This window comes from Archangium lansingense (genome assembly GCF_026626635.1).
Lineage (GTDB): Bacteria > Myxococcota > Myxococcia > Myxococcales > Myxococcaceae > Archangium > Archangium lansingense.
In genome coordinates this window covers 8,912,501-8,968,431 of the sequence record NZ_JAPNKA010000001.1, presented here as the reverse complement: position 1 = coordinate 8,968,431, position 55,931 = coordinate 8,912,501, and the positions used below count along the sequence as shown (strand labels likewise).

The 55,931-nt window shown below is 68.5% G+C and carries 52 protein-coding genes and 1 pseudogene (1 of these 53 cut by a window edge); 39 read left to right on the top strand and 14 right to left on the bottom strand.

Annotation, left to right across the window (positions count from 1 at the left end):
* Positions 1–145, top strand: partial view of an ATP-grasp domain-containing protein gene (locus OV287_RS35480; RefSeq protein WP_267538467.1) — the end only. It extends 1,016 nt beyond the left edge of the window; 145 of the gene's 1,161 nt are visible here — the last part of the coding sequence; its start codon lies off the left edge, out of view; its stop codon occupies positions 143–145.
* 18 nt (positions 146–163) lie between these two features.
* Here the strand turns inward: OV287_RS35480 and OV287_RS35475 are convergent, their stop codons facing one another.
* From OV287_RS35475 to OV287_RS35465, 3 genes are all read right to left on the bottom strand, one after another.
* The gene (locus OV287_RS35475) at positions 164–940 is read right to left on the bottom strand and encodes an alpha/beta hydrolase (protein ID WP_267538466.1); all 777 of its coding nucleotides are present in this window, start codon (positions 938–940) and stop codon (positions 164–166) included.
* Positions 941–1,067: 127 nt separating this feature from the next.
* A complete protein-coding gene (locus tag OV287_RS35470; RefSeq protein ID WP_267538465.1) occupies positions 1,068–1,310 on the bottom strand; it encodes a hypothetical protein in 243 nt (80 codons plus the stop codon).
* 33 nt (positions 1,311–1,343) lie between these two features.
* Entirely contained in the window at positions 1,344–2,255 is a 912-nt protein-coding gene (locus tag OV287_RS35465; protein WP_267538464.1) for an alpha/beta hydrolase, read from the bottom strand.
* A gap of 45 nt (positions 2,256–2,300) precedes the next feature.
* Between OV287_RS35465 and OV287_RS35460 the strand changes: the two genes are divergently transcribed.
* Positions 2,301–2,780: a cupin domain-containing protein gene (locus tag OV287_RS35460; protein ID WP_267538463.1), complete on the top strand. Its 480-nt coding sequence runs from the start codon at positions 2,301–2,303 to the stop codon at positions 2,778–2,780.
* 43 nt (positions 2,781–2,823) lie between these two features.
* Here the strand turns inward: OV287_RS35460 and OV287_RS35455 are convergent, their stop codons facing one another.
* On the bottom strand, positions 2,824–3,480 hold the full coding sequence (locus OV287_RS35455) for a hypothetical protein (RefSeq protein WP_267538462.1): 657 nt from the start codon (positions 3,478–3,480) through the stop codon (positions 2,824–2,826).
* A gap of 53 nt (positions 3,481–3,533) precedes the next feature.
* Positions 3,534–4,391: an Fpg/Nei family DNA glycosylase gene (locus OV287_RS35450; RefSeq protein WP_267538461.1), complete on the bottom strand. Its 858-nt coding sequence runs from the start codon at positions 4,389–4,391 to the stop codon at positions 3,534–3,536.
* Positions 4,392–4,586: 195 nt separating this feature from the next.
* Between OV287_RS35450 and OV287_RS35445 the strand changes: the two genes are divergently transcribed.
* The 4 genes from OV287_RS35445 (at position 4,587) to lptE (ending at position 8,762) form a co-directional block, all read left to right on the top strand.
* The gene (locus tag OV287_RS35445) at positions 4,587–4,970 is read left to right on the top strand and encodes a response regulator (RefSeq protein WP_267538460.1); all 384 of its coding nucleotides are present in this window, start codon (positions 4,587–4,589) and stop codon (positions 4,968–4,970) included.
* Between the two features lie 134 nt (positions 4,971–5,104).
* A complete protein-coding gene (gene leuS, locus OV287_RS35440) occupies positions 5,105–7,603 on the top strand; it encodes a leucine--tRNA ligase (protein WP_267538459.1) in 2,499 nt (832 codons plus the stop codon).
* Positions 7,604–7,636: 33 nt separating this feature from the next.
* Complete coding sequence (locus OV287_RS35435) at positions 7,637–8,188, top strand: hypothetical protein (RefSeq protein WP_267538458.1); 552 nt, start codon at positions 7,637–7,639, stop codon at positions 8,186–8,188.
* 31 nt (positions 8,189–8,219) lie between these two features.
* Complete coding sequence (gene lptE / locus OV287_RS35430) at positions 8,220–8,762, top strand: LPS assembly lipoprotein LptE (RefSeq protein ID WP_267538457.1); 543 nt, start codon at positions 8,220–8,222, stop codon at positions 8,760–8,762.
* A 16-nt stretch (positions 8,763–8,778) separates the two neighbouring features.
* Here lptE and rpsT read toward each other — a convergent pair whose 3' ends face one another.
* Together rpsT and mazG are read right to left on the bottom strand one after the other, a co-directional pair.
* Positions 8,779–9,054 carry a 30S ribosomal protein S20 gene (rpsT, locus tag OV287_RS35425; RefSeq protein WP_267538456.1) on the bottom strand — a complete coding sequence of 92 codons (276 nt, stop codon included), beginning with the start codon at positions 9,052–9,054 and terminating at the stop codon, positions 8,779–8,781.
* Positions 9,055–9,168: 114 nt separating this feature from the next.
* On the bottom strand, positions 9,169–10,347 hold the full coding sequence (gene mazG, locus OV287_RS35420) for a nucleoside triphosphate pyrophosphohydrolase (RefSeq protein WP_267538455.1): 1,179 nt from the start codon (positions 10,345–10,347) through the stop codon (positions 9,169–9,171).
* Between the two features lie 112 nt (positions 10,348–10,459).
* On the opposite strand from mazG, the gene OV287_RS35415 reads away from it, so the two are divergent.
* The 5 genes from OV287_RS35415 to ybeY all read left to right on the top strand — a co-directional run bounded on the left by OV287_RS35415 (position 10,460) and on the right by ybeY (position 18,534).
* A complete protein-coding gene (locus OV287_RS35415; RefSeq protein ID WP_267538454.1) occupies positions 10,460–12,691 on the top strand; it encodes a hypothetical protein in 2,232 nt (743 codons plus the stop codon).
* Between the two features lie 13 nt (positions 12,692–12,704).
* A complete protein-coding gene (locus OV287_RS35410; protein WP_267538453.1) occupies positions 12,705–13,895 on the top strand; it encodes a DUF4388 domain-containing protein in 1,191 nt (396 codons plus the stop codon).
* 99 nt (positions 13,896–13,994) lie between these two features.
* Complete coding sequence (locus OV287_RS35405; protein ID WP_267538452.1) at positions 13,995–15,092, top strand: PhoH family protein; 1,098 nt, start codon at positions 13,995–13,997, stop codon at positions 15,090–15,092.
* Positions 15,093–15,200: 108 nt separating this feature from the next.
* Positions 15,201–17,660, top strand: a complete 2,460-nt coding sequence (locus OV287_RS35400) for an HD family phosphohydrolase (protein WP_267538451.1) — start codon at positions 15,201–15,203, stop codon at positions 17,658–17,660.
* Entirely contained in the window at positions 17,626–18,534 is a 909-nt protein-coding gene (gene ybeY / locus OV287_RS35395; protein WP_267538450.1) for an rRNA maturation RNase YbeY, read from the top strand. The genes OV287_RS35400 and ybeY overlap by 35 nt, the downstream gene beginning before the upstream one ends.
* A 21-nt stretch (positions 18,535–18,555) precedes the next feature.
* Here the strand turns inward: ybeY and OV287_RS35390 are convergent, their stop codons facing one another.
* Positions 18,556–18,759, bottom strand: a complete 204-nt coding sequence (locus OV287_RS35390; protein ID WP_267538449.1) for a hypothetical protein — start codon at positions 18,757–18,759, stop codon at positions 18,556–18,558.
* A 399-nt stretch (positions 18,760–19,158) separates the two neighbouring features.
* On the opposite strand from OV287_RS35390, the gene OV287_RS35385 reads away from it, so the two are divergent.
* The 15 genes from OV287_RS35385 (at position 19,159) to OV287_RS35315 (ending at position 35,626) form a co-directional block, all read left to right on the top strand.
* Positions 19,159–20,475 (top strand): Lnb N-terminal periplasmic domain-containing protein, encoded by a 1,317-nt coding sequence (locus tag OV287_RS35385; protein ID WP_267538448.1) that lies wholly within the window; start codon positions 19,159–19,161, stop codon positions 20,473–20,475.
* A gap of 51 nt (positions 20,476–20,526) precedes the next feature.
* Positions 20,527–21,646 (top strand): peptide chain release factor 2 gene (gene prfB, locus OV287_RS35380; RefSeq protein ID WP_267538447.1). Its coding sequence is split into 2 segments (ribosomal slippage): positions 20,527–20,595 and positions 20,597–21,646, totalling 1,119 coding nucleotides; the frame shifts between segments, so codons are not numbered across the junction.
* 129 nt (positions 21,647–21,775) lie between these two features.
* Entirely contained in the window at positions 21,776–22,411 is a 636-nt protein-coding gene (locus OV287_RS35375; RefSeq protein WP_267538446.1) for an RNA polymerase sigma factor, read from the top strand.
* A gap of 26 nt (positions 22,412–22,437) precedes the next feature.
* The gene (locus OV287_RS35370; protein ID WP_267538445.1) at positions 22,438–22,791 is read left to right on the top strand and encodes an anti-sigma factor family protein; all 354 of its coding nucleotides are present in this window, start codon (positions 22,438–22,440) and stop codon (positions 22,789–22,791) included.
* 99 nt (positions 22,792–22,890) lie between these two features.
* The gene (lysS, locus tag OV287_RS35365) at positions 22,891–24,435 is read left to right on the top strand and encodes a lysine--tRNA ligase (protein ID WP_267538444.1); all 1,545 of its coding nucleotides are present in this window, start codon (positions 22,891–22,893) and stop codon (positions 24,433–24,435) included.
* Between the two features lie 12 nt (positions 24,436–24,447).
* Positions 24,448–26,808, top strand: coding sequence for an FtsX-like permease family protein (locus tag OV287_RS35360; RefSeq protein ID WP_267538443.1), 2,361 nt, complete (start codon positions 24,448–24,450; stop codon positions 26,806–26,808).
* Positions 26,809–26,813: 5 nt separating this feature from the next.
* Positions 26,814–27,488: an ABC transporter ATP-binding protein gene (locus OV287_RS35355; RefSeq protein WP_267538442.1), complete on the top strand. Its 675-nt coding sequence runs from the start codon at positions 26,814–26,816 to the stop codon at positions 27,486–27,488.
* 291 nt (positions 27,489–27,779) lie between these two features.
* Entirely contained in the window at positions 27,780–30,032 is a 2,253-nt protein-coding gene (bamA, locus tag OV287_RS35350; RefSeq protein WP_267538441.1) for an outer membrane protein assembly factor BamA, read from the top strand.
* Positions 30,033–30,137: 105 nt separating this feature from the next.
* A complete protein-coding gene (locus OV287_RS35345) occupies positions 30,138–30,704 on the top strand; it encodes an OmpH/Skp family outer membrane protein (RefSeq protein ID WP_267538440.1) in 567 nt (188 codons plus the stop codon).
* A gap of 8 nt (positions 30,705–30,712) precedes the next feature.
* Positions 30,713–31,777: a UDP-3-O-(3-hydroxymyristoyl)glucosamine N-acyltransferase gene (lpxD, locus tag OV287_RS35340; protein WP_267538439.1), complete on the top strand. Its 1,065-nt coding sequence runs from the start codon at positions 30,713–30,715 to the stop codon at positions 31,775–31,777.
* Positions 31,777–32,244, top strand: coding sequence for a 3-hydroxyacyl-ACP dehydratase FabZ (gene fabZ / locus OV287_RS35335; RefSeq protein ID WP_267542471.1), 468 nt, complete (start codon positions 31,777–31,779; stop codon positions 32,242–32,244). Before lpxD ends, fabZ begins: the two co-directional genes overlap by 1 nt.
* A 20-nt stretch (positions 32,245–32,264) precedes the next feature.
* Positions 32,265–33,041: an acyl-ACP--UDP-N-acetylglucosamine O-acyltransferase gene (gene lpxA, locus OV287_RS35330; RefSeq protein WP_267538438.1), complete on the top strand. Its 777-nt coding sequence runs from the start codon at positions 32,265–32,267 to the stop codon at positions 33,039–33,041.
* A 7-nt stretch (positions 33,042–33,048) separates the two neighbouring features.
* Positions 33,049–33,852 carry an LpxI family protein gene (locus OV287_RS35325; protein ID WP_267542470.1) on the top strand — a complete coding sequence of 268 codons (804 nt, stop codon included), beginning with the start codon at positions 33,049–33,051 and terminating at the stop codon, positions 33,850–33,852.
* 281 nt (positions 33,853–34,133) lie between these two features.
* Positions 34,134–35,153: an OmpA family protein gene (locus tag OV287_RS35320; protein WP_267538437.1), complete on the top strand. Its 1,020-nt coding sequence runs from the start codon at positions 34,134–34,136 to the stop codon at positions 35,151–35,153.
* 23 nt (positions 35,154–35,176) lie between these two features.
* Positions 35,177–35,626: a hypothetical protein gene (locus OV287_RS35315; protein WP_267538436.1), complete on the top strand. Its 450-nt coding sequence runs from the start codon at positions 35,177–35,179 to the stop codon at positions 35,624–35,626.
* Between the two features lie 26 nt (positions 35,627–35,652).
* Here the strand turns inward: OV287_RS35315 and OV287_RS35310 are convergent.
* From OV287_RS35310 to lpxB, 3 genes and pseudogenes are all read right to left on the bottom strand, one after another.
* Positions 35,653–36,279: pseudogene (locus OV287_RS35310) on the bottom strand (MarC family protein); the annotation flags it as partial.
* Positions 36,280–36,290: 11 nt separating this feature from the next.
* Positions 36,291–36,995: a polyprenol monophosphomannose synthase gene (locus tag OV287_RS35305; RefSeq protein ID WP_267538435.1), complete on the bottom strand. Its 705-nt coding sequence runs from the start codon at positions 36,993–36,995 to the stop codon at positions 36,291–36,293.
* Positions 36,996–37,036: 41 nt separating this feature from the next.
* Entirely contained in the window at positions 37,037–38,191 is a 1,155-nt protein-coding gene (gene lpxB, locus OV287_RS35300) for a lipid-A-disaccharide synthase (protein ID WP_267538434.1), read from the bottom strand.
* Between the two features lie 146 nt (positions 38,192–38,337).
* On the opposite strand from lpxB, the gene OV287_RS35295 reads away from it, so the two are divergent.
* Positions 38,338–38,862 (top strand): GNAT family N-acetyltransferase, encoded by a 525-nt coding sequence (locus OV287_RS35295; RefSeq protein WP_267538433.1) that lies wholly within the window; start codon positions 38,338–38,340, stop codon positions 38,860–38,862.
* A gap of 147 nt (positions 38,863–39,009) precedes the next feature.
* Entirely contained in the window at positions 39,010–39,633 is a 624-nt protein-coding gene (locus OV287_RS35290; protein ID WP_267538432.1) for a TIGR02265 family protein, read from the top strand.
* Positions 39,634–39,642: 9 nt separating this feature from the next.
* Here the strand turns inward: OV287_RS35290 and OV287_RS35285 are convergent, their stop codons facing one another.
* The gene (locus OV287_RS35285; RefSeq protein WP_267538431.1) at positions 39,643–40,197 is read right to left on the bottom strand and encodes a GNAT family N-acetyltransferase; all 555 of its coding nucleotides are present in this window, start codon (positions 40,195–40,197) and stop codon (positions 39,643–39,645) included.
* 341 nt (positions 40,198–40,538) lie between these two features.
* Between OV287_RS35285 and OV287_RS35280 the strand changes: the two genes are divergently transcribed.
* From OV287_RS35280 to OV287_RS35270, 3 genes are read left to right on the top strand one after another with little or no spacing between them, the layout of a single operon-like run.
* Positions 40,539–42,422: a DUF4388 domain-containing protein gene (locus OV287_RS35280; protein ID WP_267538430.1), complete on the top strand. Its 1,884-nt coding sequence runs from the start codon at positions 40,539–40,541 to the stop codon at positions 42,420–42,422.
* A 7-nt stretch (positions 42,423–42,429) separates the two neighbouring features.
* Positions 42,430–44,211 (top strand): ABC transporter ATP-binding protein, encoded by a 1,782-nt coding sequence (locus tag OV287_RS35275; protein ID WP_267538429.1) that lies wholly within the window; start codon positions 42,430–42,432, stop codon positions 44,209–44,211.
* Positions 44,208–45,362: a PHP domain-containing protein gene (locus OV287_RS35270; protein ID WP_267538428.1), complete on the top strand. Its 1,155-nt coding sequence runs from the start codon at positions 44,208–44,210 to the stop codon at positions 45,360–45,362. The genes OV287_RS35275 and OV287_RS35270 overlap by 4 nt, the downstream gene beginning before the upstream one ends.
* Before the next feature lie 156 nt (positions 45,363–45,518).
* Here the strand turns inward: OV287_RS35270 and OV287_RS35265 are convergent, their stop codons facing one another.
* Entirely contained in the window at positions 45,519–47,702 is a 2,184-nt protein-coding gene (locus OV287_RS35265; RefSeq protein ID WP_267542469.1) for a M4 family metallopeptidase, read from the bottom strand.
* Positions 47,703–47,939: 237 nt separating this feature from the next.
* Here OV287_RS35265 and OV287_RS35260 point away from each other — a divergent pair, with 237 nt between their 5' ends.
* The 6 genes from OV287_RS35260 to OV287_RS56525 all read left to right on the top strand — a co-directional run bounded on the left by OV287_RS35260 (position 47,940) and on the right by OV287_RS56525 (position 53,242).
* Positions 47,940–49,250: a 3-deoxy-D-manno-octulosonic acid transferase gene (locus OV287_RS35260; RefSeq protein ID WP_267538427.1), complete on the top strand. Its 1,311-nt coding sequence runs from the start codon at positions 47,940–47,942 to the stop codon at positions 49,248–49,250.
* Positions 49,251–49,323: 73 nt separating this feature from the next.
* Positions 49,324–50,346, top strand: a complete 1,023-nt coding sequence (locus OV287_RS35255) for a glycosyltransferase (RefSeq protein ID WP_267538426.1) — start codon at positions 49,324–49,326, stop codon at positions 50,344–50,346.
* 86 nt (positions 50,347–50,432) lie between these two features.
* Complete coding sequence (lpxK, locus tag OV287_RS35250; protein WP_267538425.1) at positions 50,433–51,413, top strand: tetraacyldisaccharide 4'-kinase; 981 nt, start codon at positions 50,433–50,435, stop codon at positions 51,411–51,413.
* 49 nt (positions 51,414–51,462) lie between these two features.
* Positions 51,463–52,479 (top strand): bifunctional heptose 7-phosphate kinase/heptose 1-phosphate adenyltransferase, encoded by a 1,017-nt coding sequence (locus OV287_RS35245; RefSeq protein WP_267538424.1) that lies wholly within the window; start codon positions 51,463–51,465, stop codon positions 52,477–52,479.
* Positions 52,476–52,967 (top strand): adenylyltransferase/cytidyltransferase family protein, encoded by a 492-nt coding sequence (locus tag OV287_RS35240; protein ID WP_267538423.1) that lies wholly within the window; start codon positions 52,476–52,478, stop codon positions 52,965–52,967. Before OV287_RS35245 ends, OV287_RS35240 begins: the two co-directional genes overlap by 4 nt.
* 11 nt (positions 52,968–52,978) lie before the next feature.
* Entirely contained in the window at positions 52,979–53,242 is a 264-nt protein-coding gene (locus OV287_RS56525) for a Trm112 family protein (RefSeq protein ID WP_373371855.1), read from the top strand.
* Here the strand turns inward: OV287_RS56525 and OV287_RS35235 are convergent.
* Positions 53,231–54,331 (bottom strand): glycosyltransferase family 9 protein, encoded by a 1,101-nt coding sequence (locus OV287_RS35235; RefSeq protein ID WP_267542468.1) that lies wholly within the window; start codon positions 54,329–54,331, stop codon positions 53,231–53,233. The genes OV287_RS56525 and OV287_RS35235 overlap by 12 nt on opposite strands.
* Positions 54,332–54,409: 78 nt before the next feature.
* Here OV287_RS35235 and OV287_RS35230 point away from each other — a divergent pair, with 78 nt between their 5' ends.
* Both OV287_RS35230 and gmk read left to right on the top strand, forming a co-directional pair.
* Positions 54,410–55,288: a YicC/YloC family endoribonuclease gene (locus OV287_RS35230; RefSeq protein WP_267538422.1), complete on the top strand. Its 879-nt coding sequence runs from the start codon at positions 54,410–54,412 to the stop codon at positions 55,286–55,288.
* Positions 55,285–55,917 (top strand): guanylate kinase, encoded by a 633-nt coding sequence (gene gmk / locus OV287_RS35225; RefSeq protein WP_267538421.1) that lies wholly within the window; start codon positions 55,285–55,287, stop codon positions 55,915–55,917. Before OV287_RS35230 ends, gmk begins: the two co-directional genes overlap by 4 nt.
* Positions 55,918–55,931 lie beyond the last annotated feature (14 nt).

Sequence of the window (55,931 nt, the reverse complement as noted above, 5' to 3'; positions counted from 1 at the left end):
GAGCCGGCTCGGTGAGGCGTTGCTCCTGCACCGCGAGATGCCCGCCGTCTATCAAAGTGCCCTGGGGGATGAGATGTACCTCACCCGCCACCGGGAGCTGCCGGCGATGATGGATGCACTGCGCTTCATCCAGGCGCAGTCCTGAGCGAGGCGCCCGGCCTGCTCAGCGCAGCAGCCAGTGCATGGCGAAGGGCAGGCGCCGCTGCCAGGCCAGCTCGTGATGCTGGCCACCCGGCTCCAGCACGAGGTGGAGCTCGTGGTCGGCGTAACCGAGGCGCTTGAGGTGGTGGTAGAAGTCGCGCGTGGCTTCGCCGTAGTACATGGTGTAGCCGACGGGATCGATGGTCTCCTCGGCACCGGCGTCCAGGTAGATGCGCGACCAGGTCCGGGAGTGGCTCGTCCATTCCGAGAAGAGCCGGTTCCACCCCCACATGACCGAGGGAGACAGGCCCCCGATGCGGCCGAACAGCTCCGGGTACCTCCTGCCGAGGTAGAGCGCCATCAGACCGCCGAGGGAGGAGCCCATCACGCCCGTCCACTCGGCGCCCTGACGAGTCCGGTAGACGCGGTCGATATAGGGCTTGAGCGTATCGAGGAGGAAGTGGACGTAGGGCTCACCCTGGGCGCGGATGTTGCTGCGCGGCTCGTCCCAGGGCGAGTACTCCGCGAGCCGATTGGACGTGGAGTCCACGGCGACGATGAGCCACGGCTCGATGCTGCCGGAGCGCACCAGCTGCTCGAGGGTGAGGTTGGCGCACCAGGTCTCGTAGAAGGCGGACTCTGGGTGGGCGAAGACGTTCTGCCCGTCGTTCATGTAGAGGACGGGGAAGCGGTGGCCAGCGGGGGCGGAGTCGTAGGCATCTGGCGTGTAGATGCGAACGGTGCGGGAGCGGCCCTCATGAGGGGAGGGGAAGTCTCGGATGATGTGAACGTGTCCCATGGCCGCTGCTGAATTCGGTGGTGAGGGAGCACGATAGACAGGCCGTTCGCCATGCGCCAGCCGGGGTAGGCCCCTCTCCCTCTGGGAGAGGGTTGGGGTGAGGGTCGTCCGTCAGAGGGTGCGTGAGCTATTCACAGACGCACTCGAAGCGAATGTCGTCGCTCATGTCTTCGAGCGTCGTGGACTGTCCGCAAGGCAGCGTGAACTGGCCATGGCCCGACATTCCTCCCACTGACAGGAATCGAGGCCTGCTATCCACCGCGGTGTCGATCGTGCATCCGTACTTGGAGTGGATCCTGAAGAGGTGTCGCTCTTCCACCGAGGTGAGCATGACGGCGATGGCGCCCGTGAGCGAAAGCGCCAGCAGCATCAAAGCCCATCGTGGGATGTGTTTTCGCATGGCTCACCGTCGCACGGAGGAGCGCACGAACTCCAGCAGATGCCGCTGGTAGCGCTCGGGCTCGGAGTCCCGGAGCGTCCCGTGATGGCCCTCGCGAAACACCTCCAGCCGGGCGTGAGAGGAGATGCGTCCGGCGAGGTCCTCCACCTCGAAGAGGCGGGCGTGACGATCCTTGGCCCCCGCCAGGAACAGCACGGGTACCTCCTGGGGGATGCCGACCACATGGTCGAGCGGGCGGAGCTGCTCCGCGGGAACGGGCAGCAAGGCGTCCCCGAAGAGCCACATGCTGTGGAAGGCCAGCCTGTCGAGCCCGGGCAGCAGGTAGCTCTCCAGTCGGTTGCTCACGGCGGTGCGCAGATCCCGGTAGGGTGACTCGAGCACGTACCCCTGAACGCGGGAGCCCACCTCCCGCGAGGCGAAGATGGCGGCCGCGGCCCCGAGCGAGGTGCCGAACACGATCCTCGGACGGTCCGGCACTTCGCGCTCGAGGAACGCGATGCCGGCGAGCACGTCCTGACGGGCACTCCAGCCGAGGTCATTCACCTCGCCCTCCGAGTCCCCATGGGTGCGGAGGCTGAGGGCCAGCACGCAATGCCCCTGTCCGGCGAGTAGCTCGAGGAGAGAGCGCAGCGAGGTTCGCGAGCCTCCGTTGCCATGCAGCATCAGCACGCAGGGCGTACCGGGCTCTCCCCGCACCAGCCAGGCGCCCACCCCGAGGCCATCAGCCGTGACGAGCCGATGCGCTTCGATGGCACCTCGGGCGAGCGTTGGAGCTGGTTCGGGAAAGACAGGCCGAGCCCTGCGCGTGAGCCGCCACGTCACCACCGCACCAGAGCCTGCCCAGCCCAGGCCCAGCAGGACGAGGACGAGCGCGACGAGGCGAAGCCTCCGCTGTTGAGGAAATGGCTGAGGCATTGTGACGAAGCGTATCGCACGCCATGGTGGCGCTACACTGGTCCCATGGTCGAAGAGTTGGTGAAGACACTGGGATTGGCGCCTCATCCCGAGGGGGGCTTCTACCGAGAGACGTGGCGCTCGACGGTGCCGGTGGAAACACCGCGAGGCGCGCGCTCGGTGGGGACCGCCATGTACTACCTGCTGCCGCGAGGCACGTTCGCGGCCTGGCACCGGGTGAATTCAGACGAGCTGTGGCACTTCTACGATGGGCACGTGCTGACGATGTATCTGCTCAACGAGAATGGCAGCATGGAGACGGTGAGCCTGGGCCGGGATGTGACCCGAGGTGAGCTGCCGCAGGTGCTCGTGCCGGCTGGGGTGCTGCAGGCGGCGCTGCCTCGAGGTGACTACACGTTGTGTGGTTGCACAGTGGGCCCCGGCTTCGATTTCGCGGACTGGGAGATGCCCCGAGGCGAGGACCTGGCCGCCCGCTATCCCGAGCATGCGAAGCTGTTCCGCCTGCTCTCCCGCTCCTCCACTTGAGGGGGACAGGGCCACTTTCGCCGCGAGAACAGCCGGGTGTGGCTCACTTCCCTCGTGTCTGGGGGACAGGAGTCTTCTCGCTGATGTCGATGACCACGGGGACCTTGTGTTCGCTGCCCGGTGGGCCCGGGGCCACGAGCACCCGGTGGAACGTCCCGAGTTTGGAGACCTGGGTCCGGATGTCCTCGAACGTGCGGGCCGTGCACGCTCTGTCCTTGGGGAGGGCGCTCTGCGCCGCCTTGATGATGCGCGACGCTGGCACCGTTGCGTTCTTGCCCTGGACGACCCAGATGGCGTCGACCTGGTAGCGCGTCCCGAGCTGGACGCTCAGCCGGGGTTGGGGAGGTGGTGTGACGGTCCCGGTCTCCGGCTGCCACGTCACGCGCGCTTCCGGCCAGCAGAGTGCGTGAAGCCGGTCCTCGAGGAGCCGAGCGGCGACATCCTGGCACTGGATGAACGGTCTGCTCCCGGTGGCTTCCACGGGGAGGTCCGCGAGGAGCCGGTCGCGAAGGGACGCGGGCAGCTCGTCGAGCCCAGTGACCTGGGCTTGGGAGAGAGAGGCGGTGCTCTTGGGTTGGCACTGCTCCCGGATGAAGAAGCGGGTATCGGTGCGCTGGAGCACCTCCCGGGTGTTGTGCTGTGGGGTGGAGCAGGCAGCCAGCGAGAGGCTGAAGGCGGCGAGGGCGGTGCGGCGGAACATGAGAGGGTTTGTATCCGACCGGAGACCCCGGTGCATGAGAACAGTCGGGGCGCTCAGGGACGAGCGCGTCCAGACGGGGCGGCTCGAGGGCGGCGAGCCGGTCTCCCACGTGCGCCTGGAGTCTGGCAGCCGGGGCAGAAGAACAGTCCGCGTCCGGCCAGCTCCACGCGCGAGATGGGCGAGGCACACCGAGGACATGGCTGGCCCCCGCGCTCGTAGACGCTGAAGCGATCCTCGCGGCGCTTGCCGGGAGTCTCCCAGGGGGCCGGGGGTGCATGGGGCGCGACGATGCGCCCGTCGCGGGCCGCGTCCTCCATCAGCAGCCGAAGGGCCTCCCACAGGCGCTCGAAGTCCACGAGGCTCAACTCCGAGGCGGGGCGCAAGGGCGGCAGGTGCGCGAGGAAGAGGGCCTCGGCGCGCAGGATGTTGCCCACGCCTGCGATGCGCTCCTGGTCCAGCAGCGCGGCCGCCAGGGGAATGCGTCCTCGGCGGAGGGCCTCGAAGGCTCGCGAGGGCGAGGCATCCGGGCGCAGCGGATCCTGCCCCAGTCGGGAGCGGAGGGTGGCCTCGTCTTCGGGGCTGAGCAGCTCACAAGCCTGAGGCCCGGCGAGGTGGAGTGACGCCTGGGGCGAGGAGCGCCGCAGCCGGCACGCAGAGGAGGGGGGCGGAGCCCGAGAGCGGAAGTGCTTCAGATTGCCAAAGAGGCCGAGGTGGATGTGCAGCCGTACGCCGCCCTCGAAGTGGTGGAAGAGGTGCTTGCCATGCGCGTCCACACTCACGAGTGTCCGTCCCGACAGGAGCCGGGCATCCGCTGAGAAACGCCCTTGGGGCGAGTCCGCGATGAAGCTCCGCCCCACGAGCCACTGGCCGTGAATCCGGGCGATACGATGGATGATGTTCCCTTCAGGCATTCCTCTGAGGTAACGCGGAGTGCATGACCTGTCTCGTCGGATTTCGGGCGCGCCCGCCCGGCCGGCCGCTATGGGAGGGACCCGCGAGTATTCTCCTGGGAGCCAGTACGACTGCATGCAGGTGCCCGTGCCGCAGCAGGGGGCGACCTGGGTTCTCCAACCTCGCGGACGCCGGGCGGTGCTATGGTCGGCGCCATGACGCAGCAGATCCGGGCGCTGGTGGTGGATGACTCTCAGGCGATGCGGCGCAGTCTCATGTACGCGCTGCAGCGGTTGGGCTCATGGCTCCACACCGACGAGGCGCAGGACGGGGCCGAGGGCCTCAAGAAGCTCACCCTGGGCCGCTACGATCTCATCCTCACGGACATCAACATGCCGTTGATGGATGGGCTCAAGCTCATCCGCCACATCCGGCAGACGGACGCGTACCGCACCGTCCCCATCGTGGTCATCACCACCGAGTCTGCCGTTGAGGATCGCGAGCGCGCCATGGCGCTCGGGGCCAGCGCCTATCTGGTCAAGCCGGTGCAGTCCAAGGTGGTGCAGGACACGGTGAAGAGCCTGCTGCGCCTGGAGTAGCGGCCAGCCCAGCGGGCGCTTGTTGTCGAGCCGACCTCTGGCCCCTCGTGCCTGGGGAGCAGGCGTCAGAGGGAGACGGACCCGGGCGTCTGTTGTTGCTTGGGGACGGACGTCCCACTAAGACGCACCACGTCATGGCCATGAACGAGCGTTACGAGCCGCAGGCAATCGAGCAGAAGTGGCAGAACCGTTGGGAAGAGGCGGGTGTGTTCCGGGCGGGCAAGCGCCCCGGGGCTCCGAAGAAGTACATCCTCGAGATGCTTCCGTACCCCAGCGGCAAGATGCACATGGGGCACGTGCGCAACTACCTCATCGGTGATGTCTACGCGCGCTTCTTCCAGATGCGGGGCTTCGACGTGCTGCACCCCATGGGCTGGGACGCCTTTGGTCTGCCGGCGGAGAACGCGGCCATCAAGGACGGCGTGCACCCGGCGGTGCGCACCCGCGAGAACATCGACTCCTTCAAGAAGGAGATCCGCTCGCTGGGCTACAGCTACGACTGGACGCGCGAGGTCAACACCAGCGAGCCCGAGTACTACCGCTGGAACCAGTGGTTCTTCATCCAGATGCTGGAGCGAGGGCTGGTCTATCGCCGCTTTAGCAAGGTGAACTGGTGTACGGGCTGTCTGACTGTCATCGCCAACGAGCAGGTGAAGGACGGCACGTGCGAGCGCTGCGAGTCCCCGGTGGTGGACAAGGAGCTGCCCGAGTGGTCCTTCCGGATCACGAAGTACTCGCAGGCGCTGCTGGACGGCCTGGACGAGCTGAAGGACTGGCCCGAGCGCATCACCTCGATGCAGCGCAACTGGATTGGCCGCTCCGAGGGTGTGGAGGCGGACTTCAACGTGCAGGGCAGTGACGCGCGCATCCGCGTCTTCACCACGCGCATCGACACCATCTACGGCTGCACCTACGTGGTGCTGGCGCCGGACCACAAGCTGGTGGCGCAGGTGACCACGCCCGCGCAGCGCGCCGAGGTGGAGGCCTTCGTGAAGAAGATGGCCTCCATCTCCAAGACGGACCGCACCGCCGAGGGCGCCACGAAGGAGGGCGTCTTCACCGGGGCGCACGCCATCAATCCCTTCACCGGCCAGCCGGTGCCCATCTGGATCGCCAACTTCGTGCTGTCCGACTACGGCACGGGCGCGGTGATGAGCGTGCCGGCGCACGACGAGCGCGACTTCGACTTCGCGCGCAAGTACGCCCTGCCCGTGAAGGTGGTGGTGCAGCCGGCCTCGGGCGACAAGCTGCCGGCGGGTGACGCGCTGGAGAAGGCGTATACCGAGGACGGCGTGCTGGTGGACTCGGGCGAGAACTCGGGGCTGCCGTCGGCCGAGGCGCGCAAGAAGATGGGCGAGAAGCTGCGGGCCGAGGGCCGCGGCGAGCCCAAGGTGACGTACCGCCAGAAGGACTGGGGCTTCAGCCGCCAGCGCTACTGGGGTACGCCCATCCCCATCGTCTACTGCGAGAAGTGCGATCCCGAGCGCAAGGGGCAGCCCGTGCCGCTGGAGCAGCTGCCGGTGCGCCTGCCGGAGATCGACACCCAGACGGTGCTGACGGGCAAGGGCGAGCCGCCCCTGGCGAAGGTGCCCTCGTGGGTCAACACCACGTGCCCCAAGTGCAAGGGCCCCGCGCGGCGCGAGACGGAGACGATGGACACGTTCGTCGACTCCTGCTGGTACTTCGCGCGCTACCTGTCGCCGCACTACGACCAGGCGCCCATCGAGCCGAAGGAGGCCCAGCGCTGGCTGCCGGTGGACGTGTACGTGGGCGGCCCCGAGCACGCGGTGATGCACCTGCTGTACTTCCGGTTCTGGACGCGGGTGATGAAGCTGCTGGGGCTGAGCCCGGTGGACGAGCCCGTCAAGCGCCTGGTGACGCAGGGCATCGTCAACGGCCCGGACGGGCGGAAGATGTCCAAGCGCTGGGGCAACGTGGTGGCGCCAGCCTCCATCGTGAACAAGTACGGCGCGGACACCGCGCGCACCTACGTGCTGTTCGCCGGCCCGCCCGAGCGCGACTTCGACTGGTCCGACGATCAGGTGGAGGGCGCGTTCCGCTTCCTGAAGCGGGTGTGGACGCTGGCGGTGCAGCACCAGGGCGTGGCCGGGGCCACGCATGACGGGGCCTATGAGGGCAAGGCGCTGGAGATCCGCCGGGCCGCGCACAAGTGCCTGAAGCGGGTGGGGGAGGCCATCGAGCGCCTGTCCTTCAACACGGCCATCGCCGGCTCCATGGAGTACGTGAACGCGCTGTACGCGCTGGGGACGCCGGAGACGCCCGCGGAGAAGGCCGCCATGGCCGAGGCCGTGCGCATCCTGTCCGTGGTGCTGACTCCGTTCGCTCCGCACCTGGCCGATGAGATCGCCGAGTCCTACGGTGCGAAGGACTTCACCGTCACGCAGGGCTGGCCGGAGTTCGATCCGGCCCTGGTGGTGGACGACGTGATTCCGTACGCGGTGCAGGTGAACGGCAAGCTGCGCGCGGAGATCCGCGTGCCGGCGGACGCGGCCGAGGCGGATGTGCGGGCCGCGGCCGAGGCGGACGAGCGGGTGCAGGCGGCCATGGCAGGCAAGACGCTGCGCAAGTTCGTCTTCGTCCCCAAGCGGCTGGTGAACTTCGTCGTCGGCTGAGACGGGAGCCCGGTGCCGACCGAGGTCCTCGTCATGTGCAAGCAATGCGGCCGTCCCCAGCGGGCGGGGGCGGGCCGCTGCGCCGCGTGCGGGGGAGAGCTGCCCGAGGCCCCTCTGCCTTCGGGGCGGGGCTCCTCCGCGGACCGTTTCCTCTCGGCGGAGCTCCCGGGCGGGCGCGTCCTCGTGGGCGAGGGCAACCGCCTCTCTTTTCATCCGGGAGGCTCCGCCACGCCCTTCCTCCTCGAGCTGCCCAGCCTGCGCCGCCTCTCCCTGGTGCACCGGCTGCGCTACGAGGCCCTGGCCCTCACCGTCGGCGCTCTTGTGGTGCTGCCCTTTGTGCCGCAGGTGGTGCGCGTGCTGCTCGGCCTGCTGGCCCTGGTGGGAGTGGCCCTCGCGCTCTCCGGGCGTCGCTACACGCTCGTCCTGGAGTCCACCGGCGAGGTGGAGACGCGCTGGGACCTGGGGACCGTGCGGCGTGGCTCCTCCGTGGAGCAGCGCCTGCGTTCCGCCTGGCTCACGCTCGCGGACGTGGTGCGATCACGCGGGGTAGAGGTGCGCGAGGACGGGGGTTCCCCTCCCGCTTGACCGTGGGGATCGCGCCGCTAGTGTGGGCGCCATGTCCCGTATGCGCGTGGTGGGGTGGGTCCTCTTGCTGTCGGCTGCTGGGTGCGGCTATCGCTTCACGCCTCGGGGCACGGGGCTGCCTGGAGGGGTGCGCTCGGTCTGCGCGCCCGTCTTCAGCAACAACACGGCGGAGCCGGGCCTGGAGCTGCTCTTCACTCGGAGCATGCGTCAGGAGCTGGTGCGCGCCGGGGTGCTCGGCGGCACGGGGGCCTGCGAGGCCACCCTGGAGGGCGTGGTGTTGGGCGTGGGCAGTATGCCCACCGCCATCGCCGAGCCCGTCTTTCAGGGGAACACGCAGAGCGCCCCTCCGCAGCTGGCGAGCTACCGTGCTTCCGCGACGGTGCTGCTGCAGCTCAAGCGGGACGGACAGGTGGTGGCGACGGCAGAGGTCTCCGGGACGGAAGACTTCCTTCCGGGCACGGCGAGCGTGTCCGGCGATGTCCTGGAGGTCGAGGCCAACCGGCAGTCCGCGCTGCACCGTCTCGCAGAGACGTTGATGCGCGAGGGATACGACCGGTTGGCCAGTAGCTGGTGAGGGACGCGACGACTGACTACTTCGCGGCGGCCTTGGCGCGGTTCGTGGCCTTGGCGAGCCGGGAGATGCGGCGCGAGGCGGCGCGCTTGTGGATGACGCCCTTGGACGCAGCCTTGGCGATCGTGCGGGTGGCGGCCTTGAGGGCGTCCCCGGTCTTCGCCGTGTCCTTGGTGGTGAGGGTGTCGCGCAGGTTCTTCACGGCATCCTTCACCGTGGTGCGGACGTTGATGTTGCGCGCGCGGCGCTTCTGGGCCTGGCGGTTACGCTTCTCTGCAGACTTGGTGTTGGCCAAGGTGATCTCCAGCTTACTTCTGTGGAAAAGAGGGGCCGTACCTACTTCGGCGCCTTACCGAGCGTCAAGACCTGCGTGATCCGTGCCACCTTCTGGACGCCCGAGTCTCATCAATCAGCCGGCTCCGAAGGCGTATTCCCAACGCAGCCCGGCGGGATCCTGGAAGGTGATCCGCCCCGTTGAGGCCCCTCCGTCCAGTACGCACCCGGGGGAGGTGCCCTCCAGGAGGGTCCGCAGCCGCTCCACGGCCTCGGCGGAGGGGGCCCCGAAGGTCACGGAGGGGGGGGAGGGGGTCTTCGGGCCGGGGGTGAAGACGAGCCTGTACATCCCGTCCCCATAGGCCGCCTCGTCGGCCGCTCCCTTTTCCGCGCTCCAACCGAGGAGCGGGGCGAGCCGATCCCAGAAGGCCTGCTGGGCGCCGAGGTCGGCCACCGGTAGGCGCAGCGCCACGAGGGGTGCACGGGGGACGCGGATGGGGGGTGGCAGAGACTTCTCCACCTTTTTGGCGGCGTCCCAGTGGCGGTCCATGTGCTCCAGGGTGGCCTCGCCCAGGGGGATGCCTTCCGCGCGCAGGGCGGACTCGATGTGCTGGAAGCGCGTGGTGAAGCGTCGGCTGGCCATCCGCAGGGCGTCCTCGGCCGGCGTCTGGATGAAGCGCGCGACGTTGGCCAGGGAGAAGAGGACGTCGCCCAGCTCGTGCTCCAACTCGTCCCGGTTCCCCGAGGCGATGGCCGCGTCCAGCTCCCCCAGCTCCTCGTCCAGCTTGGCGCGTACCTCTTGGATGCTCGGCCAGTCGAACCCGATGCGGCTGGCCTTCTCCGTGAGGCGCTCGGCACGCAGCAGGGCTGGGGCGCCCGTGGGCACGCCGTCCAGCACCGAGCCCTCGCGGCCCGTCTTCTTCTTGCGCTCCTCCGCCTTCAGCTTGGCCCAGTTGGCCAGGGGCTGCGGGGTGCCATCCGCCTGCCGCTCTCCGAAGACGTGCGGGTGGCGGCTGGTGAGCTTGTCGCTGATCGCCGCCGAGACGTCCGCCATGGAGAACTCCCCCAGCTCCTCGGCGAGCCGGGCATGGAAGACGATCTGAAAGAGCAGATCCCCCAGCTCCTCGCACAGCGCGCGCCAGGGGCCGCCCTCGGCCACCCGGTCCATCTCGTCCAGGACCTCAAAGGCCTCTTCGGTGAGGTAGGGGCGAAGCGAGCGCAGGTCCTGCTCTCTGTCCCATGGACAACCATCCTGGGCACGGAGGCGGGCCATGATTTCCACCAACCTGTCCAATTGCTCCCCTGCTGCACTCATGCTTCCTTCTCCTCCCCGGGCGAGCGAGCGAGTTCCTGTAACACGAGGGAACCGTGAAAGGGGGGTGACAACTTCCGCGGGGGTGGGCCGTCGCCTATCATCGGCAGCCTGAATGCCGCGCCTTTCCCTGTTGCGACTCCTGTCGTTGATGATGTGCCTCGCGCTGTGGATGCCCGCGCGCGAGGCGCATGCGCAGAGGCAGCAGCGCCCCGCTGCCGCGCAGAAGCCGCCTGCCGAGAAGCCCACGTACGACGATCCCTCGATGCTGGAGCCGTCCGAGATGACGGTCGATCCCGCGGAGGAGATCTCCGAAGACTCTGAGGAAGAGTCGGACGAGGGCACCACGCGAGCTGGCCGTGGCAAGAACCGCAAGGGCAAGAAGTCGCAAGACGATGAGGAGGAGGCTGCGCAGCCGGAGGTCCGGGAGGAGAAGCCCGCGACCACGGTGGTGGAGACGAAGCCGCCGCCTCCGCCTCCGGCGCCAGTGGTTCGGCCGCCGCCTCCGCAGATCCTCACCCCGAGGGTGACGGACGCGGATCTGCAGGCCGCCTGGGACAAGTGGCAGAAGGCGGTGGCCGCGCTGGACATGGAGGCGGCCCGCAAGGCTCAGACGGAGCTGGTGTCCCTCAAGGACGACGTGGCCGCGCTGGACATGGAGGCGTTCAGCATCGGCTTCATCCGGGCGGCCGAGGGGCGGCGCAAGGCCAATGACAACGCCGGCGCGCTGCACCTGGTGGAGCATGCGGTGTCGCTCTCGCCCAACCTTCCCTACGCGCGGCTCGCGCTCGCCGAGGCCTATGCGCGCCGCTCGCCCGGTGATGTGGGCGCCTACAGCCGGGAGATCAAGGCCGCGCTGTCGGTGATGCTGAAGGACCCTCGCTACCGGCGCCCGGCGCTGGCGGACCTGGGGGCGGTGTTCCTGGTGGCGGTGCTGGCCACGGCGGCGGTGGTGGTGGGGGTGCTCTTCCTGCGGCGGGCGCGCTACTTCTTCCACGACTTCCACCACCTCTTCCCCCGGGCGGCGGCGAGGTGGCAGTCCGCGGCCCTGGCGGTGCTGCTGTTGATCGGCACGCCGGTGGCGCTGCGGCTGGGCCTGGTGCCCGTGCTGCTCATCCTCCTGCTGTCGGTGGCCTTCTACCTCTCCATGCTGGAGCGGGCGGTGGCGGCGGTGCTGCTGGTGCTGGCGGCCTTCGTGCCGTTCGCCGCAGGGAAGATCGCCCAGACCTCGGCCTTCGCCGGGACGGTGGCCGAGGACGTCTACCTGCTGGAGCGCGGGGGACTGGCCGCGGAGCCGGTGGCGGCCCGGGTGCGCGAGCGCTTCGAGAAGAAGCAGAAGGTCGAGTTCGCGGAGCTGTTCGCGCTCGGGCGCTTCGAGGCCCGCCGCGGCCAGATGCAGGAGGCCATCACTCACTACAAGGCGGCGGCGGCCCTGAACTCCATCGGGCACGCGGGGCTGATGACCAATCATGCCAACGCGCTGCTGGCCACGGGCGATCAGGACGGGGCAGCCCGGATGTATACCGAGGCCTCGGCGACGGACCCGGGACTGGCCGCTCCTGCCTTCAACCTGGCCGAGGTGTATCGCCGCCGCGCCGCGGTGGCGCCGGACTCGGAGATCGGCTCCGAGAACCAGAAGGCGCGCGATGCGCTCCAGGCAGCGCAGCGCGTGGACCCCGCCCTGTTGATGTGGCAGCGCCCGCCGGATGAACGGCTCCTGATGAACCGCCTCCTGCTGGCCCCGGCCATCACCGAGGCGGACATGCCCCCGACGGATGATCCGCTGGCGGCCCAGCGGGTGGAGGCGCAGCTGTCGCGCCGGTTGCTCGGGGGCGGCTCGGGACTCACGGCCTGGGGTCTGCCGGTGCTGGGTGCGTTGCTCGCCATCGGGCTCGGCTTCGCGGGCCCGTCGATGAAGGCCTCGCGCGAGTGCGAGAAGTGCGGCCGCCCGGTGTGCCGGCGCTGCGACAAGGAGCTGGGCATTGCCAGCAAGATGTGCGCCCAGTGCGTCAATGCCTTCTCGCGCAAGGGCGCGGTGGAAGCGCGTGTCCGGGCCCGCAAGCAGATTGAAATCGAGCGCAACCGTCAGTGGGAGAGTGGTGTGTCGTACGCCTTCGGCGCGCTGGTGTCCGGCGCGGGCCACCTCTTCCAGGGGCTGACGGTGCGCGGCACCCTCTACGCCTTCTTCTTCCTCTTCGCGGTGGCTGGGGTGCTGCTGCGCTCCGGGGTGCTGCGCGCGCCCTATGGCGAGGTGCCGCTGTACCTCAAGCTCGCGCCGCTGCTGCTGGTGCTCATTCCCCTCCACCTTTTGACGTTGCGCGGCCTGTACCGCCGCCAGAACGAGTAGGCCGGGACCGACGATGGCCCTTACGGGAACGCTCAAGGACTTCGGTATCGCGGACATCCTGCAGCTGATCGGTCAGCAGCAGAAGACGGGTGTCCTGTACCTCAAGAGCAAGGAGCAGGAGGTCCAGGTCTTCTTCCGGGACGGCGCCATCGTCCGCGCCGAGAGCGTCACCCGGAAGAAGAAGGATCTCATCGGCAACATGCTGGTACGTGCCGAGATCATCACCGAGCAGCAGCTCGAGAGCGCGCTGGAGACGCAGAAGCGCACCCTCAAGCGGCTGGGTGACGTGCTCACCTCCTCCGGTGCCATCACCGCCCAGAAGCTCAAGCAGATGATGCAGCTCCAGGTGACGGAGACCCTCTACGGGCTTTTCCTCTGGAAGGCGGGCACCTACGAGTTCAAGCAGGAGGACGTCCAGCCGGACAGCGAGTCCATCACGCCGCTACGCGCCGAGAGCGTGCTGATGGAAGGCTTCCGGATGGTGGACGAGTGGCCCCACGTCCGGAAGAAGATCTCCAGCGAGGCGATGACCTTCGAGCGGCTCAAGGAGCTGCCCGCCCCCAATCCCAAGAACAAGAAGCAGGAAGAAGACGACTTCGACGCCTCCTTCGACGATGCCTTCTCCGAGGAGAAGAAGGACGAGAACAAGGGTGAGTTCAAGTCCATCGGCAGCTCCGAGCGTCGCGTCTACGAGCTTGTCGCCCCCGGCCGCGACCTGCGCAAGCTGGTGGACCTCAGCAGCCTGGGCGAGTTCGAGACCTGCAAGGCGATCGTCAACCTGCTCAACCTCGAGTACGTCCGCGCCCATCAGCCCTCGGGCCGGGCCGCCTCCGTGGGTGGGGCTGGCCTGCTCGTCCGGGTGGGCGGCATCGTGGCCCGCGCCGTCGTCACGGTGATCGTCCTGGCGGCGCTGGGCTTCGTGGGCTCGCGGCTCCGGCCGGACACCTGGGACCTGGGGGATGACTCCGCCTCCTCGTTCGCGGACCCGGCGGCCCAGCGACTCCTGGCGCGCGCCCAACAGGCCCGAATCGAAGCCGCCCTGGAGGTGTTTCGACTGGAAAAGGGAGCCCTCCCCGAGCGCCTGGAGGCACTGGTGGAGGTGGGTCTCCTACAGCAGGAGGACCTGCGCTACCCCTGGCGGGACGATTACTACTATCGCCGTACGTCAGATCGGCAGTTCATCCTCCTGTCTCCCCTGCGCTAGGCGGGCTGCTCGCTTCCTCCTTTCGCTGTCAGTGGGAGGACGTTAGCTTCGTAGTGAGGAACAGAATTGTCCGACACCCGTCCCGAGGGATTAGACGAATTGCGAAACCCCGCCACCGTAGAGGCTCAAGCAGCAGTCAGCCCCACCTCCGCCAAGGTGGATGTCCGCGATAACGCGACGACCCTGGCACTGTGTGGCAACCAGAACGAGAACCTGAAGCTCATGGAGCGCCGGCTCGGTGTTCGGGTCGGACAGCGGGGGACCGAGCTCCATCTGTCCGGGCCCGCGGATGCCGTGGCGTTCACGGTGCGCCTCGTGGAGAACCTCGAGGGGATGATCCGCGCCGGCCGTCCCATCTACCGCGAGGACGTCGAGCAGGCCATCAAGGTGCTTGGTCGCGGCGGCGCTGAGTCGCTCCAGGACGTCATGATGGGCCCCGTGCTCAAGAGCTCGGGCAATAAGCAGATCGCCCCCAAGAGCCTCGCGCAGAAGCGCTACGTGGATGCCATCCGCGCCCACGACATCGTCTTCGGCATTGGCCCTGCAGGTACCGGCAAGACGTACCTGGCCATGGCCATGGCGGTGGCCGCCCTGCAGGAGCGCAAGGTCAAGCGCATCGTCCTGGCGCGTCCGGCCGTGGAGGCCGGCGAGAAGCTGGGCTTCCTGCCCGGTGACCTGGCCGAGAAGGTCAACCCCTACCTGCGCCCGCTCTATGACGCGCTGCACGACATGATGGCCGTCGAGCGCGCCCTGCACCTCATCGAGCAGGGTGTGGTGGAGGTGGCCCCGCTGGCCTTCATGCGCGGCCGCACGCTCAATGACTCCTTCGTCATCCTCGACGAGGCGCAGAACACCACCATCGAGCAGATGAAGATGTTCCTCACCCGCCTGGGCTACAACAGCAAGGCGGTCATCACCGGCGACGTGACGCAGGTGGACCTGCCGGTGGGCAAGGCCAGCGGTCTGCACCACGCGCGCTCCATCCTCAAGAACGTGGAGGGCATCAACATCTCCGAGTTCACCGAGGTGGACGTGGTGCGTCACCCGCTGGTGCAGGAGGTCATCCGCGCCTACGACCGGTACGACGCGGCGCAGCAGGCCGCCAAGGCCCTCAAGGAAGCGGAAGCGGTGGTGGCGGGTGGCGCGGCACCGGAAGTGGCTCCGGGTGCGCCGGAATCCGACACGCCAACCCCTTGATTTCACGAGCTTAGTCGCCGGGTGAGCTGGCAACGGGCGGCGGAACGGATTTCCGTCGCCCGGTTTGCTTGATGAACCCGTCATGCCTCCCATAGGTTGGACAACCCCATGGCCGAACCGGAATCGCCGCCCCCCGGACGCAGTCCGCTGGATGCGCTCGCCCACCGCTTCCGGCTCGGCCCTCGTTGGGGCCGGCGCCTGGCGAGCCTGTTGCTGCTGCTGACGGTGTCGGTGGCGGCTGGTTTCGTCATCTCCCCGGGCCTCTTCAGCCAGCAGATTCCCTCGCTCACCGAAGATCATCTGGGCAAGCCCTTCCGGGCGAACTCCCCGGCGGGATTCAAGGCCGGGCGGGACTACGAGATCATCCACCAGTCGATGACCGAGCAGCGGCGCCTCGAGGCACGCAGCGCGGTGCGGCCGGTGTACGACCTGAGCCCGGGTGTGCTGTTGGAGATCCGCAACTCGGTGAGCACGGCCTTCCTGGAGATGCGTCAGCGTCAGGCGGCGAAGGAGGCCTCCCAGGAGGTGGTGGCCCTGGAGGCCGGCAAGGCGCAGCCGCGCAAGCCGCCGGCCCTGACTGCCGAGGAGCGCGAGCACTTCCAGGGGTTGCTGTTCGGGCGCAAGGACGCGGTGCTGGACCCGGAAGACGTCCAGGGCCTGGCCGCGGCGCGCTTCAACGAGGCGGTGGAGCAGGCCACGGTGTCGCTGGTGGAGCGGGCGTACGGCTTTACCGAGCCCACCCCGGTGTACATCGCCAACTCGCGCGAGGAGCTGGCGCGCGAGGGCCCCCAGGGCATCACCGTGCGGGACTTGAGGCACCGCGGGGAGCAGACGCTGCAGGGGACGGCGCCCACCGTGGTGGATGTGCGCGAGGCGCACATGGAGATGGACCGGTTTGCCTCCATTCCGGGCAACCTGCTGCCGGACTCGCCGGGCGTGCAGCGGCGGGCGGTGCTGCGGTTGGCCAAGCGGTTGGTGCGGCCCAACGTCACCATCAACCTGGCGGAGACGGACGCTCGGCGGCGCCAGGCGGCGGCGGCGGTGAAGGATGCCGTCATCTCCATCAAGAAGGGGCAGCGCGTCATCGGGGATGGCGAGCTGGTCAACGAGACGCACCTGGTGGCCATCCGGGGCATGCGCTTGCAGACGGACCGGTTGGATCTGGTCCAGCTCCAGGTGGGTGGCACGGGGCTGGTGGTGCTGCTCGTCTCGGCCACGTACCTCTTCTGCCGGGCGGCCTTCCGGCGCTTCCGCCCCACGCGCAAGGACGCGATGCTGCTGGGCCTGCTGCTGGTTGCGATGCTGGGCCTGTTGCAGGTGTGGGTGTCCATCGCGGATGCGGTGCAGGACCGGTACACGGCGATTCCCTTGGAGGCCTTCTATTACGCGTTCCCAGTGGCGGCCGGGGCCATGCTGGTGCGCTTTGTCCTCTCCGATGAGCTGGCGCTCTTCTTCGCCATGGTGCTGGCGAGCCTGTGCGGGGTGATGCTGGGCAACTCGCTGTCCTTCGGCATCTACGCGCTGGTGGGTGCTCTGGTGGCAGCGGACCGCGTCTCCAGCGCGAAGGACCGGGTGGGCATCTTCAAGGCGGGCCTGGCCACCGGCGGCGTCAACCTGGTGGCGGTGCTCTGCCTCTTCCTGGCGGAGGGCAAGGGGCTCAATCCGGACACGCTCATCACGGCCCTGTTCGCCTTCGTGGGAACCTCGTTGGCGGTGCCGGTGATGGTGATGGCGCTCACGCCGCTCATCGAGTCCGTGTTCGGCTACGCGTCGGACCTGAAGCTGCTGGAGCTGGCCAACCTCAACCACCCGGCGCTCAAGGAGCTCATCGTCCAGGCGCCGGGCACCTACCACCACTCCATCATCATCGGCACGCTGGTGGAGAACGCGGCGGAGGCCATTGGTGCCAACCCGCTGCTGGCGCGCTCGTGTGCGTACTACCACGACATCGGCAAGGGCCGGAATCCGCTCTACTTCGGCGAGAACCAGAAGGGCGAGAACAAGCACGACAGCCTCGCCCCGGCGATGAGCGCCGTCATCATCAAGCGCCACGTCACCGAGGGGCTGGAGATGGCGCGCCAGTACCGGCTGCCCAAGCTGGTGGCGGATGCGATTCCGCAGCACCATGGCACGCGGCTGGTGGGCTACTTCTTCCACAAGGCCGTCAAGGATCAGGAGGGCAAGGAAGGCGCTCCGCCCATCGACGAGAGCATCTTCCGCTACCCGGGCCCCAAGCCGCAGTTCCGCGAGGCGGCGCTGGTGATGATCGCCGACGCGGTGGAGGCCTCGACGCGCGCGCTGCCCGAGCCCACCACGCCCCGGCTGTATGCCCAGGTGCAGAAGATGATCAACCTCATCTTCTCCGAGGGGCAGCTGGACGAGTGTGATCTGACGCTCAGGGACCTGAACCTCATCTCACAATCCTTCCTGCACACGCTGGAGGGCATCTACCATGCGCGTCCGGAATACCCGGCGGGAGCGCTGCTGGCGGGCCCCAAGGGGGCGGCGCTGACGGTGGCGGGGACGAAGCAGGATGGTAAGGGGCGCCCTGCGGGCACGGGCACCTGATGCGCCCAGGCGGAGGAGGTCGAACGTGGTGAAGCTGCGCAAGGGGAAGATCATTCCCCGCGAGGATGGCAAGCGCATCGAGGAGTTCGTGGGCGCTGCGACGACGGGCACCGACTCCATGTCGGTGGCGCGGATGCTGGCGCCGCCGGGCTGGTCCGAGCCGGCGCAGACTCCCGAGTTCGACGAGGTGGTCATCGTCCTGAAGGGGGAGCTGACGCTGGTGGTGGACGGACGGCGCCAGCTCATCGGGGAAGGGGAGCTGGGGATGGTGCCCCGGGGCCACCGGGTGGTGTACCGCAACGACGGGCAGGGCGCGTGTGACTACTACTCGATGTGTGCGCCGGCCTTCCGGGTGGAGCTGGCGCACATCGAGGAGGCGCCCAAGGAGGAGCAGGCCAACCGGGTGACGGTGCAGGTGGCGCACCCGCAGGGCAAGCGCTTCTCCAAGCAGGTGACGGAGCTGGCGGAGACGTTCCTGCGGAAGATGGAGCTGACGGGGTGCGAGCTGTCCATCTCCCTGGTGGGAGACCATGCCATCCGCCGGCTCAACCGCACGTGGCGCAAGAAGGACAAGGCGACGGACGTGCTGAGCTTCCCGGCGGGGGACCTGCCCAAGGGCACGCCCGGGCCGAGGCAGCTCGGAGACGTGGTCATCTCGCTGGATACGGCGAAGCAGCAGGCCAAGGAGTACGAGCGGACGCTCGACGCGGAGGTGGCGCGTTACCTGGCGCACGGGCTGCTGCACCTGCTGGGGTACGACCACGAGCGCCCGAAGGACGCGCAGAAGATGGCGCGCACCGAGGAGCGGCTGCTGGGCGAGAGCGGCATGGTGGGCGACGCCGTGGCCCCCAGGGCCCGCAAGCTCATGACGTGAGTGCCCCCCGGCCCGGTTGCCTCAGTCCAGGGGCGTGAAACGCACCGTGCATTGCCCTCCCGCGCAGGCTGCGGTGGGGATGCCCGGAGGTGCACGGCAGGCGGGCATGGGGCAGGAGGACTCCGGGACGTTGGCGCAGGACCGCTGCAGGCGGGCGAGCGCGGCGGTGGAGAGCGCTCGCGGAGTGCACTGAGGACAGCACCCCTCGGGGGCGAGCTGCGTCAAGGCACAGTCCTCATCGCGTGTGCAGCGGGTCTCCGCCTCCGGCTTATCCGGACCTCCGGGCCGTGGCTCCTTCGTGGCCGGAGGTGGGCGTGGGGCCGCCGCAACTCCTGCGTCTGGTCCTGCTGCGAGCGCGGACTCCCCGCCGCGGGGTGCGGTGGCGGTGGGGACGGGGGCCTCCGACGAGGGCGCCGGGGCACGGTGGCAGGCAATGAGGCAGAGGGTGCTGAGCAGGGCGCCGCGCCACATGGGAGACTCCTCGGGAAGAGGTTGGGCCCCTTATCTCTGGGCCGGTACCGCCCCCTCTACCACTGAACGCCCGCTCCCCTGCCGGGCACACGCGGGGTTGAGTCGGGCGGCGCGCATGATAGGTAGGTCCGCCCTCATTTGTTGGGACGGACAATGCCTCGCCTTGCTCCATTGCTGACTTGCCTGCTCGGCCTGTTGTTGCTGGCCGCCACCCCGGCGCGTGCTCAGGAGATGCCCCCCTGGGGGACGGGCGAGAGCCGGGGCGAGGACCTGACCATCTACCTGGCCACCTTCGGGCCCGGGGATGACGTGGCGTCGTGGTTCGGGCACGGCTCGCTGGTGGTGGAGGATCGGGAGCACAAGCAGTCCCGCCTCTACAACTACGGCATGTTCTCCTTCGATTCGACCATGCTGGCGCGCTACGCGATGGGGCGGCTCGAGTTCTGGGTGGACGACGCGGGCCCTGGCGGCACCTTCCGCTTCTACCGCTCGCTGAACCGGGACGTGCGGCTGCAGGAATTGAACCTGACGCCCGCTCAGAAGGTGGAGATGGGGAAGCTGCTGGCAGTCAACGTGCTGCCGGAGAACCGCCACTACCTGTACCACCACTACAACGACAACTGCGTGACGCGGCTGCGCGACGCCATCGACAAGGTGCTGGGTGGGAAGTTCCATCAGGCCATGAGCGGCCCGGGGCGGATGACGCTGCGCGATCACACGCGCCGCTACTCGGACGTCGGACCGGCCATGGGCCTGCTGCTCGACTTCCTGATGAATGACGAGATCGACAAGCCCGTCACCCGCTGGCAGGAGGCCTTCCTCCCGGACGAGCTGGAGCGTCAGGTGGCGGAGATGCAGGTGGTGGGGGAAGACGGGCAGTCGCGCCCGCTGGTGGCCAAGACCCTCGACATCTACGCGGCGCAGGGCCGCCCGGTCACGCCCGCGGAGCCGCCGAAGTACGCGCCCGTGCTGCTGCTGCTCGGCCTCGCCCTGGGCGGTGGGGCGGTGGGCCTGGGGCTGTGGAGCCGCCGCCGGAGCGGGGCCCGGGCACCTCGCATCCTGCTCGGTCTGCAGAACCTGCTGGTGGGCCTGGTGTTCGGGATTCCGGGCCTGGCGTTGTTCATCATGTGGCTGTTCACCGATCACACGGTGACGTACCGCAATGAGAACCTCTTCCTGGCCAACCCGCTCACCGTGCTGGCGGTACCGCTGGGCATCCAGTTGATGCGCGGCTCGCCCCGGGCCGTCGAGCGGTTGCGGCGCCTGTGGCGAGTGCTGGCGGCGCTGGGCGTGCTGGGGCTGATGCTCAAGCTGCTGCCCATGTTCGACCAGGACAACTGGCGCCTCATCGCGCTCCTGCTGCCCCTGTCGATGGGCCTGGAGGGGGCGTGCACGCTGGCCCGTGCTCCGGCTCTGGCGGCCCGGCCCGCGGAGCCACTGTCTCCTTCCCTGAAGGCTTCCGGTAGCTAATCATCCGACAATCGCGCGCGGGCACCCCTCGCGCGCACACCGAGGAAACATATGGCGAACGATTCGATGGAGAAGATCAACGGACTTCGGGAGCGCCTGCTCGCGCTCCGGGGGCATCTTTGACCTCGACCGCAAGAGGTCCCGCATTGCGCTGATCGAGCGCGAATCCACGCTCCCCAACTTCTGGGACGACAACACCAAGGCGCAGGCGATGCTCAAGGAGAAGACCACGCTGGAGTCGAGCGTGAACTCCTACGAGAAGACGCTGCGCGGCCTGGACGATGCCCAGGTGCTCTTCGAGCTGGCCGCCGAGGCCAACGACGAGGACAGCGCGAAGGAGGCCGAGGACTCGCTCGGCTCGCTCGAGACGGAGATCTCCAAGCTCGAGCTGGCGCGGATGCTCTCCGGCGAGCAGGACCGCTCCAGCTGCTTCATGGACATCAACGCGGGCGCGGGCGGCACCGACTCCATGGACTGGGCCGCCATGCTCATGCGCATGTACACGCGCTACTGCGAGACCAAGGGCTGGAAGGTGGAGATCAACGACGCGGTGGATGGGGAAGAGGCGGGCTTCAAGAACGTCTCGCTGCGCATCGAGGGCGAGTTCGCCTACGGCTACCTCAAGGCCGAGGTGGGCGTGCACCGGCTGGTGCGCATCAGCCCCTTCGATGCCAACGCGCGCCGGCAGACGGCCTTCGCCTCGGTGGACGTCTACCCGGAGGTCGATGACACCATCAAGATCGACATCCCGGAGAAGGACTACGAGCTGAAGTTCATCCGCGGCGGTGGCGCGGGCGGCCAGAAGGTCAACAAGACCTCCTCCACGGCGCAGTTGCGCCACCTGCCCACCAACATCCTCATCACCTGCCAGACGGAGCGCTCGCAGTCGGCCAACAAGGACATGGCCTTCAAGATCCTCCGCGCCCGCCTCTACGAGCTGGAGCTCAAGAAGCGCGAGGCCGAGCAGGCCGCCGCCGAAGCCCAGAAGAAGGACATCTCCTTCGGCTCGCAGATCCGCTCCTACGTGCTCGCGCCCTACCGCATGGTGAAGGACCTGCGCACCGGCGTGGAGACGGGCAACGTAGACGCCGTGCTGGACGGCACCCTGGACGAGTTCGTCACCGCCCAGCTCATGGGGGTGAAGAACCCCAACCGCAACGCCCCCGAGTAGCCTGCCCGGGTAGCCCGGAAAAACGGGTGGAACCTTTCCGCGGCCTCGTTGTCCGAGGCCGTGGAACAGGGGAGCGCGGGACGGGGTAGGATGGAAGCGCGCGGTGTAGGCCACGCGGGGAGGTCACCGGTGTCTTCGAGCGGGGTGCTCGGGATGGAGACGGAGGGAACGCCGGTGTCCGCCGAGGCCGAGGCCGCCGCGCGCGAGGAGCGTCTGCTGCTGGCGAAGCTGCGGCGGGGCGAGCCAGAGGCCTTCGAGTCGCTGGTGCGCACGCACCAGGACCGGCTCTACGACTTCTGCGTGCGGATGCTGGGGGACCGGGAGGAGGCGAACGATCTGGTGCAGGACGTCTTCGTGAGCGCCCACCAGAACCTGTCCCGCTTCCGGGAGGACTCGAAGCTGTCCACGTGGTTGTTCCGGATTGGAAAGAACCACTGCATCAACCGGCTGAAGTACCTGAAGCGGCGGGGGAGGGGACGCTCGGAGGAGTATGGTGAGCAGAGCGAGGGGACGCTGGCGGAGCTGCTGGGCTCGCCGCCGGGACCGGACGCGGCGCTGGAGTCGGCCAGGGAACAGGCGCGGGTGCAGTGGGCCATCTCGCAGCTGGACCCGGATGCACGGATGTTGGTGGCCCTGAGGGATATCGAGGGGCTCTCGTACGAGGAGATCGTCGACATCACCGAGCTTGCGTTGGGAACCGTTAAAAGTCGGCTCCACCGGGCGCGGGAGAAGTTGGCGGATCTCCTGGGGCGGCTTGAGGAATGAACGGTTTTCAGCGGAGACTCCGGGATATGCCAGCGCAGCTCAGCCACCGCGAGACCAAGGCCCTCTTCATCGCCCTCGCCGATGAGGACCTGCCCGCCGAGAAGGCCCAGGCGGTGCGCTCGCACCTGGACGGGTGCAGCGATTGCGCGCAGGGGTGGCAGCGCTACTCGGCCACCGTGCTGCGGGTGCGCAACGTGGAGAAGCAGAAGGCTCCACCGGCGCTGGCCTCCATGGTGATGACGCGGGTGAAGCGTCAGCGCCGCTTTGGCCTCAAGCGGTTGAACCAGATGCACGCGCACTACCGCCTGCCAGTGGAGATCCTCATCCCGCTGCTCATCGCGGCCGCGGTGGGGGCCTTCCTCATCATGTCCGCGCCCTGAGACGGGCGGGGTCAGGTCTTTTCGGGAACATCCCCTCTAGCCATTCGTTGCGTCCCGGGGTGGGCTTGGCTACGGTGCCGCGCCCCTACGGGATGCCCCATGGCTGACACTCCAGAGAACAAGACGGCGGAAGCGGACCTCGGGTCCAAGGAGCAGGAAATCTACGACCAGCGCCTCGAGAAGGGGCGCAAATGGCGTGAGGCCGGCTTCAACCCGTACGGCAACGGCTACCGCCCCCAGCACCTGGCCGCGGATATCCTCTCCCGTCACGGCAACCAGTCCATGGAGGAGCTCGAGAAGGCCGAGCCCGCCGTCTATGACGTGGCCGGCCGCATCGTGGCCGTGCGCAGCTTCGGCAAGGCCGCCTTCGTCAAGCTGCGCGACCGCTCGGGGGAGATCCAGGTCCACCTCAAGAAGGACGCCCTCGGGGACGCCTACGAGCTCTTCAAGCTCACCGACATGGGTGACTTCGTCGCCACCCAGGGCGCCGTGTTCCGCTCGAAGACGGGCGAGCTGACCCTGTCCGCCACGAAGTTCGTGCCGCTCACCAAGTCCCTGCGGCCCCTGCCCGAGAAGTGGCACGGCCTGACGGACGTCGAGGTCCGCTACCGCCAGCGCTACCTGGACATGGTCTCCAACCCGGATGTGAAGCAGACCTTCCTCAAGCGCAACAAGCTGGTGCGCTTCATCCGGGACTTCCTCGACACGCGCGACTTCGTCGAGGTGGAGACGCCGATGATGCACCCGCTGGTGTCCGGCGCGGCGGCCCGGCCCTTCCGCACCCACCACAACGCCCTGGACATCGATCTGTACATGCGGATCGCCCCGGAGCTCTACCTCAAGCGCCTGGTGGTGGGCGGCATCGAGCGCGTCTACGAGATCAACCGCAACTTCCGCAACGAGGGCATCAGCACTCGGCACAATCCCGAGTTCACGATGCTTGAGTTCTACCAGGCCTACGCCACGTTCGAGGACCTGATGGACCTCACCGAGGAGATGCTCTCGGGCGCGGCGAAGGCGGTGACGGGCGACACGAAGGTGACGTACCAGGGGCACGTGCTGGACTTCGGCAAGGGGTGGAAGCGCATCCCCATGACCGAGGCCATCCGCGAGGTGGTGCCGTCCCTGACCGACAAGGACATGGCGGACCCGGAGCGGCTGCGCCACGAGCTGCTCAAGACGACGCACGGCGAGGCCGAGCGCCGCGCCATCGAGACCATGCACCACGGCGAGCTGGTGGGCGCGCTCTTCGAGCATCACGTGGAGCAGAAGTTGGTTCACCCCACGTTCATCACCCACTACCCGACCGCCGTCAGTCCACTGGCGCGCCGCAACGACCAGAACCCGGATATCACCGACCGCTTCGAGCTCTTCGTCGCCGGCCGGGAGATCGGCAACGCCTTCTCCGAGCTCAATGACCCGCTCGACCAGAAGGACCGCTTCCTCGCCCAGCTGGACGCCAAGCAGCGTGGCCAGCAGGAGACGATGGACTACGACGAGGACTACATCCGCGCGCTCGAGCACGGCATGCCGCCCACGGCTGGCGAGGGCATCGGGATTGATCGCGTTGCCATGCTGTTCTCGGACGCACCGTCGATCCGCGACGTCATCCTCTTCCCCCTCCTCAAGCCGCTTGCGAAGTAGGCAGGGAACCTCGTGAACGCCGAACGGCAGACCGTCTACCGCTGGAGCTTCATCTGGAGCGGCGCCCTCGTGGCGCTCATTGGGGCCGTGCTGCTCGGCGTGGCCATTACCCGCTCGGACGCCTGGGCCCGGGTGGCCGGGATGTTTGGGCTCTCCGTCCTCGGTTGGGGCGGACTCCTGCAGACGCTCAACGCGGTGGGGTTGGCGTCGCTGCAGTCTGCCGTGCCCTCCTCGGTGGGGCTCGTCGGGACGGAGTATGTCATCGCCGGCACGGCCACGTGGCTGGTGGGCTGGGCGATCATGGCCACCGGCATCCGGCGCGCCCCTGCCTCCTCTGAGGGGCCGAGCCCGGCTGCCGGAGCGACGCTGTACCCCCGGCTGGCCCAGTACCGCGACTTCTACTGGAGCACCCTGGGCGCCTTCGGCGGCGGCATCCTCCTGGCGGAGCTGGTGCTCATCCTCCTGCAGACGTTCCTGTCCAGCGGTGGCGGCTCGGGAGCGGCGGGGGAGAAGGGGTTGGCGCCGACGGTCGCCTTCGCCCTGTCGTTGATCGTCTCGTCGCTCGTCGCCTTCGCGTGCGGCTTCGTGGGGGCCTCGCGCGCGCGGCGGGTGGCCATGCCCGAGGCCACCATCGGCGTCATCTACCTGGGCCTGCCCGTGCCCATCATGCTGACGCTGATGGAGCAGATTCCGGATCTCCAGCTGTCGCTGGGCTACCGGCTGCGCGAGGTGACGTACCTGGCGGACATGCTCGGCCGCCCGGTGATTGGTTACTGGCTCGTCTTCTCGCTGCTGGTGCTGATGCTGGTGCTGGGCATCAACACCGGCTTCATCGCCGCGGGCAGCGGGCGCCTGGACCTGAGGCTCGGCTTCGAGCTGTTCGTCGCGCGCCGCCACGTGGGGGTCTTCCGCCCCTCGCTGCTACTGGGCACGCTGGCGGTGCTGATGTTCGGCATCATCCCGCCGCTCATCGTCTACGGCATCATCCGCGCGGTAGAGGCGGCCGTGGAGCGCACCCGCATCCGTGCCCTGGGCTTGCAGGATCCGCTCGCCGCTGCGTCCGCGCTCAACCGACTCAAGCTGCGCGAGCAGTCACCCACCATGATGATGACGGCGCTCTCGGTGGGCGGCGTAGGCGTGGGCGTGATGGCGCTCATCATCGTTCTGTCGGTGATGAGCGGCTTCGAGGAGGACCTGCAGAAGAAGATCCTCGGAGCCCACTCGCACGTGGTGGTGTCGAAGTACGCGGGCGGGCTGCCCGAGTACAAGCGGCTGATGGAGCAGATCGCCAAGGTGCCTGGGGTGGAGGGCCAGACGCCCTCCATCGACAACCCGGTGATGGTGCTCGCCGACGACGAGGTGCAGGGCATCGTCCTCAAGGGCATCGACCCGGAGACGGTGGGCTCGGTGTTGGACCTGCGCCAGAACATGCTTCCGGGCGGCAGCCTGGACAACCTCGAGACGCCCGAGAAGATCGTCCCCCGGCGCGAGTTCAGGGGTTTCGGCAAGGAGCCCGAGGAAGAGGAAGAGGAAGAGGATCCCATCATCGGCAAGTCCAGCGGGAGCGCCGAGGACAAGGTGCTGCCCGGCATCATCCTCGGCCGGGAGCTGGCCACCATCCTCCGGGTGGTGGTGGGAGACCGGGTGAACGTCATCTCCCCGCAGGGCGCCGAGCTGGGCCCCGCCGGCCTCATCCCCAAGAGCCGCGCCTACCGCGTGGCGGGCATCTTCTACTCGGGCATGTACGAGTACGACGCCAAGTTCGCTTACATCCTGCTCTCCGAAGCGCAGAAGCTCTTCGGCACCGACGGCCCCAGCGGCATCGAGCTGAAGGTTGCGGACGTGGACGACGCCCGCCGCATCTCCCAGGCGGTGTCCCGCGAGCTGGGTGGCTACCCCTACCGCTCGCGTGACTGGGGCGAGATCCACCGCAACATCTTCTCCGCCCTCCGGCTGGAGAAGCTGGTGATGGGCATCATCCTGTCCATCATCATCGTGGTGGCCGCCGGCCTCATCGTGGCCACGGTCATCATGCTCGTGCTGGAGAAGCGGAAGGAGATCGCCGTGCTCAAGGCGCTCGGAGTCTCCGACGGCGGCATTGTGAAGATCTTCCTCGCCGAGGGCCTGCAGATTGGCGTAGCAGGTGGTCTGCTGGGGCTCCTGTCCGGCCTGGCCTGGTGCTACTTCATCCTGAAGGTGGGCATCAAACTGGACCCGTCCGTCTATTACATCCCCGCGCTGCCAGTGAAAATCGAGCCGGTTCAGACCGCACTCGCGGTGGTCATCGCGGTACTCGTCACCTACCTGGCGTCCATCTATCCCGCGCTCAAGGCGAGCAGCGTGGAGCCGGTGGAAGGCCTGAAGGCGGAGTGAGGAAGATGGCGCTGCTCTCCATCCACAACGTCTTCAAGAGCTACTTCCTGCACGGCAAGCGCATCGACGTGCTGCGCGGGGTGTCCCTGGACATCGAGAAGGGCGAGCTGGTGAGCCTCATCGGTGCGTCCGGAGCAGGCAAGAGCACCTTCCTGCACGTGCTGGGCACGCTGGACATCCCGGCCGCGGGCGAGCTGCGCTTCGATGGCCGCAACGTCTTCGCGATGAACGACGCGGAGATTGCCGACTTCCGCAACCGCACCATCGGCTTCGTCTTCCAGAGCCACTACCTGCTGCCCGAGTTCACCGCGCTGGAGAACGTGGCCATGCCGGCCCTCGTCCAGCGCCGGGACCGGGCCCAGTCCTACGCCTACGCGCGGGAGCTGCTGGAGCGGGTGGGGCTGGGGAGCCGGGTGGAGCACCGCCCCGGGGAGCTGTCCGGCGGCGAGGCTCAGCGCGTGGCCCTGGCCCGGGCCCTGGTGCTCAAGCCGGCGGTGCTGCTGGCCGACGAGCCCACCGGCAACCTGGACCCGGCCACCGGCGAGGGCATCCACCAGCTTTTGCGCGAGGTGAACCGGGACCTGGGCATCACCGCCGTGGTGGTCACCCACAACGAGGTCCTGGCCCGTTCCATGCCCCGACGGCTGCGGTTGGTTGCCGGCCAGGTGACCGAGGCTTGACGTTCTCAGCCCCCCTTCTCGCGCTTTCCCATTGAGACCCGCCGAATTCCTCCCGTAGATTGCCCCGCCCTTTACCGGCCGAACGCTCTCTTGAGGCTCCCCGTTCTCTCTCTCAGGTTTCTTGTCCCGCTCCTCGTCGCCGCATGGACGGTGATGCCCGGTCGCGTGCTCGCGCAGGCGGGCAGGGGCACCCCACCGGCCTCCGTCCCCTCCGAGGCGCTTCCCCCGCCCGCCGCCACGCCCGGCTCCGAAGCACCCGCTGCCCCAGACCGGGAGGTCCGGGAAGGTGAGGTGTCTGACATCCGTATCGAGGGCAACCGCCGCGTCGAGGCCGAGGCCATCCGCCGTGCCCTTCGCACCAAGGTGGGTGAGCCCTTCGACGCGACCCGCACCGCCGAGGATCTCCGGGCGGTCTGGGCGCTTGGCTACTTCAGCGACGTGCAGCTGCTCACGCAGCGCCTGCCCACCGGCGCCATCGTCTACGTGGTGCGCGTCCAGGAGCGGCCCTCCATCCGCGGCGTGAAGCTGCGCGGCAACGAGGAGCTCAACCAGGATGACCTCAAGGAGGCCATCGAGGTGAAGGCCCTCACCATCCTGGACATGGACGCGGTGCGCCGCACCCAGAAGAAGATCCAGGAGAAGTACGTCGACAAGGGCTACTTCCTCGCCGAGGTCAACCACGAGATCGCCCCCTTGGCGGGTGGGCAGGTCGAGGTCATCTTCGTCATCGACGAGAACTCCAAGGTGATGGTGAAGGACATCGTCTTCCTGGGCGCGGAGAAGGTCCCCGCCTCCCAGCTCAAGGACGTGATGATCACCAAGGAGGGCGGCTACCTCTCCTTCATCACCGGCGAGGGCACCTACCGCGAGGAGGCCTTCCAGCGCGACCTGGCCGTCATCCAGGCCACCTACTACGACGAGGGCTACATCAACGTCCGGGTGGACAAGCCCACCGTGGCCCTCTCCGCTGACAAGCGCGACATCTTCATCACCATCAAGGTGACGGAGGGGGATCTCTACGACATCGGGAAGATCGACTTCGCCGGTGACCTGGTGGCTCCCAAGGAGGATCTGGCCGCGTTGATGAAGTCCGGGACGGGCCGGCACTTCAGCCGCACGGAGCTGGGCCAGGACATCCAGGCCATCACGGACGTCTACTACGACCAGGGCTATGCCTACGCCAACATCAACCCCGTCACCGCGGTCAACGCGGAAGAGAAGACGGTGGACCTGACGTTCGACGTGCAGAAGGGCCCGCAGGTCTCCATCGAGCGCATCGACGTCATTGGCAACACCAAGACGCGCGACAAGGTCATCCGCCGCGAGCTGCGCGTGTACGAGGGCGAGCTCTACAGCGGCACCGGCGTGCGCCGCAGCAAGGATCGCGTCACGGCGCTCGGCTTCTTCGAGACGGTGGAAGTGACGCAGCGGCCGGGCACCCGCTCGGACTCCATCATCGTCCAGGTGGAGGTGAAGGAGAAGGCCACCGGTACCTTCCAGGTCGGCCTCGGCTTCTCCAACGTGGAGAACTTCATCTTCACGGCCCAGGTGTCGCAGAATAACTTCCTGGGGTGGGGCCAGAGCGTGTCGGCCTCGGCGCAGATTTCGAGCCTGCGCTCGCTCGTCCAGCTCTCCTTCTTCGATCCCTACTTCCTGGACACCAACTTCCTGCTGTCCGCCGACTTCTTCCGCGTGGAGGCCGACTACGTCGACTTCACCCGTCAGTCCACGGGCGGCAACCTGTCGCTGGGCTACCAGGTCATCGAGGACCTGCTCGTCAACGTGGGTTACTCGCAAGAGCACGTGAACGTGTCGGCCTCGGACGACTTCGGTGGCGTGCTGCTGGCCAACCGCTTCCTCAGTGGTGTGACGAGCTCGGTGCGCCTGTCGGTCACCTACGACAAGCGAAACAACCGCCTCTTCCCCTCCAAGGGCTTCATCCACTACGGCTCGGTGGAGTACGCGCCTCCCTTCCTGGCCATTGGCACCTCGCCGTTCCTGTTTACCCGCTACACGGCCTACTCGCGCCTCTACTTCCCGCTGCCCCTGGGCGCCGTCTTCAAGACGAACGCCACCATCGGCTACATCCAGCAGCTGGATGCCAACCGCCCGCTGCCCATCTCCGAGCTCTACTACCTGGGTGGCATCAACTCGGTGCGTGGCTACCTGCTGCGCAGCATCAGCCCCTCCCTGCTGGCGCCCAGCTCCGGCTCGCCGGACTCTCCCGTCGAGCGGCTCAACGTGGGTGGCAACAAGCAGCTCATCCTCAACCTGGAGCTGGAGTTCCCCGTCTTCGAGAAGGCCGGCATCCGCGGCGTCGTCTTCTTCGACGCGGGCAATGCGTACGCCGCCAACGAGAACTTCTTCGAAATAGAGAATGACCGCGGCGTGCCCTTGCCGTTGACGCTGTTCACCTCGGTGGGCTTCGGCTTCCGCTGGTTCTCGCCGGTTGGTCCCTTGCGCTTCGAGTGGGGAATCCCGCTCAACAAGCGCCCGGATGATCAGGCCATCCTCTTCGAGTTTACGATCGGCAATTTCTTCTGATAGGCGGCCCGCTCGCTTCCCAAGCGGCCGTCTTTACGGCTGTTGAACAGGGGAGTGGGTCGGGACGTCGGACTTCCAAACCTTCCCCCCGAGGAGCTGTCGCACATGTCGCTTCGAAGCAAACTGTCGGTCCTGGCCGTTGCCCTCTCGCTTGCCGTCCCGACCCTGGCCACCGCCCAGGAGCTGAAGGTTGGCTACGTGGACTACCAGAAGGTCCTGCTCGAGGTGAGCGACGGCAAGGCCGCCAAGGCTCGCCTCCAGAAGTGGCTCGAGGCCCGCCAGAAGGAGATCGACTCCCAGCAGGAGGGCCTGCGCAAGGAGAAGGAGACCCTGGACAAGCAGGCCAGCGCGATGAGCGAGGAGACGCGCATCCAGAAGGCCACCGAGCTGCAGAAGAAGGTCTACGAGCTCGCCCAGAAGTGGGAGCAGAGCCGCGGTGAGGCCGCCGAGCGCGAGCGCAAGGAGATGGAGCCCATCATCGGGAAGATCGACCAGGTCATCGGCACCATCGCGCAGCGCGAGGGCCTGGGCCTGGTCTTCGAGAAGCGGGACTCCGGCCTGGTGTACGCGCTGAGCCAGTATGACCTGACCAACGAGGTCATCCGCACCTACAACAGCTCCGCGGGCAAGCCGAAGGACGCCCCGGTCGCCAAGGACGCTCCCAAGAAGTAGGCATTCTCGTGCACGCACCCACCCCGCGCCGGCTCGACGAGCTCGCCACCTATGTAGGCGGCGAGCTCATTGGAGATGCCGGCCTCCTGATTACGGGGCTCAACGGACTCGCTGAGGCGGGTCCTGGTGAGCTCTCCTTCTACGGCAATCCGCGCTACCGCCGGCAGTTCGAAGCCACCCGGGCCTCGGCCGTGCTGGTGATGCAGGATGCCGAGCCCCGCGACGGCGTGTCGCTGGTGCGCGTGTCCAACCCGCACCTGGCCTTCGCGAAGATCTCCAGCCTCTTCCACCCGCGGCCCACCTATGTGGCGGGAGTGCGTCCGGGGGCTCATGTGCACCCCGAGGCGCGCGTGCACCCGGAGGCCACGGTGATGGCGGGCGCCACGGTGGAGAAGGGCGCCACCGTGGGGGCTCGCGCCGTGCTCTTCCCCGGAGCCTTCGTGGGCGAGGGGGCGAGTATTGGCGAGGACAGCCTGCTCTACCCCAACGTCACCGTGCGCGAGCACTGCCAGGTAGGCGCGCGCGTCACCCTGCACGCCTCGTGCGTGGTGGGCGCGGACGGCTTCGGCTTCGCGTTCAACCCCGAGGGCGAGAGCGGCCCGGAGCACTTCAAGGTGCCCCAGTCCGGCATCGTCCGCATCGAGGATGACGTGGAGGTTGGTGCTTGCACCACCATCGATCGGGCGACGATCGGCGAGACGGTCATCGGCCGTGGCTCCAAGCTCGACAACCTGGTGCAGATTGCCCACAACGTGAAGGTGGGTCCGCTGTCGCTCATCTGTGCGCAGGCGGGCGTGTCCGGCTCGGCGGAGCTGGGCATGGGCGTGGTGCTGGCGGGGCAGGTAGGCGTGGTGGGCCACATCCGCGTGGGGGACATGGCCAAGGTTGGGGCTCAGTCCGGTGTGGCGCACGACGTGGCGGACGGGCAGGTGGTGAGTGGCAGCCCGGCTGTGCCCCACAGGGAATGGTTGCGTATGTCGGCCGCACTCGGGCAGATCAGCGATCTGCTCAAGGAAGTGCGCACCCTGCGCCGCAGGGTCGAGACGCTCGAGAAGAAGGAGAAGGGCGGATGATGGACATCCAGGAGATCCAGCAGTTGCTGCCCCACCGTTATCCGTTCCTCCTGGTGGACCGGGTGGTGGAGATCGTCCCCGGCCAGAAGCTGGTGGCGTACAAGAACGTCACCATGAATGAGGAGTTCTTCAACGGTCATTTCCCGGGTCACCCGGTGATGCCTGGAGTGCTCATCCTGGAGGCGCTGGCGCAGGCCATGGCCATTCTCGCGTACAAGACCGAGAACATGGACCCCAAGAACATGGTGACGTACCTCATGAGCGTGGATGGGGCGCGCTTCCGCAAGCCCGTGGTGCCTGGAGATCGGCTGCAGCTCAACATCGAGGTGATCCGCCACAAGGGCGCCATCTGGAAGACGAAGGGCACGGCCACGGTGGATGGCGTGAAGGTGGCCGAGGGTGAGTTCCTGGCCACGGTGGTGGACAAGAACAAGGGTGCGGGCGGCTCAACGGCCGACGCTTCCTGAGAAGGCACGAGGTAGACACCATGGCGCAGGTTCACCCCACTGCGGTGGTCCACCCCGGAGCCCGTCTTCACGAGACGGTGGAGGTGGGTCCCTATTCCCTCATCGGCGAGAAGGTGACGATTGGCGCGGGCTCGCGTGTGGGCCCGCATGTCGTCATCGAGGGGCGCACCACGCTCGGAGAGCGGACGCGCATCTTCCAGTTCGCCTCGGTGGGAGCGGCGCCCCAGGACTTGAAGTATGCGGGCGAGGACACCGAGCTCATCCTCGGTGACGGCAACACCATCCGCGAGTCGGTCACGCTGAACATCGGGACGGCCGGTGGCGGCGGAGTGACGCGGATTGGCAACAACAACCTCTTCATGGCCTACAGCCACGTGGCCCATGACTGCGTGGTGGGCAACGGCTGCATCCTGGCCAACAGCACCGCGCTGGCCGGGCACGTGTTCATCGAGGACTTCGCCATCATCAGTGCGCTGTCGGCGGTGCACCAGTTCACCCGGGTGGGCAAGCATTCCTTCGTCGCGGGCGGCTCCATGGTGGTGATGGATGTGGCCCCGTACTGCACGGCGCAGGGAGATCGGGCGGAGCTGGCCGGTCTCAACGTGGTGGGCCTGCAGCGTCACGGCTTCTCCGAGGAGCAGATCGGCCGCATCAAGGAGGCCTACAAGATCCTCTTCCGCTCGAAGCTGCAGCTGGCGGACGCGGTGGCCCAGCTGAAGGCGGAGATGAGCGGCCACTCGGAGATCGAGTACCTGCTGAACTTCGTCAGCCAGAGCAAGCGCGGGCTGACGCGCTGACGTGAACGTGGAGCGCATTGGCCTCATCGCGGGCAACGGACGGTTGCCCTTCTTGTTCGCGAGCGCGGCCCGGGAGCAGGGGCTGGAGGTCGTGGCCGTGGCCCACCGGGGCGAGGCGGAGCCCTCGCTCGAGTCCGAGGTCTCCGAGCTGACCTGGGTGCGGCTGGGGCAGGTGGACCGGATCGTCCGCGCCTTCCGCAAGGGAGGGGTGAAGCGGGCGGCCATGGCCGGAGGCATCGGCCGGGTGCGCGCGCTGACGGAGGCCCGGCCAGATCTGGGCGCGTTGCGCATCATCTCGCGCTTGCGCAGCTTCCGGGACGACGCCCTGCTGCGCGCGGTGGCGGACTACTTCGAGTCGCACGGCATCACCATCGTGGCGCCCACGGACTGGCTGGCGCAGGCGCTGTGCCCGGAGGGGCACCTGGCGGGGCCTCGGCTGAACGCGGCGCAGGAGAAGGACGTGGTGCTGGGGCGGGAGGTGGCCATGCTGCTGGGCCAGGCGGACGTGGGCCAGACGGTGGTGGTGCACAACGGCCACGTGCTGGCGCTGGAGGCGGTGGAGGGCACGGACGAGGCCATCCGCCGGGGCGGCAAGTACGGTGGCGCGGGAGCCGTTATCGTGAAGCGCTGCAAGCCGGGGCAGGATCTGCGGTTCGATCTCCCGGCGGTGGGCCCGCGCACCCTGGAGGTCATGCAGGAGGTGGGGGCGAAGGTGTTGGCCCTGGAAGCGGGCAAGACGGTGCTGCTGGACGCGCCGGAGCTCTTCCGGGGAGCGGACAAGGCGGGCATCACGCTCGTCGGAGTCCCCTGAGCCACCGCTCTTCCTGCATACACATCCTCGCCCATTTCCCCTCGCCCTCCGGGAGAGGGACGGGGTGAGGGTGCCACGATTCCCTGGTTGCCCCCCGTGCCTGCTCCCTCTCCCTCTGGGAGAGGGCTGGGGTGAGGGTCGTCAAGCTCCACGCCTGTGTGGAATGCTCGCCTCCCAAGGGCCTGTTCCGAACACTATTCCGGGGCCAGGCCCGGCTTCGCGTTGCAACGAGCCACGAGCCCCGGCCAGGGTTGGCCTCGCCCCGGAGGTCGCCACCACGCATGAACACCCGTCTCTTGCTGCTGTGCCTCACCTTGTCCCCCCTGTGCGCGCTCGCGGACGCGGTGCGCGTGTCGTTGCAGCCCCGGGCCGCGGAGGGCAAGGGGCTGCCGGAGCTGCGGGTGCACATCGAGGAGCCCATCGCCGGCTTCGAGTTGAAGCTCGAGCGCGGTGACGGGAAGCAGGTGCGGGTGAAGGGCGGGGGCAAGCCGGGCGTGACGCGTGCCCTCCCGCTCGAGCAGCCAGAGGGCCGCTTCCACTACGAGGGGGAACTGGTGGTGCGCTTCCCGGATGCGGAGGAGGCCAGCATCCCCCTGTCCTTCGACACGGAGCTGCTGGGGCCACTCCAGCTGACGGTGGTTCCGGAGGACGTGGACGTAGAGGGGCGCACGCTGCGCTTCACCCTGTCCCGGCCCGCGTCGCGCGCGCAGGTGACGGTGCTGATGGACACCGGGAAGAAGGCCTTCGACGGCGAGGTTCCCTTCGACGGCGCGCCCGCGGGCAAGCCGCTGGAAGTGACGTGGCCGGCGGCGGAGGGCCGGGTGCTGCGCATCTCGCTCAAGGCCTTTGACACCTCGGAGTTCTACACGGGCGTGGACCTCTTCCCATGGCGAGTGGACATCCCGCATGAGGAGGTCAACTTCGCCTCGGGCCGCGCGGACGTGCCGGCGGCGGAGCGGCGGAAGCTGGACTCGAGCCATGCCCTCATCGCCGACGCGGTGACGCGTTACGGCCGTTTCGCGGAGCTGCGCCTCTACATCCTCGGGCACACCGACACGGTGGGGGACTCAGACTCCAACCGGAAGCTGTCCCTGGAGCGGGCTCGGAGCATCGCGGCGTACCTGCGCAAGCGGGGCCTGAAGCTGCCCATCTTCTACGAGGGCCTCGGCGAGCAGTCCCCTCGAGTGGCCACGCAGGACGAGACGGACGAGGCCGCCAACCGGCGCGCCGAGTATATCCTGGCCGTGGAGCCCCCGGCCCTGGCTCCCACCCCCATCCCGCCGCAGTGGCGGAAGCTGTGATGCACCCCAAGGAGAACCGACGGATGAAGCGACTCGTGCTGCCCGCTCTGCTCGCCCTCGCCGCCACTGGCTGCATGCGCTCCCGCGCGTCTCTCATCAAGCCGGACGAGGAGGCCAGCAAGTGTGAGCTGGTCCAGACGCTGATGCGCGAGCCGGTGACGCAGCAGTTGCTCTCCGGGTTGATGGCGGATGGGCGTGAAGGGCCCTCGCAGGTGCTCGTCTTCGTGCGGCGGCCCGAGGAGTCCATGTTGGAGCGCCTCTTCGCGGGCGAAGACCCCTCGTGCGGCGGTCCCCACTACAAGGTGGTGCAGCAGATCACCACGGACGCGGTGGTGCTCTTCCTCCAGCCGCGGGTGGGCGGCTACGTCTACGACGTGCAGCGCGTGGCCCCGGACGAGCTGTCGCTGGGCGGCGAGGCCAAGGGCGCGGTGATGAAGAGCGAAGCCGGCACCTGGGTGTCCTCCAGCATCTGAGACGTCCGGACCGGCTCTTGCTTCTCGCGGAGCAGGTCCTTCCCTCCGTCCGCGATGAACTGCACCGCGATGGCCGCCAGGATGAGCCCCATCACGCGCTCGAGGATGGCCACGCCGGACTGCTTGAGCACGCGCTGCACGAAGCCGGCGGCGCGAAGCACGAAGTAGCTCGCCACGAAGGTGAGCACGATGGCCACCAGCACGGGCACGGCGGACAGCAGGTTGTCGCCGCCCCGAGCCATCAGCACCATGGCGGTGGCGATGGCGCCAGGTCCCGCCAGCAGCGGCATCGCCAGTGGCACCAGCGCCACGTCTTCCTTGCTCTCGCCTTCCGCCTGCTCGGACGGGGTGGTGCGCGTCTCCGACGGCCGGGCGCGCAACATGTCCAGCGCGGTGATGAGCAGCAGGATTCCGCCCGCTACCCGGAAGGCGCCCAGCGAGATGCCGAATACCTTGAAGATGACGCCGCCGAAGAGGGCGAAGAACACCAGCAGCGAGCACGCCACGATGCATGCGCGCCGCGCCGTCTTGCGGATCTTCTCCTCCGAGTCCCCCGACGTCATCGCCAGGAAGATGGGCACCACTCCCACCGGGTCCACCACGAAGAGGACCGCCGGGAGCGAGACGAGGAACAGGGAGAGCTGCTCGGAGATCATGCGCCCCTCTACACGGTGAGGCGCAGCTTCCACACCATCGTCAGGGCCTCGAGGAAGATCTTCCGGCTCATCTTGGACTGACCGACGCGGCGGTCCTCGAAGATGATGGGCGTCTCCCTCACCGTGAAGCCCTTCTTCAGGGTGCGGTAGGTGAGCTCGATCTGGAAGGCGTAGCCGGTGCTCTGCACGGCGTCCAGGTCGATGGACTCGAGCACCCGGCGGTTGAAGCACTTGAAGCCGCCGGTCAAATCCCTCACGTCCACGCCGAGGATGGTGCGCGCGTAGAGCGAGCCGCCGCGGCTGATGATCTTTCGGCCGGTGCCCCAGTTGACGGTGCCGCCGCCGCTCACGTAGCGCGAGCCCAGCACCAGATCCGTGCCCCCCTGCGCCATGTCCAGCATCGTGGGCAGGAAGCGCGGGTCATGGCTGAAGTCCGCGTCCATCTCGATGATGTACTGGTAGCCCGCATCGAGCGCCACGCGGAAGGCATGGAGATAGGCGCGCCCCAGGCCCTGCTTCTTCTCGCGGTGCAGGACGCGGATGCGCGGCTCCTTCGCCGCCAGCTCGTCGGCCAGCTTCCCCGTTCCATCCGGGGAGTTGTCGTCAACGACGAGGATGTCCACGCGGGGATCGGCCGCGAGCACCGCTTGGGTGATGGGCTCGAGGTTGTCCCGCTCGTTGTAGGTGGGGATGCAGACCAGCGCTGGATTCATCGCGCGGCGGGACATAGCACAGTGCCGCGCGGTGTCTGCCCTTAGACTTTTGAGGCGGGGGGGAGCAGCTCCAGCACCGACTCGGCGGCCCGGGCGGCGGCTCCATGCTGTCCGAGCCGGGTGCGCACCTCCTCCAGCCCCTGGAGCATCTCCTCGCGTGGTGTGCCTGGCACCCACAGGCGGCGGATCTCCCCGGCGATGCGCTCGGGGGTCATGTCGCCCTGGAGCAGCTCGGGAACCACCCGGCGGCCGGCGAGCAGGTTGACGAGTGCCACGTGCGCCACCTTCAGCATCATCCGGCCCACCAGGTAGGTGATGAGCGAGACGCGGTACACCACCACCAGGGGCCGCTGCATCAGCCCGGCCTCGAGGGCCGCGGTGCCCGACGCCACGATGGCCGCGTCGCTGGCGCCCACCACCTCGGGGGCTCTGCCGTCCACCAGCACGGGCTGCACACCGCTGCCCTGGAAGCGGGAGAGGATCTCCTCGCGCGGGATGGTGGGGGCCACCGGGACCACCACCTGGAGTCCGGGGCGCTCGGCCACGAGCTGCTTCGCCGCGCCCACCATGCTGGGGAGGATGCGGCGGATCTCACTCATCCGGCTGCCCGGCAGCAGGGCGAGGGTGGGCGTCTCCTCGGGCAGCCCGAGCTTCTGGCGGAAGGTGGCGGCACTGGCGGGGGAGGGCACCTGCTCGACCACGGGGCTGCCCACGTAGCGCGCGGCGACTCCGGCCTCCCGGTAGAAGTCCTCCTCGAAGGGGAGGATGCAGAGCATCCGGTCCACGAGCCTGGCGATCGTCTTCACGCGGCCTCGGCGCCAGGCCCAGATCATCGGCGAGACGTAGTAGGCGACGGGGATGCCGAGCTTCTTGAGGCGGGCGGCGAGCCGGAGGTTGAAGTCGGGGATGTCCACGAGGATGGCGCAGGCGGGGCGGCGCTCGGCGGCGGCCTGGGCCAGCCCGCCCATCACTTGGAGGATGCGCGGAATCTTGGGCAGCACCTCGGTGATGCCCATGACGTTGACCTCGTGGGCGCCGTAGAGCAGCTCCACGCCCTGGGCGGCCAGACGCGAGCCTCCCATGCCGAAGAAGGTGAGGTCTGGACGCTGGGCCTTGAGGGCGGCAACGAGCTCGGAGGCGTGGGCGTCACCGGACGCCTCGCCAGCCACGACGAGAATCTGGGGGGCAGAGGACATGAGAAGCGGCGCGCATCCTATCCGAAGCGCTGCTCAGCGTCGTTGCGCATCCTCCGCAGGGCCTTGCTCGGATGCCCAGTCACCCACGCGTCGCGCGGGCTCCATCGCAGTAGACGACGCCCCCCCGGACGCAGCAGGCTCCGGCCATGGCGCCTCCCAGCGAACCGATCATCCGGACCTTGCTTCCCTCGGAGGCGGCGGCCTTCTGGTCCCTCCGGCTCAGGGCCCTCCGGGAGCACCCCGACTGCTTTGCCTCCTCCCCCGAGGAAGAGGAGAACGTCCCCCTCGACGTGGTGCGTGCCCGGCTCGACAGCCAGTCTCCCGCGACGAACCTCGTGCTCGGGGCCTTCGTGGACGACAGGTTGGTGGGGATGACGGGCCTGCGGCGGGACTCCTTTCGCAAGGCGGCGCACAAGGCTCGCATCTGGGGCATGTACGTCACGCCGGAGGCCCAGGCTCAAGGCATCGGCAGGCGGCTGCTCGAGGTCGCCATCAACGCCAGCAGGAAGATGGGCGGTGTCGAACAGCTCCACCTCGAGGTAGTGGTGGGCAATGACCGGGCGCGGGCCCTGTACCTCTCGTTGGGTTTTCAACCCTACGGCGTGGAGAAGCGGGCGCTGCGCATCGGCGAGACGTACGTCGACGAGGAGCTGATGTTTCTCACGCTCTGAGAGGCGTGCCTGTCGTGTCGCTGAAGCGTTGCTAATGGACGCTTCCTGATTTCGTGACCCGCGGATAGAAACCTCGCTCTGGTGCGCCCGATAAAGCCCCACATGTGGGGTGGGGTACCCGATTCGTCAACTCATGGGGGGTGTCGCATGAGCCAGGAGGGTCAGGTGGCCATGCCGCGGTTCACCAAGGAGCACTGGGAGAGCGACTTCGCTCGGCGGATCTCCCTGGCGGCTCCGACCGACACCGCGCGTGGCGTGTTCTGCATGGGCCTGTTGAAGGCGCTGGAGGAGCTCGGGGACGCGGAGACGGCACAGCGCTGTCTGGAGGCCAGTGGCGAGCAGAAGTTCGTGGAGCTCTTCAACTACCCCATCGCCACCTATCTCCGGATGGTCTCCACCGCGATGCATCTGCTGGCGGAGAAGTACGGGACCATCGAGGAGGCGTTGCGGCGGATCGGCCGGAGGGCGGCGGCGGACTTCCGGGAGTCCTCGGCGGGTCGGGCCATGGGGGTGATGCACGGAGGGGATGCACGGCGCCTGCTGGACTGCTTGCCCGTGGTGTACCGGGTCTCGTTGAGCTTCGGCATGTACGAGCTGTCGTGGGTGGCGCCGGCGCATGCCCGCTTCCGGGTGAAGCGCACCTTCATTCCCTACCCGTTCCACGAGGGCGTGCTGCTGGAGCTGCTTGAGAAGGTGCAGGCCTACCGCGCGAGGGTGCGCGGCCAGCAGACGGATGTGCTCGACAGCGAGTACGAGATCTCCTGGGGGTGAGGGCCGCCGTCACGGGCCGGGCTTCGCGTCCAGTGCGAGCACCATGCAGACTCGGCTCGCGGGAGGGAGGCCGGCTTGGGTCTCGTGCTCGCGGATGCCGCGCAGCTCGGGGCCCACCTCGTCGTCGCTCATGATGCGGAAGCCCCAGCGCTCGTAGTTGGGCGCATTCCAGGGCACGTCTCGGAAGGTGGTGAGGAGCATTGCTGGGTAACCTCGCTCACGGGCCTGGCGCTTCAGCACCTCGAAAAGGGCTCGGCCCAGACCCTGGCGCGCATGGGCCGGGTGCACGTCGATCTCCGCGAGGTACGCCATGCCATCCACCTCCTTGCAGAGCGCGAAGGCCGCGAGGTCTCCTTCCGCGGAGGCGGCCACCCAGACGCCTCCCTGCCGCTGGTACTCCTGGAGTTGCTCGAGCGTCTGCTCTGGCAGTTGGGCGGCGAAGGGCTGCGCGGACTGGAGGAACTGCTGCGCCGCGAGGTGCTCGATCTCCGGCAGTACTGCCAGCTCCTCGAACTGGGCTCGCCGCAGGGTGTATCCGCGCCAGGGGGTGGCCTCTGTCTGCATCTCACGCTCCGAGTTCAGTCGCTTAGCTCCCGAGCCTTCGTACTCGGGAGCGGTGCGTTCTTTAAGCTGCTTCAGCGGGACGCTCTCCGCGCGCGGCGCGCCGTTGGATCTCCTGGTTGTCGGATCTCTCCTGAGCCATCACCGCTTTCACGGAGCCCGCACTCCTGCATGATGGACGGCCCGCGCGGTGCTCTCCCTGAACTCTTTCACTCTGGGAGCGTTCGTTCCCACCCTGGGCAACCGGCCAGGCGATTCCATTCGGAGAGAGGGAGAAATCCACGAGCGGGGGAGCGTGGATACCCACTGATGCGCGCGGGCCGAATGTGTACACTCGGCGGCCCTTGAAGACGCTTCTTCTGGCCGAGAGCCATCCGCCCACTCTGGAGCACCTGACCGGGGTGCTGTCTCAAGCTGGCTACACCGTGCGAGCGGTGAGCGATCCCGGTTCGGCGATGGAGCACTTCGTCGCCGACAACCCGGACCTGGTGGTGGTGTCCGTGGATATGCCGCGCCTGGAGGGCGCGCACGTGGGCCACCTCATCCGCAACCACAGTCAGGGGGCGCGCGTGCCCATCGTGGCCATCGACAAGGGCCACCTGGGACGGGCGCGCGGGGTGGCCTCGGTGCTGGACTTGAAGGTGAACGCCTACGTGGCGGATCCCCTCAAGCCGGGCGAGCTGGTAGGCAAGCTGCAGTCCTTGGCGAGCGTGGCGGCACAGCCCGGGGCGCCGCTCAAGGGTGTGCGGGCGTTGCTGGCGCGTCCAGCGGTGATCAGCGGCGAGCTCAAGGGCTTCCCGTTGCCGGCGCTGCTGGTGTCGCTGCACCGATTGGGCCGCGACGGCGTGCTGGTGGTGGCGTACAGGGATTTGACGCGGCGGGTGTTCTTCGCCCGAGGCGGCGCGGTGAACTACGACTCCAGCGCGCGGCAGGACGCGCTGCCCAGCTACCTGCTGCAGCGTCAGGTGGTGACCGAGGTGCAGGCGGAGCGAGTGGTGCAGGCGCTGGGCTCGGGGCTGCGCATTGGCGCGGCGCTGGCAGATGCGGGAGTCGAGGCCGCGGGCGAGGAGCTGCTGCAACTGCTGCGCGACTACACGACGGACCGGCTGGCCCAGGTCATCGGCATGCGTGAGGGCCGCTACGCCTTCTACGCGGGCGACGAGTTCCAGGCCGAGGTGGCCACGGTGGAGACGCCGGCGCTGGCGCCGATCCTCGATGGGGCGCGGCGGGCCATTCCGCTCAAGGTGATGGCTGCACCGCTGCGCTCGCACCAGGCGGAGTTCCCGGTGCGCACGCCCGAGTTCGGCAAGGACCTGGGCGCGCTGGGGCTGAACACGGAGGACCTGAAGATCGCCATGCAGGTGAACGGGCGCATCGCGCTGCGGGAGCTGCTGGCGCACGGGCGAGGAGATCTCCGGCGCGGGTACTCGCTGCTGTGGTTCCTCAAGCTGGCGGGCTGCATGAGCTTCTCGTCCACGCCGGTGGCGACGGGTCCCGGCGAGGTGGTGGCGGTGCCGGAGTCCATCGCCCCGCGCAAGCGCAAGCCGCTGCCGACGGAGACAGAGGCCAGCCTGCGGGATGGCGCGGTGAAGATCATCACCGGCAGCTACTTCCGTTGCCTCGGGCTGGACATCGCCGCGGACAGCGAGGCGGTGGAGCGCGCCTACCACGAGCTCGCCACGCACTTTCATCCAGACAGCTACGCCGAGTACGACACCTCGGAGATGAAGGATCTACTGGACTCGGTGCAGGAGAAGCTCTCGGCGGCGTACCGGGTGCTGTCGGTGGAGGAGAAGCGCAAGGCGTACCTGCAGTACCTGATGTCGCGCATGGACGTGGGGCGGGCCACCACGGTGAACGTGGACGCGGAGATCATCCTGCGGCGCGGGGAGGCGGCGCTGAAGCGCAAGCAGTACCGCTCGGCGCTCATCCACTTCGAGGAGGTGGTGACGCTCAACCCGCAGGAGCCCGAGTACTACTCGTACCTGGCGTGGGCCACGTTCCTGGCCGGCACGGGGCCGAAGGAGGACCGGGCGAAGGCGGCGCAGAAGGTGTTGCGCAAGGCGCTCTCGCTCAACCCGTACCTGGAGCGGGCGCTGATCATCTCGGCCATCATCGACAGCGAGATGGAGGACGCGTCCGTGGCGCGCAAGAAGCTGTTGAAGGTGCTCGAGCTCAATCCCAATGCCCAGCTCGCCAAGGCCGCGCTGCGCAAGGTGGGCCGGTGATTCCGTGATGCGGAAGGTGTTGTGGAGGTTGCTGGGGTACGCCCGGCCGCACGTGGGCGTGCTGGTGGCGGCCTTCGCGTGCATGGCGCTGGTGGGGCTGGCCACGGGGGCGTACGCGTACCTGATGGGGCCGGCGCTGCGCTTCCTGCTGTCGGGGGGCGCGGAGGGCTTTGGTGGCGCGCAGCAGGTGCCATGGCTGTCGAGCCTCCCTCGCGAGTCCGTGCTCTGGGGCTTCCCGGTGGTGGTGCTGACGGTGGGGGTGGTGAAGGGCGTGGGGTACCTCGGGCAGTTCTATTGCATGGGCCTCTTCGCCCAGCAGGTGGTGGCGGACCTGCGGCGGGAGCTCTTCGTCCGCCTCACCGCGCTGTCGCCCGCGCAGCTCGCGCGCGAGCGGATGGGAGATCTGCTCAGCCGTTTCTCCGCGGACGTGCAGGCGGTGGAGCAGGCGGCCATGTACACGGTGGGCTCGTACCTGCGGGACTCGCTGCAGATCGTCGTGCTGGCGGGCGTGGCGCTGTCCATCAGTCCTCTGATGGGCGGGTTGATGCTGTGCGTGCTGCCGCTGGCGGCGCTGCCGGCCTCGAAGCTGACGCGCAAGGCGCTGAAGGGCACGCGCGAGGGCCAGGTACAGCTCGGCCACCTCTCGGGGCAGCTCCAGGAGGGGCTGGGGGGCATGCGCACCATCCAGGCCTTCAATGGACAGGCGGCGGAGTTGGCGCGCTTTTCGACACACGCGCGGGCGCACGAGGAGGCGCTGGTGCGGGCCGCCTGGGCGCGAGGCGGAGTGCCCGGGGTGATGGAGGTCCTGGCGGCCGCGGCGCTGGCGGGTGCTCTGGCCTATGCGGCGGCCACCCACGCGATGGAGCCCGAGTCCCTGCTGTCCTTCCTCACCGCGGTGGTGCTCGTGTACCAGCCGGTGAAGGACCTGGGCCGGGTGACGCAGTTCGCGATGCAGGCGGGCGCGGCGGGTGAGCGGCTCTTCTCGCTGCTGGACCTGCGCCACCCGGTGGAGGACGTGCCGGGGGCTCTCGAGGCACCGGCGCTGAGACAGGGCATCCGGGTGGAGGGCGTGCGCTTCTTCTACGGGGAGCGGCGGGCGCTGGACGGGCTGACGCTGGAGCTACCGGTGGGCAAGGTGGTGGCGTTGGTGGGGCCGAGCGGCGGAGGGAAGAGCACACTCACGAGCCTGCTGCTGCGCTTCGAGCGCCCTCAGGAGGGCCACCTCTTCTTCGACGGGGTGGACGTGGACGGCTACACGGCTGCGAGTGTGCGGGCGAAGTTCGCGCTGGTGACGCAGGAGCCGTTGCTCTTCTCGGGCAGCGTGCTGGACAACCTGCGCTACGCGCGGCCGGACGCCACGCGTGAGGAAGTAGAGGCGGCGGCGCGGGTGGCGAACGCGGACGGCTTCATCCGGGCGCTGCCCGAGGGTTACGACACGCGGGTGGGTGAGCGCGGGGCGAAGCTGAGCGGAGGCCAGCGGCAGCGGCTGTGCATCGCGCGGGCGGTGCTGTCGAAGGCGCCGGTGCTGGTGCTGGACGAGGCGACGAGCAGCCTGGATCCAGAGAGCGAGCGCGAGGTGCAGGCGGCGCTCTCTGCGGTGCTGCCGGGGAGGACGGCGCTGGTGATTGCGCACCGCCTGTCGACGGTGGTGGAGGCGGACATCATCTGCGTGGTGGAGGCGGGGCGGGTGGTGGAGCGGGGCAGCCACGCGGAGCTGCTGAAGGCGGGAGGCCGTTACGCGGCGCTCTGGGCGCTACAGACGGCGGCGCCGGAGCGGGGAGCGGCGTGAAGCCCGCGGTGGTGGTGGGCAGGCTGCTCCGGGCGTTGCTGGGGCTGGTGCTGCTGCTCCTGGGCGTGGCGGGGTTCTTCACCCTGGCCGCCTTCTACGCGGAGTACCCGGTGGTGCCGTCCCAGGCGGACGGGCCCGGATGGGTGCGAGGGGCCTTCCATGTGCACACGCTGCGCTCGGACGGGCGGGGCACGGTGGAGGAGGTGGCTGCGGCGGCGAAGGCGGCGGGCCTGCACTTCGTGGTGCTCACGGACCACAACGATCTCGCCCCTCGGGAGCCTGCCTTCGTAGACGGGGTGTTGATGGTGCCGGGCGTGGAGCTGTCCACGGCCCATGGCCACCTGGTGGCGTTCGGCCTGCAGCGCCCGCTGGAGGGCTTCCAGAAGGGGATGGACGGAGGGGCGGCCGAGGCGGCGGTGGAGAGGGCGGGTGGGGTGAGCGTGCTCGCGCACCCGGTGCAGAAGCGCAACCCCTGGCGCCACGAGGAGGCCGCGCGGCGGGCGGATGGCTTCGAGCTGTACTCGGCGGACACCTTCTTCCGAGACGCGATGAGCCGCCCGTTCAGCCGGTTGTTGCCGGCGGTGGGGGCGTCCTTTGGCAACCCCGTGCACGGGGTGATGATGCTCGTCGAGCCGGGGCCCGAGCCGATGGCGAGGCTGCTGGCGCTCGAGCGGGAGAAGCCGCGGGTGGCGCTGTGCTCGCACGACGCGCACGGGTTGCCGCGCTACGAGGACGTGTTCCGGGCGCTGGCGATGTACCTGCCGGACATGCGGAAACTCCCCGAGGACGCACGAGCCGCGGCTGACCAGGTGGTGAAGGGCCTGGCGAGTGGCGAGGCGGTCTGTGCCTTCCGGGCGTTGGGGGAGCCCGAGGGCTTCGCGCTGGAGGGAGTCAACGCGGAGCGCCGGGAGGCCCACGTGGGGGACGTGCTCACGGTGCGCCTGCCGCCGGGGGCCGGGGAAAAGGTGAGAGTCGAGGTACGAGGGGCGGGGCGGTTGAGAGCGGATGGAAGGTCGGTGGAGCTGGTGGAGGAGGGGGCGGTGCAAGTGGAAGCGTGGGTGGAAGCACCGGGGAGCTTCTTCGGGACGAAGTGGAGGCCCTGGATGGTCCCGAGCCCGGTGAAGGTCCTGCCAGCGACCAAGCTCCCCTGACCCCAGTGACACAAGCGTGCCAATTTCCCCTCTCCCCCCCGGGAGAGGGACGGGGTGAGGGTGCCCGTCCCCGAGCTCCCCACCGTGCCCCGCAAAGTGAAACGGCCGCCCCCGTGAGAACGGGAGCGGCCGTCGAATCACTACTGCGCCATCAACTCAGTTGTAGTCAGCGCGCAGCGAGAGGTTCTGGTAGCCGCCCTTGGCTCCGAAGATCTTGATGTAGTAGTTGCCCGGGCGAGCGTTGTTGAGGTTGCAGTTCTCGGAGTTGTGCTCCTTGACCTCGCGGCAGTCGTACTCGAAGTGGCTGGGCGCCGAGCCGTGCTGCACGTAGAGGTCCGCGTTGCCCTCGCCGCCGAAGATGCGCACGTGGATGTTGCGGTGGCTGCCGTTGGCGGAGGCGGGAACCTCGAGCTTGTACACCTGGTCAGAGCCGGCCACGCCGGAGAGGCCGTCGAGCTGCACGCCCTTCTCGACCGGGATGTAGCCACCCTTCCAGGTGACCGACAGCGTCACGCCGGTGTAGGCGCTGAAGCCGTTGAGCATGACGTACCAGGTGCCCTGGGACGGAGCGGCGAAGAGGCAGCTCTCCGCGTTGCCGGACTTGTAGGGGCGGCAGTCGTACTGGGTGGTGGTGGGCGCGTTGGCGAAGCGCACGTACAGGTCCGCGTCACCCGTGCCACCGGCGATGCTGACGTTCAGGTCGGTCGCACCCTCGGGCACCTTGAAGCTGTAGTACACCTTGGAGCCCTTGGCGCCAGCGATGTCGGAGATCGGGGTGTTCTTCTCGATCGGGGTGTTGACCGGCGGAGGCACGGGCACGCCCACGCCCACGGCCTTCCAGGCGTTGGTGACGGACGCGATGGTGGCCGCGTCGTAGCCCAGCTGCTGAGCAGCCTGCTCGGTGGCCACCTTGGCCTGCTCGAACGTGGTGCTCGGCGTCATGAGGTCGGCGTTGGCCTTGTAGAAGATGCGCGAGGCCTTCTCGATGCCGATGCCGGCCACCACCTGGGTGGTCTTGCCCTTCGGGTGGGTACCGCCCTGGCTCAGCATGTAGAAGGCCAGGTTGGAGATACCGGAGCTGTAGTGCACGTCCACGCCCGAGGCGTAGTCCGGGTAGTAGTCCAGGGAGTCGCCGTCCTGGGTGGGGTTGGCCATGTAGCGCAGGGCGTCGCCCGGGGTGGCCGGCGTCCACACGTCGTCACCGATGAGCCAGGTGCGCGCGCTGACGACCTTGCCGTCGCCGTACCACTCGCACACGGCGCCGAAGATGTCGGACATGGACTCGTTGAGGCCGCCGGACTCACCCGAGTAGATGAGGTCCGACTCGTTGTCCGTCACGGCGTGGGTCAGCTCGTGGGCGGTCACGTCCAGCGAGTTGGCCAGGTTGGAGGCGGTGACGTTGTCGCCGTCGCCGTACACCATCTGGGTGCCGTCCCAGAAGGCGTTCACGTACTTGACGCGGTGGTGCACGGTGCTGATGAGCGTGGCGCCCGCGTTGTTGATGGAGTCGCGGCCGTACAGGCTCTGGTAGCAGTTGTAGACGGTGCCCAGGTGGTCGTAGTTGGTGTTGACCACAGCGTCGGCCACGGGGGCGTCGCCCTCGGAGCGGGTCAGGGTGCCGGGCAGGGTGGACAGCGTCTTGCCGTCGTACAGCTTGCGGTTCAGGCCGGTGTGCACGTGGGGGATGCGCAGCAGGACGGAGCCGTCGGCGGCGTTCACCAGCACCGAGTCGTCCACGGGGGTACCGTCGGCCTGCTCACCGGTCTGGCGAACCTCGTACACCAGCTCCAGCTTCTCGCCGTTGCGGTAGTAGAAGAGCTCCGGGGAGCCCGCGAGGCGGGACCCCTGGGGAGCCTCGCGGTCCTGCTCCGCCGCGCTCATGGCGGCCTCGGGGGCCACGGTGGCCTTGTCCGGGCCCACCAGGTCGCCGCGGACGTTGGTGTTGGCCGCGATGATCTTCCCGCCGCGCGCGTGCAGGCGCAGCTCGCCGCCGTAGATGGCCCGGCCGTTGTGGCTCACCGCATAGCGGTAGTGGGTGTCACCCTGGGCGTCCGCGTAGGCGCGCTTGAGGGTCAGGTTGCTCGCGTCCAGCTTGAACTGGGGCGCGATGCCCGCCAGCACGGGGCTCAGGTCCGCGGTGAGCGCCGCCTCGGGGGAGGACAGCTCGGGCAGGTTGCCCAGGTCACCGGTGATGAAGCGGGCAGTGCCCGTCGAGTCAGCGTCAACCACAGTGTTGCCGAGTGCGGACGCTAGCGTCCTGACCGCCCCGGGCTTGTTGTTGTCGGTCGTGTTGCCTTCGGTGCAGGCGCCCATCATCAACGACAGGGCCGCTACTCCCATCACTCCACGGATGCGAATTGCCACTGTGCTGCCTCCTGATCCCTGTGCCTCAAGGACGGAAAATACTGTGCACGATGAGTCCAACGATTTCAAGGATTACTGACAAATTCCATCTTTCCTGTCTTAACAAATTTCAAGAAACGTAGAGTATCGAAGGTTTCGACGGGAAGTCGGGGAGGGTGGATGTGTGCTGTCGGGAGGTGCGGCATCTGGTAGAGGGACGCGGCCCCGGCTGCCATGCGACTGCTCTACGTCCTCGCCAGTTATCTGCTGTTCGCCGTGCTGTTCCCGGTGTTGTCGCTGCACCGCAAGACGCGGCACGGGCTGCGACAGCGGCTGGGCTTCTACGCGGAGGGAGAGCTGCCGGCGCGAGGGCCTGGGCCGACCATCTGGATGCACGGGGCGAGTGCGGGAGACTTGCTGGCGCTCTCGCCGATGTTCGGCCTATTGAGGGCGCGCTTTCCGGGGTGCCGCATCGTGCTCTCCACGATGACGAACTCGGGCTACATGATGGGGCGCGAGCGCCTGGCGAAGCAGGTGGACGGGGTGGTGTACGCGCCGTACGACCTGTGGGGCGCGACGCGGCGGGCGGTGAAGGCCATTGGGCCGGACCTGCTGGTGCTCGAGTACACGGAGATCTGGCCCAACCTCATCCGAGCGGCGAGCTGTGCGGGGGGACGGGTGGTGCTGACGAACGGGCGCTTCTCTCCGGCGCACCAGGGGAAGTACCGGGTGTTGTTTGGGCTGATCGGCAACCCGCTGAGGGACATGGAGCTGTTCCTCATGCGGGGCGAGGACGAGGCGGAGCGGGTGTTGGGGCTGGGGGCGCCGAGCGAGCGGGTGTTCGTGACGGGGAACACGAAGTTCGACGCGTTGGCGGTGGCGGACGTGGGGCAGGAGGACGAGGCTCTGCGGAGCGCGCTTGGGCTGAAGGCGGGGGAGCGGGTGTGGATTGCCGGCAGCACGCACGAGGGTGAGGAGGAGCACCTGCTGACGGTGTATCGGCGGTTGCTGGAGGCGCACGCGGACCTGCGGCTGGTGATCGCGCCGAGGTACATCGAGCGAGCGGGGCGGATTGCCGGGCTGGTGAGGGATGCGGGGCTGAGCGTGGGGTTGCGCTCGAAGGGGAACGAGGGGGGAGGGCGGGTGGTGGTGCTGGATACGATTGGCGAGCTGTCGAGGGCGTACCGGCTGGCGACGCTGGTGTTCGTAGGCGGGTCGTTCACGAAGAGAGGGGGCCAGAACATTCTGGAGCCGGCGGGGCAGGGGAAGCCGGTGCTGTTCGGGCCGCACATGGAGAACTTCCGGGACAGCGTGCAGGTGTTGGTGGGGAGGGGAGGCCTCCAGGTGAAGGATGGGGAGCAGCTGTACCGGGTGATGTCGGAGCTGTTGGCGAAGCCGGAGACGGTGGGGGCGCTGGGGGAGCTGGCGAGGGCGACGGTGAGACAGATTTCTGGAGCGAGTCAGCGCAACGTGGAGCACATGGCGAACGCGTTGGCGAAGCCCCGCTCCAATTTCCCCTCTCCCACCGGGAGAGGGACGGTGTGAGGGTGCCCGTCACCGTGTGGGCCGCCGTAACCGCGAACCCGTCCCCCCACTCGAGCAAGGATCGAGACTGGCGATGAAAATCCTGCACCTGCTCGCGAGCCCGTTCTGGAGTGGGCCCGCGGAGAACGTGGCGTTGCTGGCGTTGGCGCAGCGCGAGGCGGGGCACGAGGTGACGGTGGCGGTGGATCGCCGGCGGACGGAGGTGGCGTCGGAGGAGCCAGCGGTGCCGCGATTCGAGGCGTTGGGGCTGCTGGACGAGGGAGGGCTGGAGCTATCGGTGAAGTCGAGGCCGTGGAAGGTGTGGAGTGACACGAGGCGGCTGAGGGCGAGGAGCGTGGACGTGGTGCACGCGCACTTCACGCACGATCACCTGGTAGCGAGGTGGGGGAGGCCGAGGGGGGCGGTGTTGATCCGGTCGGTGCATGCGTCGAGGTCGCTGAGGGCCTCGTTGCCGCACGCGGACGCGTACACGGTGCCGTCGTCGTCGCTCATCACGAGATTGGTCGGGAGGCGGGTTCGGGTGCTGCCGCCGCTGGTGGATCCCATGTTCCGGCCCGCGGAGGAGCGCGAGGCACTGAGGAAGGAAATGGGGCTCACGGGCGCGCCGCTGGTGGGGATGGTGTCCACCTTCCAGGCCTCGAGGAGACACGCTTTGGGAGTGGAGGCCTTCGCGAGACTGCGCCAGAAGAACGCGGGAGCGCGGCTGGTGTTGGTGGGAGACGGAGGGCTGGTGGAGCCGGTGCGCGAGCAGGTGCGCGGGTTGGGGCTGGAGGAGGGGGTGACGTTCGCGGGGTACCAGCAGGGCGAGGCGTTTGCGCGCTGGCTGAGGGCGTTGGACGAAGTATGGGTGTTGGGGTTGGGGAACGACTGGAGCGCGAGGGCGGCGGCGCAGGCGAGGGCGAGTGGGGTGCGGGTGGTGGCGGTGGAAGAGGGCAACCTGCCGTCGCTGGCGGACGCGCTGGTGGAGGAGCTGACGCCCGAGGCGGTGGTGGCGGCGTCGGAGTCGGGAGCGGGGGCGAGGGTGGCGCACCCGAGCAACGCGAGGATCGCCGCGGACGTGATCGCGCTGTACGAACAGGCGAGGGCGGAGCGGTGAGCGCCGGGGCTCCGAGACAGGCCGCGCCGACGGCGATCGAGCGGGTGTTCTACCCGGAGAGGCCGGAGCCGTGGAGTCGGAGGGCGATGCTGGCGCCGCTGGGGGTGCTGGCGTGGGGTTACGGGGCGGGGGTGCGGCTGAGGGGAGCGCTCTACGACGCGGGCGTGCTGCGAGGCGAGCGGGTGGAGGGGCTGCGGGTGGTCTCGGTGGGCAACCTGAACGTGGGAGGGACGGGGAAGACGCCGGCGGTGCTGTACCTGGCGGAGCTGCTGGTGCGGGAGGGGAAGCGGGTGGGGATCCTGACGCGAGGGTATGGGCGGGGCTCGAAGGAGCCGCTGACGTTCACGGGAGCGGGGCCGCTGCCATCCGTGGAGGAGGCGGGGGACGAGCCGTTGCTGCTGGCGCGCCGGTGTCCGGAGGCGAGGCTGCTGGTGGGGGCGGATCGGCGGACGCTGGCGCGCCGGGCGAGGGACGCGTTCGGGTTGGAGGTGGTGCTGCTCGACGATGGCTTTCAGCACCGGCGGTTGGCGAGGGACGAGGACGTGGTGGTGGTGGACGAGGCGGTGGGCTTTGGAAATGGACGGATGCTGCCGCGAGGCCCGCTGCGCGAGCCGCTCTCGGGACTGAGTCGGGCGACGCTCTTCTGGGTGCGAGCCGCGGCGGAGCCCGTGCGGGAGTTGCCGCCGCTACCGGCCCCGTGCGTGCGGACGCGCTACCGGCCCACGGCCTGGGTGGATCCAGCGGGGAAGCTCCACCCGCCCGAGGCGCTGAGGGGACAACCGGTGCTGGCGTTGGCGGGGCTTGCTCGGCCGGGGGGCTTCCTGAAGACGCTGGGGGAGTTGGGGGCGGACGTCCGGGGGACGGCCTTGTTTCCAGATCACCATCGCTTCAGCGAGCGGGAACTCCACGAGGTGAGTCGCCGAGCGGCGGGCCTGGGCGCGCGAGTGGTGACGACGGAGAAGGATTGGGTGCGGCTGCCTGGGGGCTTCGAGACGTGGACGGTGCGGCTGGGGGTGGAGGTGCTCGAGGGGGAGTTGCACCTCCGGCGGGCGCTCGGGCTCGGGTAGGAAAAGGTCGGCTTGTGGAAGGGGAATTGCTGTGGGACAACGCGCCGCCATGGCTGCCGTCCTGCCCGCTCGAGTCAATGCTCCCCCTCTGGTCCAATTCGCGTTGGGTTTCGCGCGCCGGAGGGTGCTGCTGGTGGGGGACCTGGTCGCGGACCACTACATCTACGGCCAGACGGACCGGGTGAGCCGAGAGGCTCCGGTGCTGATCGTCCGCCACGAGTCCTCGGAGGTGAAGCTGGGGGGAGGGGCGAACGTGGCGGCGAACGTGCGTTCGTTGTCGGGGCAGGTGACGGCGGTGGGGCTGCTGGGCGTGGACGAGATGGGGAGGGCGCTGAGGAAGCTGTTCGACGAGGCGGGAATCGAGCTGAGCGCGGTGAGTGCGAAGGGCGTGGAGACGGAGACGAAGACGCGCATCCTGGCGGGAGGGGTGAACACGACGCGGCAGCAGATGTTGAGGCTGGATCGGGGGCAGCGGGGTCCGTTGCCGCCGAAGCTGAGAAGGGCGCTGGTGAAGCGGGTGGAGGAGGCGGCGAAGGACGCGGACTCGCTGGTGGTGTCGGACTATGGCGCGGGGGTGGTGGGGGAGGAGATGAGGGCGGCGTTGCGCAAGCTGGCGGCGGACGGGCTGCCAGTGTGCGTGGACAGCCGCTACAGCCTGTCGGCGTTCACCGGGGTGACGGTGTGCAAGCCCAACGAGCCGGAGCTGCAGGCCCTGGTGGGGAGGCCGTTGAGGACGGAGGCGGAGCTCTTGGAGGCGGGGCACGAGGTGGTGCGCCGGCTGAAGTGCCAGGCGCTGTTGGTGACGAGGGGCCGGCACGGGATGGCGCTCTTCGATGCGAAGGGCGGATTGGATCTGATTCCGGTGCATGGGGCGAAGGAGGCGGTGGACGTGACGGGGGCGGGGGACACGGTGATCGCGGCCTTTTCGCTGGGGCTGGCGGCGGGGGGGAGCTTTGGGGACGCAGCGAGGCTGGCGAACGTGGCGGGGGCGCTGGCGGTGCAGAAGCCTGGGACGGCGACGGTGGCGAGGGACGAGCTGTTGGGCGAGCTGAGGAGTGCGCGGTGAGCACGTTGAGCAAGGTGCAGAGGTTGGCGGAGGTGGTGGAGCAGCGTGAGCGCTGGAGGGCGGAGGGGAAGACGGTGGCGCTGGCCAACGGGATCTTCGATCTGATCCACGTAGGGCACGTGCGCTATCTCGAGGGGGCGAAGGAGCTAGCGGACTGCCTGGTGGTGGCGGTGAACTCGGACGCGTCGACGAGGGCGTACAAGGGGCCTGGGAGGCCGCACATTCCCGAGGGGGAGAGGGCGGAGATGGTGGCAGCGCTGGCGTGTACGGATCGTGTGCTGGTGTTCGACGAGCCGAACGTGCGGAACATCATTCGGGCGTTGAAGCCGGACGTGCACGTGAAGGGGACGGACTACACGCCGGACACGATTCCCGAGGGGGATGAGGTGAGGGCCTACGGAGGCCGGGTGGCGGTGGCGGGGGATCCGAAGAATCACAGCACGACGGAGCTCGCGAAGCGGCTGCAGGCGGAGCGAGAGTCGAAGTAGGGGCGAGTCGAATGAGCCTTCCGGAGTGGCTGCTCTCAACATTGGCGTGCCCCCGGTGCAAGGGCGAGCTCACCCCTCTCCTCCCAACAACCCTCCCTCTCCCACAGGGAGAGGGTCGGGGTGAGGGTATCCGTCCCCCGAGCTCCAACCCAGGGAGCACCACTCCGGCCGAGCTCTACTGCCCGACCTGTAGCCTCGCGTACCCGATCCGTAACGGAGTCCCGGAGCTCCTACCCGAAGCCTCCCGGCCATACACCCGCGGCTCAGGGAGCTGAACCGCGGACCTGGCTCCCCTCGGCGAAGGCGCGAACGACCTCGAAGACGCGAGCCGGGAGGTCACCACCGGAGTCGACGACGGGGGTGAGGTCGACCATGCGGTGAGGCGGGAGGGGGTGACCCCAGCGGTCCATGTCCATGCGGAGGAAGAGTCCGAGGGTGGGGGCGCCGACGGCGACGGACAGGTGCATGGGGCCGGTGTTGTTGCAGACGGTGAGCCCGGCGGAGCGCATGAGGGCAGCCAGCTCGTCGATATTGGTAGGAGGGGCGAGCTGGGAGCCGGGGGCGGAGGCGACGACGGAGCGGGCGAGCTCCTCCTCACCGGGGCCCCAGGTGACGATGGGGGTGCGGCCGGAGGCGATCAACGCCTGGGCGGCAGCGGCGAAGGCCTCGGGAGGAATGCGTCGCCAGCCGAGTCTCCCACCGGGATTGACCACGGCACGGGGCGAGCCGGAGCCGGCCTCGAGCCATGAGCGGAACGCCTCGCTGACCTGGGGAGTGCGGAAGGACATCGACTCTCGGGGCGAGCCGGGGACGAGGGGGGAGAGCAGGTGTACGCGTTGGAGCACCTCGCGGCTCGTATCGGTGCGGGCGGGGACGGAGAGCGAGTGGAGGTAGCGGACGGGCCACTGGTGGGGGCCGATGACGAGGGCGCGAGGTCCCACGAGCCGGGAGATGAGGGCGGACGTAACAGAGGGAGTGGACCAGTTGGAGCAGTCCACGACGACGTCATAGTGCTCGCGGCGCAGGGCGCGGATGCCGGGGGCGAGGGCTCCGAGCCAGAGGAGGCGCCGGTCGAAGGGGATGATGCGATCAGCCTCGGGGTGGCCGGCGAGGACGCGGGCGACCTTGGAGTGGACGAGGACATGGACCTCAGGGGGGTGGTGAGCCGCCTTGAGGGTGGTGAGCAGGGGGGTGGTGAGCAGGGCCTCACCCACCCGGTTGTCGATACGGACGAGGAGGATTCGCCGGGGGGAGGGGAGGGGGGTTCCAGGCTTCCGCCGCCGGCCGGGACGCCAGAGGAGGGCGGAAGCCACCAGAGCGAGTGCCAGCTTCGCCCACAACTCGAGCCGCTTGTGCCAGACCATCGGGGGGCGGACCATAGCAGAGAGGATCCGCGCAGGTGGCTTGACCTGATGGCCGGAAGCGCCTAGCAAGCCGCCACAATGCTGAAGAGCATGACTGGATTCGGAGCTGGGCGCGCGCGGGTGCGTGACGAGGAGTTTTCCGTCGAGCTGCGCTCGCTCAACCACAAATTCTGCGAGGTCAAGGCGAGGCTGCCGCGGGAGTTGGCGGCGCTGGAGCCGGCGCTGGTGAAGCAGGTGAAGGACCGACTTGCCCGCGGCGCGGTGGAGGTCTTCATCAAGAGGCAGACGGCGACGGCGGCCGGAACGGTGCCGGTGGTGGACGTGGCGTTGGCGCGGGAGTACTCGCGGGCCTTCCGCCAGGTAGCCGAGGCGCTCGGGATGATGGCCGAGGTCTCCTGGACCCATGTCTCCAACCAGCCGGGCGTGATGCGGCTGGAGGAGCGGGGGATGGATGTAGAGGCAGCTACGCAGGCGGTGCAGGAGGCGCTGACCCAGGCGCTTGGGGCTCTGGAGCAGATGCGCCAGGTGGAGGGCGAGGCCATCCGTGTGGACCTGGAGACCCGGCTTGGGCTCATCGAGCGGTGGAGCAAGGAGGTGGCCCAGCTGGCTCCGAGGTCGGTGGAGGAGTACCGCCAGCGGCTGGCCGAGCGCGTGGCCGAGCTGGCGCGAGGCATCTCCGTGGACGAGCAGCGGCTTGCTCAGGAGGTGGCCGTCTTCGCCGAGCGGACGGACATTGCCGAGGAGATGACGCGGCTGGCCAGCCATCTCGAGCAGTTCCGCCAGATGATGGCGGGGAGCGAGCCATCGGGCCGCCGCATGGACTTCCTTGTCCAGGAGATGCACCGCGAGGTGAACACCACGGGCTCGAAGAGCCAGCACGCGGAGATCTCCTCGCGCGTGGTGTCGATGAAGGCAGAAGTCGAGCGCATCCGCGAACAGGTTCAGAACGTCGAATGAACGAGCCCACTCATCTCCAGCCTGGTCTTCTGCTCGTCCTCTCCGCACCCTCAGGGACAGGGAAGACCACCCTGGCGCGCCGCCTGCTTGCCGAGCTACCAGACGCTATCTTCTCTGTCAGCGTGACCACCCGGAAGCCCCGAGGACGGGAGCAGGACGGAGTGGACTACCACTTCGTGGATGTCGCCGCTTTCCAGGATCGCATTGAGCGGGGCGAGTTCGTCGAGTGGGCTGAGGTCTACGGGCACTTCTACGGCAGCTCCCAGGCGGTGGTGGACGAGGCGCGAGCCCGGAAGGGCGTGGCCATCTTCGACATCGATGTGCAGGGCGGACTGGCGATCAAGCGCAAGCAGCCCGACACGGTGCTCGTCTTCGTCGTTCCTCCTGGGATGGATGAGCTCGAGCGCCGGCTACGCGATCGCGGGACGGACGCGGAAGAGACCATCCGCCGCCGGATGCTGGCCGCCCGCTCGGAGATCGAGCGGGGAGTCGCCTCATACGACTACATCATTGTGAATGACGACTTTGATCGCGCCTATCGAGACCTGCACGCGGTGGTCATCGCCGAGCGCAGCCGGCGAGGGCGGGCAGATCTCTCGAAGCTGAAGTTGGAGAAGCCCGCGCCCTGAGCTGTCGGGCTCCG

Excerpts from the sequence above, each read along its gene's own strand:
- OV287_RS35400 (WP_267538451.1), top strand. The coding sequence starts at position 15,201 with ATGGCCGAACCGGAATCGCCGCCCCCCGGACGCAGTCCGCTGGATGCG.
- OV287_RS35370 (WP_267538445.1), top strand. The coding sequence starts at position 22,438 with ATGCCAGCGCAGCTCAGCCACCGCGAGACCAAGGCCCTCTTCATCGCC.
- OV287_RS35460 (WP_267538463.1), top strand. The coding sequence starts at position 2,301 with ATGGTCGAAGAGTTGGTGAAGACACTGGGATTGGCGCCTCATCCCGAG.
- OV287_RS35275 (WP_267538429.1), top strand. The coding sequence starts at position 42,430 with ATGCGGAAGGTGTTGTGGAGGTTGCTGGGGTACGCCCGGCCGCACGTG.
- OV287_RS35285 (WP_267538431.1), bottom strand. The coding sequence starts at position 40,197 with ATGCAGACAGAGGCCACCCCCTGGCGCGGATACACCCTGCGGCGAGCC.
- OV287_RS35305 (WP_267538435.1), bottom strand. The coding sequence starts at position 36,995 with ATGAATCCAGCGCTGGTCTGCATCCCCACCTACAACGAGCGGGACAAC.
- fabZ (WP_267542471.1), top strand. The coding sequence starts at position 31,777 with ATGGACATCCAGGAGATCCAGCAGTTGCTGCCCCACCGTTATCCGTTC.
- OV287_RS35265 (WP_267542469.1), bottom strand. The coding sequence starts at position 47,702 with ATGGGAGTAGCGGCCCTGTCGTTGATGATGGGCGCCTGCACCGAAGGC.
- OV287_RS35245 (WP_267538424.1), top strand. The coding sequence starts at position 51,463 with ATGGCTGCCGTCCTGCCCGCTCGAGTCAATGCTCCCCCTCTGGTCCAA.
- OV287_RS35230 (WP_267538422.1), top strand. The coding sequence starts at position 54,410 with ATGCTGAAGAGCATGACTGGATTCGGAGCTGGGCGCGCGCGGGTGCGT.
- lpxK (WP_267538425.1), top strand. The coding sequence starts at position 50,433 with ATGCTGGCGCCGCTGGGGGTGCTGGCGTGGGGTTACGGGGCGGGGGTG.
- OV287_RS35445 (WP_267538460.1), top strand. The coding sequence starts at position 4,587 with ATGACGCAGCAGATCCGGGCGCTGGTGGTGGATGACTCTCAGGCGATG.
- OV287_RS35475 (WP_267538466.1), bottom strand. The coding sequence starts at position 940 with ATGGGACACGTTCACATCATCCGAGACTTCCCCTCCCCTCATGAGGGC.
- lptE (WP_267538457.1), top strand. The coding sequence starts at position 8,220 with ATGTCCCGTATGCGCGTGGTGGGGTGGGTCCTCTTGCTGTCGGCTGCT.
- OV287_RS35455 (WP_267538462.1), bottom strand. The coding sequence starts at position 3,480 with ATGTTCCGCCGCACCGCCCTCGCCGCCTTCAGCCTCTCGCTGGCTGCC.
- OV287_RS35355 (WP_267538442.1), top strand. The coding sequence starts at position 26,814 with ATGGCGCTGCTCTCCATCCACAACGTCTTCAAGAGCTACTTCCTGCAC.
- leuS (WP_267538459.1), top strand. The coding sequence starts at position 5,105 with ATGGCCATGAACGAGCGTTACGAGCCGCAGGCAATCGAGCAGAAGTGG.
- OV287_RS35435 (WP_267538458.1), top strand. The coding sequence starts at position 7,637 with ATGTGCAAGCAATGCGGCCGTCCCCAGCGGGCGGGGGCGGGCCGCTGC.
- lpxA (WP_267538438.1), top strand. The coding sequence starts at position 32,265 with ATGGCGCAGGTTCACCCCACTGCGGTGGTCCACCCCGGAGCCCGTCTT.
- OV287_RS35290 (WP_267538432.1), top strand. The coding sequence starts at position 39,010 with ATGAGCCAGGAGGGTCAGGTGGCCATGCCGCGGTTCACCAAGGAGCAC.
- OV287_RS35470 (WP_267538465.1), bottom strand. The coding sequence starts at position 1,310 with ATGCTGCTGGCGCTTTCGCTCACGGGCGCCATCGCCGTCATGCTCACC.
- OV287_RS35450 (WP_267538461.1), bottom strand. The coding sequence starts at position 4,391 with ATGCCTGAAGGGAACATCATCCATCGTATCGCCCGGATTCACGGCCAG.
- OV287_RS35415 (WP_267538454.1), top strand. The coding sequence starts at position 10,460 with ATGCCGCGCCTTTCCCTGTTGCGACTCCTGTCGTTGATGATGTGCCTC.
- OV287_RS35465 (WP_267538464.1), bottom strand. The coding sequence starts at position 2,255 with ATGCCTCAGCCATTTCCTCAACAGCGGAGGCTTCGCCTCGTCGCGCTC.
- lpxB (WP_267538434.1), bottom strand. The coding sequence starts at position 38,191 with ATGTCCTCTGCCCCCCAGATTCTCGTCGTGGCTGGCGAGGCGTCCGGT.
- OV287_RS35260 (WP_267538427.1), top strand. The coding sequence starts at position 47,940 with ATGCGACTGCTCTACGTCCTCGCCAGTTATCTGCTGTTCGCCGTGCTG.
- OV287_RS35410 (WP_267538453.1), top strand. The coding sequence starts at position 12,705 with ATGGCCCTTACGGGAACGCTCAAGGACTTCGGTATCGCGGACATCCTG.
- lysS (WP_267538444.1), top strand. The coding sequence starts at position 22,891 with ATGGCTGACACTCCAGAGAACAAGACGGCGGAAGCGGACCTCGGGTCC.
- OV287_RS35345 (WP_267538440.1), top strand. The coding sequence starts at position 30,138 with ATGTCGCTTCGAAGCAAACTGTCGGTCCTGGCCGTTGCCCTCTCGCTT.
- gmk (WP_267538421.1), top strand. The coding sequence starts at position 55,285 with ATGAACGAGCCCACTCATCTCCAGCCTGGTCTTCTGCTCGTCCTCTCC.
- OV287_RS35255 (WP_267538426.1), top strand. The coding sequence starts at position 49,324 with ATGAAAATCCTGCACCTGCTCGCGAGCCCGTTCTGGAGTGGGCCCGCG.
- ybeY (WP_267538450.1), top strand. The coding sequence starts at position 17,626 with ATGGTAAGGGGCGCCCTGCGGGCACGGGCACCTGATGCGCCCAGGCGG.
- OV287_RS35295 (WP_267538433.1), top strand. The coding sequence starts at position 38,338 with ATGGCGCCTCCCAGCGAACCGATCATCCGGACCTTGCTTCCCTCGGAG.
- OV287_RS35235 (WP_267542468.1), bottom strand. The coding sequence starts at position 54,331 with ATGGTCTGGCACAAGCGGCTCGAGTTGTGGGCGAAGCTGGCACTCGCT.
- mazG (WP_267538455.1), bottom strand. The coding sequence starts at position 10,347 with ATGAGTGCAGCAGGGGAGCAATTGGACAGGTTGGTGGAAATCATGGCC.
- OV287_RS35385 (WP_267538448.1), top strand. The coding sequence starts at position 19,159 with ATGCCTCGCCTTGCTCCATTGCTGACTTGCCTGCTCGGCCTGTTGTTG.
- OV287_RS35320 (WP_267538437.1), top strand. The coding sequence starts at position 34,134 with ATGAACACCCGTCTCTTGCTGCTGTGCCTCACCTTGTCCCCCCTGTGC.
- OV287_RS56525 (WP_373371855.1), top strand. The coding sequence starts at position 52,979 with ATGAGCCTTCCGGAGTGGCTGCTCTCAACATTGGCGTGCCCCCGGTGC.
- OV287_RS35315 (WP_267538436.1), top strand. The coding sequence starts at position 35,177 with ATGAAGCGACTCGTGCTGCCCGCTCTGCTCGCCCTCGCCGCCACTGGC.